Source organism: Rhodococcus sp. WS1 (genome assembly GCF_003797745.1).
In the GTDB taxonomy this organism is placed as follows: Bacteria; Actinomycetota; Actinomycetes; order Mycobacteriales; family Mycobacteriaceae; genus Rhodococcus_F; species Rhodococcus_F erythropolis.
The window spans coordinates 1-57,671 of the sequence record NZ_RKLZ01000003.1; the positions used below are offsets into that span (position 1 = coordinate 1).

Below are 57,671 nucleotides of genomic sequence, written 5' to 3' on the forward strand. Positions count from 1 at the left end.
GTCGGACACCCCCTCGGCATGTCCGGCGCCCGCATCGCCCTGCACCTCGCCCTCGAACTGCAACGCCGCGGCGGCGGCATCGGCGCAGCCGCACTCTGCGGCGGCGGCGGACAAGGCGACGCACTCATCATCCGCGTCCCCAAGGCTTGAGTGTCTAAATACACCTGAACGAGCGCTCTCGCTCTGCGAAGCCCCGTGGTTTTGCTCACACAACTACGGGGCGTCGTAGTTGTTCGGGCACAATGGCCTCATGGCGAACATCTTTGACGTATCCACTCCCGCGAAACGCTTCCGTCTGGTGGCGTGGTGGGAAGCTGTGACCTGGGCGGCCTTGCTGGTTGCCATGTTCTTCAAGTGGGTCCTCGGACACGAAGAAGCGATTCGCATCCCCGGAATGGTCCACGGCACCGCGGGCTTCCTGGTGTTCATCGTCGTTGCTCTGCTGACCGCGTGGTCGCTCAAGTGGGATATCAAGACCACGATCCTTGCGCTGATCTCGAGCGTTCCCCCGTTCGGCACCGTCATATTCGAACGCTGGGCAGTGCGAAACGGCAAGCTCGGCGAGCTGTCCACGGAGTTCGAGGCGTCCAAGGGCAACGCGGCGCTCGTCTGAGTGCTGCATCCCTCTACGTAGCTTCGCGCAACTCGTGACAAACTGGGAGTCGTGACTCGACCAGGTTCCAGGCCCCCCGCGCGTTCGTCCGCAGTTGCTGCCGCCATGAGCGGCGCAGTCGACTTGTCCGCCTTCAAAGAGCGGGCCACGGCCCCACCACCGCCGCGTAACACCAGCGGCGACGGGGCCGTTTCTGCTGTCTCCGAGGCAGTGATCGAGGTGACCGAGGAGAACTTCGAAAGCGAAGTCCTGCTCAAGTCGAGCCAGGTGCCGGTCATCGTCAACATCGGTGGCCGCGCATACGAGCCCTCGGTCGTGTTCACCGAAGTTCTCGAATCATTGGCGGCGCGCGCCGGCGGCAAGTGGATTCTTGCCAACGTCGACGTCGACGTGAGTCCTCGCATCGCGCAGGCATTCGGTGTCCAGTCGGTGCCGACGGTTGTTGCCGTCGCAGCTGGTCAGCCGTTGGCCGATTTTCAGGGCGCTCAGCCAGAGGCGCAGCTCAGTCAGTGGTTCGACGCAGTGCTCCAAGCTGTCGAGGGCAAGTTGAGTGGGCCGGTGTCCGACGGGGACGAACCGGTGGAGGAGGTCGAGGATCCTCGCTTCGTGGCCGCTGAAACCGCGCTGGACGAGGGCGATCTCGACGCCGCCATCGCTGCGTACCAGGTGATTCTCGACGCCGAACCCAACAATGCGGAGGCCAAGAGCGCTGTCCGCCAGGTGAAGTTCATGGCTCGGGTTCAGGGCGTCGATCCCGAGTCGATTGCGGCTGCGGATGCTGATCCGTCCAATCTCGAACTGCAGTTCGCTGCGGCCGACCTGGAAATGTTCGCCCAGCAACCCGAGGCGGCGTTCGCGCGCTTGATCTCGGTGGTATCGCGAACTGCCGGCGACGACAAGGCCGCAGCGCGGACGCGCCTGCTCGAACTGTTCGAACTGTTCGACCCGGCAGAACCGATCGTCATCGCGGCCCGGCGTAAGTTGGCTTCCGCTCTCTACTGAAGTGTGGACCGGCAGCCGCTACTCCGTGTAGCGGCTGTCGCACACTTCCCGGCCACCCAGTACGCCGGTCCGGAATGCATCGACGCGCGCAAAACCGCTCGGCACCGTCTCACCGTTGACGTCACTGGCGGCGAGGCCGTCGGTCAGCAGCCCCGATACGGCTTCGTCGAGGTCGCCGGGGGAGAGTGTGACTTGAGCTCCGGACGCCGCGGCGTTGGTGGGACTGAGCGCTGCGGTGATGACGCCTGACAGGCAGGCGGCGCGCAAGGCAGTCTGCGGAGTGTCGAGCGATTGGCCGTTCTCCTTCTGCATCGCGAGGGTGTACCTCGACGCGAGCAGGACGTAGGCGTTGTAGTCACCGGTGATGTTGGTCTGGATCAACTCGCGCCGCCCGACGCGACCCGGCGTGCCGCGCTCGGCCAGGTCGTCGACGCTGATTCCGATGGTGTTCGTCGACGGGCAGTACGAGACGGGTTCTGTCGCAACGGCGTCGCTGCACCCGGTGTCTGCGCCGGTGAACACGACCTTCGGCGGCTCGGGTAGATCGAAGATTGCTTGGAATGTCTTCACGAACTCGTCGAGCGTTGCCTCGGTGACAGGCAGTTCTCCGGAGTCGTTGCCTTCGGCGAACTGCTGCGGGAGGTCTGCGCGTCGTGACTCGATTTCGTCGGCGTCCATCTTCGCGCAGGCGCCGGCGCCGTCGGTGAAGCCGATCTGAGTGGCGGTGACGCGCTCGAACGCCGAACCATGGTGGCTCTCAGGATCATTAGGGTCTTCGTCGCGGATGGCGACCGCCGAGGCCAACACCTTGTTGAGGCCGTCGGAGGTGTTCATCGTGAAGTGTGCGGCCTTGTCCTCCGCGACGTGCCGCAAGAAGGCACCGCCGAAACAGTCGGCTTGCTGTTCTCGCACCAGGGCCGCATCCCGTTTACTGCCGACGATCCCGGCTTTGCGTTGAACGGCGTGGCCGTACTCGTGCGCGAAGATGAAGGCGACGGCCACTTCACCGAACTTCTCTCGTACCTCGGGCAGTAGCAGTTCGCGATCCCAACCGATGGTGTGATCGATGCTGCAGTACCCGGCGTTGATGAGTTCTTCGGTGGTCTCTTCGCAGAAGTCCGGGCCGTTCGATTCGGTGGGGTCCCACGAGATCAGCTCGTCGACCGGTTCGAAGGGCTTGTCGAACAGAGCCGGGTACTCGGTGGCCCAGTAGGTTTCGATGTCGGTGATGGCATTGGCCGCCAGGGCGTCGATGTCCCCGCCGTCGGTACCGGTGATTGCTCGGTCGGCATTGGGGGCTCCCGGGCGCAATCCGCTGGGGCCTGCTGTTGCGTCGAGTCCGGCGACGCGGAACGGATCGTGATAGATCGAGACGGCGTGCCCGTTCGTTCCGCTGGCACAACCGGCGAGCAGTGCGGCCACTGCGAACAGTGACGACGTGACAATGACTACTCGCCGGCCGACCATCAACGCTCCAGACTTATCCAAATCGCTCCAGCAGCTGGCAGCGCCACCTGTGCGGAGGCTGGCCGACCGTGCCACGAACGCGACGTTGCCGTGACCGCTCCGAGGTTCCCGACTCCGGAGCCGCCATACACCTCGGCATCGGTGTTGAGAATTTCCACCCATCGGCCGGGCTCTGGTAGCCCGACGCGGTAGCTCGAGTGCTCACTGCCCGAAAAGTTGAACAGGCAGGCGACAATCGAACCGTCAGTACCGTAACGCAGAAAACTGAGGACGTTGTTCTCGGTGTCGTTGGCGTCGATCCAGGAGTATCCGCCGGGGGAGGTGTCGAGGGTCCACATCGCCGGATGGCGTCGGTACGCGGAGTTGAGATCTCCGACCAGTCGCTGGACGCCGCGGTGGAGAGTGCCGGTGTACTGATCGTCGAGTTGCCACCAGTCGAGGCCGCGTTCTTCGGACCATTCCGCGCTCTGGCCGAACTCCTGTCCCATGAACAGCAGTTGCTTGCCCGGATGCGCCCACATGTACGCAAGCAGTGAGCGTAGGCCGGACGCCTTGGCGAAGTCGTTGCCGGGCATCCGGGTCCACAAAGTTCCCTTGCCGTGCACCACTTCGTCATGGCTGATCGGTAGCAGGTAGTTCTCACTCCACGCGTACATCAGCGAGAAAGTGATCTCGTGATGGTGGTAAGTCCGGTGCACCGGGTCGTGACCGAGGAATCCGAGGGTGTCGTGCATCCACCCCATGTTCCATTTCATGTTGAACCCGAGGCCACCGACATTGGTCGCCCGAGTGACTCCGGGCCACGCCGTCGACTCCTCGGCGACGGTGACGACTCCTCGGTGGTTCTTGTGGACGGTGGCGTTCATCTCCTGCAGGAACGCAACAGCTTCGAGATTCTCGCGGCCACCGTGAATGTTGGGAGTCCATCCACCTTCCGGACGTGAGTAGTCCAGGTACAGCATCGATGCGACGGCGTCGACGCGCAGTCCGTCGATGTGGAACTCCTCGAGCCAGAAGAGCGCGTTGGCGACGAGGAAGTTCCGGACCTCGCGGCGACCGAAGTCGAATACGTATGTGCCCCAGTCCAACTGCTCTCCGCGACGCGGATCCGCGTGCTCGTACAACGGCGTTCCGTCGAAACGGGCAAGGGCCCATTCGTCTTTGGGGAAGTGTGCAGGCACCCAGTCGACGATGACGCCTATCCCTGCGGCGTGCAGGTGGTCGACGAACCAGCGGAAGTCATCCGGGGTGCCGAAGCGGGAGGTCGGTGCGTAGTACGAGGTGACCTGGTACCCCCACGATCCACCGAACGGATGCTCGGAGACGGGCAGCAGTTCGACGTGGGTGAATCCGGTTTCGGTGACGTATACGGCGAGTTGCTCGGCCATCTGTCGGTAGTCGAGTCCCGGACGCCACGATCCGAGGTGCACCTCGTACACGCTCATCGGGGACTGCGAAGGGTCGACACCAGCGCGGGTTTCCAGCCAGGCCGCGTCGTTCCATTCGTGCGAACTGGTGGTCACTCGCGACGCCGTCGCCGGCGGTACCTCGGTACCGAATGCCATGGGATCGGCCTTGTCGCGAACCGAGCCGTCGTGGCCGTGGACCCGGAACTTGTACAGCGAACCGACTGCGATGTCGGGCAGGAAGAGTTCCCAGACCCCGGTGGAGCCGAGGACTCGCATGGGGGCGAATTGCCCACTCCACCCGTCGAAGTCGCCGACGACGGTCACGCCGCGGGCGGCCGGAGCCCAGACGGCGAACGAGGTGCCGTCGACGGGTCCGTCCGGTGTCTCGTACGAACGCGGATGTGCGCCGAGGATGTCCCACAGTCGTTCGTGCCGACCTTCGCCGAACAGGTGAAGGTCGAGTTCACCGAGAGTCGGCAGGAATCGGTAAGGGTCGGCTGCGAGAACCGTGTGGCCACCCGGGTACGTCACGGAATAGCGATAGTCGATCAGGTCGGGGTAGGGGACCAGGGCCGCGAAGATCCCGTTCGAAACATGTTCGAGAGGAAAGGTTTTGCCGCCGATGACGGCGCTGACGGACTCGGCGTTGGGACGCAACGCTCGAAGAACGGTGCCGTCGGCGTGGGGATGGGCGCCGAGGACACTGTGCGGATCGTGATGTTCACCGCGCGCCAACAGTTCCAGATCGTGATTGTCCGGCGCGATACCCGAAGGGGACTTTTCGGTTGGCATCACTTGCCTCCACCTGCGCGGTGCGCATTGCGTGCTTGGTAGGCCAGAGAGATCCGGGCCGGATACGGAACGGGTGGGAGCGCGAGGATGTGCGCCACCGAACGCCAGGGCTCGAGGCGGACGAAATTGGCCTGGCCCCAATTGAACTGCTCACCGGTAACCTCGTCGAGCACGGTCATGTGGTCGTGCCATTCCCGGCCGAGCGCCGGCATGTCCAACCAGACGGTGCCCTCTTCTGCCGCGAACGGGTTGAGGTTGATCACCGTCAGGACGGCGTCACCGGTCGAGGCGTCGAACTTCGAGTAGGCGATCAACGCGTCGTTGTCGATGTGGTGAAAGTGCAGGTTCCGCAACTGCTGCAGGGCCGGGTGTGCACGCCGGATGCGGTTGAGAGCGGTGATCCACGGCTCGAGAGATTCGCCTCGCGCTGCCGCTTCGGCGAAACGGCGCGGCCGAAGTTCGTATTTCTCGGAGTCGAGGTATTCCTCGCTGCCGGGGCGAACGGCTTGGTGTTCGTAGAGTTCGTAACCGGAGTAGACGCCCCACGTCGGCGCCAGGGTGGCGGCGAGAGCTGCTCGCAGTGCAAACATTCCGGGCCCACCGTGCTGGAGGGACTCGTGCAGGATGTCCGGTGTGTTCACGAAAAGGTTCGGTCGGGCTTCGTCGGCCTTTGCCGCCAGCTCGTTACCGAATTCGGTGAGCTCCCACTTCGCAACTCGCCAGGTGAAGTACGTGTACGACTGCGTGAACCCGCGCCGGGCAAGGCCGTACATGCGCGCCGGACGAGTGAAAGCCTCGGCGAGGAACAAGACGTCGGGGTCGGTTTTCTTGACTTCCGAGATGAGTGTCTCCCAGAAGTTGGGCGGCTTGGTGTGCGGGTTGTCGACACGAAAGATCTTGACTCCGGCGTTGATCCAGTGGCGGACCACGCGCAGGATTTCCTTGTCCAGACCGCGAGGATCGGTGTCGAAGTTGATCGGGTAGATGTCCTGATACTTCTTGGGCGGGTTCTCGGCGTAGGCGATGGTGCCGTCGGGAAGGACGTTGAACCACTCCGGATGCTTCTGAGCCCATGGATGATCCGGGGCGCACTGCAGCGCGAGATCCAGTGCCACTTCGAGATCCAGCTTGCGGGCCGCAGCGACGAAGGCCTTGAAGTCCTTGAGCGTGCCGAGTTGGGGGTGAACAGCGTCGTGCCCGCCGTCGGCAGAGCCGATCGCCCACGGCGAACCAACGTCGCCGGGTTCGGGGGTGAGGGTGTTGTTGCGACCCTTGCGGTTGATCTCGCCGATGGGATGGATCGGCGGAAGGTAGACGACGTCGAAACCCATTGCGGCGATGCGGGGCAGGTCTTCGGCAGAGGTACGGAACGTGCCGTGCTGCGGTACTCCGTTCTCGTCCCATCCACCGGTCGAACGGGGGAAGAACTCGTACCAGGAGCCGAACAGCGCACGGCTGCGATCGACGACGACAGGGTGGGACTCGCCCTTGGTGACCAGTTCGCGAAGTGGAGTAGCGCGGAGCAGTTCGGCGACGTCGGAGGCGAAGGCCGGAGCGACGCGAGCAGTCAGCGCCTGATCGCTGCGCAGCGACGCCGTGACGGCCTCGAGCCTGGACCTGTTGCCCCGCGGCACTTCGTGCGCGGCCTTTTCGAACAGGCGCGCACCGATTTCCAGGTCGTTGGCCAACTCGGCCGCCCCTTGCCCGACGGCGAGCTTTGCTTCCACGGCGTGCTTCCAGGTGGCGATGGGATCGCTCCACGCCTCGATCCGGAACGACCACATACCTTCGGCGGACGGCGTGAACACCGCGTCGACGGTGTCCGGTTCGGTCCCGGGATCCATCGGAATGCGCAGCGGCTTGGTACCGCGCGGACCACGCACGACCAGAGTGGCGGAAATGGCGTCGTGGCCTTCTCGCCACACGGTGGCGTGCACCGGGAAGACTTCACCGACCACGGCCTTTGCCGGATAGTTACCCGAGATCTCGGGTACCACGTCGTCGATACCGAGGCGTCCTGACACGGGAAGCTCCATTTCTGATGATGGATCGCGGTAAAACTTTCTTTCGCCGGGTTCAACCGTAGTGGGTGCGACGCTGGAGTGCTGATAACGACGAATTCGGGTCTGTCGGTGGTCAGGTCGGCTCGGGCGTTCGGTTCCACCGGACAGAGTGCAAGGAACTCGACTAGGGTTCGCGGGGTGAAAGCCTTGCGTCGGTTCACTGTCCGAGCCCACATTCCGGAGCGCCTCGCCGCGCTCGGCCCCCTGTCCACCAACCTTCGGTGGTCGTGGCATCCCGAGACACAGGATCTGTTCTCGCGACTCGACCCCGAACTCTGGCAAGCAGTCCAGTTCGATCCGGTCCGCATGCTCGGGGAAGTCAACCCCACCCGCCTCGACGAACTCAGCAGTGACGAGGCATTTCTCGGTGACCTTGACACTGCAGCAGACGATCTCGATGCCTATCTGAGCACGCCGCGCTGGTATCAGTCCCAGCAGGCCAAGGGCACATCGTTGGCCGGCGGAATTGCGTACTTCTCCATGGAGTTCGGAGTCAGCGAAGTTCTGCCCAACTACTCCGGCGGATTGGGCATCCTCGCGGGCGATCACCTCAAGGCCGCGTCCGACCTCGGGCTGCCGCTCATCGGCGTCGGACTGCTCTACCGATCCGGCTACTTCCGCCAGTCGCTGACCGCCGACGGTTGGCAGGCCGAGCACTACCCGCCGCACGACCCTCAAGGGTTGCCTCTTCGTTTGCTGACGGACGCAGGCCCGACTTCCGACGACGGATCACCGGTTGTCATTCACGTCGCGATGCCCGGTGGACGAGTACTGCGTGCGCGAGTGTGGATCGCTCAGGTCGGACGAGTGCCGTTGCTGCTGCTCGATTCCGACATCTCCGAGAACGACGCGGATCTGCGCGGCGTCACTGACCGTCTTTACGGTGGGGACCAGGATCACCGCATCAAGCAGGAGATCCTCGCAGGTATCGGCGGCGTCCGCGCGGTGCGTGCCTACACCGCGGCGTACGGATTGCCCGATCCCGAGGTTTTCCACATGAACGAGGGGCATGCCGGATTCCTCGGCATCGAACGGATTCGGGAACTTGTGACCACCAGCGGTCTGGACTTCGATTCGGCTCTGGCTGCGGTCCGCGCCGGAACGGTCTTCACGACGCATACTCCGGTTCCCGCCGGAATCGACCGCTTCCCGGCGGATCTGGTCCGTCACTACTTCGGCGGAGCGAACGGCGAGAACGAATCGAGTTTGCTTCCCGGACTGACCGTCGACCGCATCGTCGGGATGGGGCGCGAATCCGATCCGTCGATCTTCAACATGGCGCACATGGGTCTTCGCTTGGGCCAGCGAGCCAATGGCGTCTCGAAGTTGCACGGCATCGTCAGTCGCGACATGTTCAACGGACTCTGGCCGGGATTCGACGCCGACGAGGTGCCGATCGGATCGGTCACCAACGGTGTCCACGCTCCGACGTGGGCTGCGCCGGAGTGGATGGACGTGGCCAGGCGGATCGTGGGGCAGGAGCAGCTCGAAGAAGCGCGCGGTTGGGAGCGCCTACACGAGTTGTCGGCCACCGAACTGTGGGAAACACGTAATGCGTTGCGCGGCAAGTTGGTCGACGAAGTCCGTCGTCGCGTCCGAGCGTCGTGGCTCGAACGCGGCGCGACCGAAGCTGAACTCGGCTGGACCACTGGAGTTTTCGATCCCAACGTCTTGACTGTCGGATTCGCCAGGCGCGTGCCTACGTACAAGCGGTTGACGCTGATGCTCCGTGATCCCGAGCGTCTGCGTGCGATGTTGCTCGACGAGAAGCGTCCGGTGCAGTTGGTGGTGGCCGGTAAGTCGCACCCCGCCGACGACGGCGGTAAGGCACTCATCCAGCAGGTCGTACGGTTCGCCGACGAAGCGGATGTGCGTCACCGCATCGTTTTCCTGCCCGACTACGACATGTCGATGGCCCGGTACCTCTACTGGGGCTGCGACGTGTGGCTCAACAACCCACTTCGCCCACTCGAGGCGTGCGGCACTTCCGGCATGAAGTCCGCGCTCAACGGTGGACTCAACCTCTCCATTCGCGACGGATGGTGGGACGAGATGTACGACGGCGAGAACGGGTGGGCCATTCCGACGGCCGACGGTGTTCTCGACGACGTGCGGCGTGACGATCTGGAAGCCAGCGCCCTCTACGAACTTCTCGAGCACGCGGTACTGCCGACGTTCTACGACCGTGATGCAGCCGATCTGCCGACACGCTGGGTCGAGAGGGTTCGCCACACCCTCGAGAATCTGGGCCCGAAGGTGTTGGCATCACGCATGGTTCGTGACTACGCCGTCGACTACTACGCCCCTTCGGCGGAATCAGCTCGAGCGGTAGTGGCGGACGATTTTGCCGGCGCGCGTGAGGTGGCCGAGTTCCGTCGTCGCATCGAATCGCAGTGGCCGTCGGTCGCCGTCGAGCAGGTTGACGGTTCCGGACTGCCGGACACTCCGGAGATCGGTGCGACCATCTCGTTGAGGGCCAAGGTCCGCCTCGGCGGCTTGTCGGTCTCGGATGTCCAGGTCCAGGCAGTCCTGGGACGCGTCAGCCCGGGCGAGGAACTCACCGACGTTGTGACGTTCCCGATGACACACTTCGGCGCCGAGGACGGAACCGAGATCTTCGAAGCCGAGGTTGCGCTTCCGGTCTCCGGTTCCGTGGGATACACCGTGCGGGTGCTGCCGCATCACCGGTTGTTGGTCGATGCGTCCGAACTCGGGTCGGTGACCACTCCGAGCGTCTGACGTATTGCATTCTGCCCCGGTCCGTTCGGTCGGTACCGGGGCAGAATTGTGTCCGCGTGAGAACTGGCTCAGGGACGTGAGTCACGGATGCGGGTGAGCGCCTTGCGGACGACTTCGGGGTTGGTCGTCTCCCAGAAGGGCGGCAGCGATGCGCGAAGGTAACCCGCGTATCTCGCCGTGGCCAGACGCGGATCGAGCACGGCCACCACGCCCTTGTCGTCGGTGCTGCGAAGCAGGCGACCCACGCCCTGTGCCAGGAGCAGCGCCGCGTGATTGGCCGAGACGCTGAGAAAGCCGTTACCGCCATGGGATTCGATGGCTTGTTGGCGAGCCATCAACAGTGGGTCGTCCGGGCGCGGGAACGGAATCCGGTCCAAGATGACGAGGCTCAGCGATGGGCCAGGGACATCGACGCCCTGCCACAGGGACAACGTGCCGAACAGTGACGTGGGTTCGTCCTTGGCGAAGGCCTTGACGAGGGTGCCGGTGGCGTCGTCGCCCTGGCACAGGATCGGGGTGTCGAGGCGTTCGCGCATCGCCTCCGACGCGGCTTTGGCGGCGCGCATCGAGGAGAACAAGCCGAGGGTGCGTCCGCCGGCGGCCTCGACAAGTTCGGCGATCTCGTCGAGATAGACCGGGGAGAGGCCGTCTCGGCCGGGCGTGGGCAGGTGGCGGGCAATGTAGATGATGCCGGCCTTGGCATGGTCGAAGGGCGACCCGACGTCGAGTGAGTTCCAGCGGAAAGCCGAAGCGTCAGAAGGTGCTTCGGTGCCGATGGCGGTACCCGAGTCGGGTCGCACCGACGATTCCGCAGGAAGGCCCCAGTTGACGGCGAGACCGTCGAACGATCCGCCGACGGTCAGCGTCGCGGAGGTGAGAACGACGGTGGATTCGGCGAACAGTCGCGAGCGCAGCAATCCGCCGACGGAGAGCGGAGCCATCCGGACGGAGCGCCGCACCGATCCGCGGAACTCGTCCGAGGACAGCCAGACGACGTCCTTGCGCTTTGCCGGGTCTGGTTCGTCGAAAGCGGTGAGAATACGCACGGCACTGTCGTGGACGTCGTCGACGGACGAGAGCGCAGCGTTGCGGGCTGCAGCGGCTTCGGGGTCTGCGGCTGCCATGCCCGGTTTGGCCGGACCGATCGCGGTGCGCAGCGACCAGGCCGCGTCGCGTATCGCGGCCAGTGCGGGCGCCGCACCGTCCGGGAGGCCTTCCCATCGACCTGGACGCAATTCCTCGAGGAGTCCAGCCCAACCCTCGCCGGCAGCTTCGAGTCGGTCGGCGTCCTGCTCTTCGGCGATCTTGCCGCAACGCCTGGCCGCGGCACTGATCGACGAAGCTGTGAGATCGGCCGTGGCAACGCCGGTGACGCGGTCGACCAACTCGTGGGCTTCGTCGATCACCACGACGTCGTGGTCGGGGAGGATCTGGATGCCGGTGATGGCGTCGATAGCGAGCAGCGCGTGGTTGGTGACGACGACGTCGGCCTTCGACGCCTCGACGCGGGCGCGCTCGGCGAAGCAGTCCTCACCGACCGGGCACTGGTTCTTTCCGATGCACTCGCGGGAGGTGACGCTGACCTGCCGCCACGCCTGATCGGATACGCCCGGCACCAATTCGTCACGATCACCGGTTTCGGTGTCGGAGGACCATTCGGTGAGGCGGACGACCTCCCGGCCCAGACGCGAGACCGTGAACGGATCGAACAACTCGTCCTCGGGCGGCTGTTCGGACGCGCCGGTGTGGATCTTGTTCATGCACAGGTAGTTGTTGCGGCCCTTGAGGATTGCGAACTCGGCGCGCCGGCCGAGTGGCTTCTTCAGTGCATCGGCCAGCCGTGGCAGATCTCGATCGACGAGCTGGCGCTGAAGCGCGATGGTGGCGGTGGACACGACCACAGTGCGCCCAGACTCGACCGCATGGCGCAGGCTCGGAACGAGGTAGGCGAGTGACTTACCGGTACCGGTGCCGGCCTGGACGGCCAGATGCTCGCCCGTGTCGATCGAGTGCGCCACGGCCGACGCCATCGTCAGCTGACTGGTTCGTTCGGCACCGCCGAGCGACCGCACCGCTGTCTGGAGCAGTTCGGGAACGTTCGGGAGTTGATCGGCCACCCACGAAGGTTAATGGATCCCTACGTCAGAAACGTCCACGGATGATTCCCGGGGTAGTTCCCCGGCATTCGAGCCTTCATCCGACGACGCCTCGTCTCGCCCGATCAGCTGCACTCCCGCCTCCTGCATCTGTACCAATGCCGACTCGATCGTGGCAGTCGACACACCTGCGGTGAAGGGGAGAAGGACCGTCGTGGCGAATCCCGCGCGCGCCGCGTCGATGGCCGTGGCCTTGACGCAGTGATCTGTGGCAATGCCGATCACGTCGACGTCGGTGATCTTGTGGGCGCGGAGCCAGTCCTCGAGCGTCGTGCCGTCCTCGGCTGCTCCTTCGAAACCGGAATAGGCCGCGCTGTAGGCGCCCTTGGAGAAGATCGCCGAACCGGCGACGGAAGCGTCGAACGCCGGATGGAACTCGGCGCCGGCCGTCCCGACGACGCAGTGAATCGGCCAACTGTCGACGAAGTCTGGGGTCTCGGAGAAATGCGCCCCAGGATCGATGTGGAAATCGCGAGTCGCGACTACGGCGTCGTACTCGTGGGAGTTGACGAAATCGTTGACGGCCGCCGCAACCGCAGCACCGCCGTCGACCGCGAGAGCGCCACCTTCACAGAAATCGTTCTGAACGTCGACGACGATCAGTGCTTTAGCACTCACTGGTGCTCACCTCCGGAGAATCGAACGGGCACAGCCGAGTCTCCGCGCGAGAGCTTGAGTCCTTCCCACGGCAGGCTCACGAGCCCGGCCTTCAGAACTGCGCGGCTCTCTTCGAGCGTCGGTGCGCTCTCGACGACCTTGCCTTCGCGAACCAACGGGATCAGCAGTTCGGTCGCACCGTCCGCCTCGGAAACCGGAGCGGGCGAGCCGGCAGGGTAGATGACTTCTTCGACGATCGTTCCGGTCGGGCGAACCACGCGCAGTGCTTTCTTGGCGCCGCCGCGAGATGCCTTGTTGGTACTTCTCTTCTCGACCGCGATTCCGTCGACCTCGACCAGCTTGTAAACCATGCCTGCCGTGGGCGCGCCCGATCCGGTGACCAGTGAAGTACCCACGCCGTACGAGTCGACGGGTTCGGCGCGCAGAGCCGCGATCGCGTACTCGTCCAGGTCGCCTGAGACGACGATGCGTGTCTTGGTAGCACCGAGATCGTCGAGTTGTTGGCGTACCTGACGAGCAAGAACGCCGAGATCGCCGGAGTCGATGCGAACCCCACCCAGCTCGGGACCGGCAACGGCGACAGCCGTTTTCACACCCTCGGTGATGTCGTAGGTATCGACGAGCAACGTGGTGGATACGCCGAGTGCCGCGACCTGACCGCGGAATGCCGCTGCCTCGTCCGGACCGTCTTCGGTGGTGTGCAGGAGAGTGAAGGCGTGTGCACTGGTACCTGCGCTGGGTACGTCGTGACGCCGCGCGGCTTCGAGGTTGGAGGTGGCGTCGAAGCCGGCGAGATACGCGGCACGTGAAGCGGCGACGGCGGCCTGTTCGTGTGTGCGACGCGAGCCCATCTCGATCATCCGTCGACCGCCCGCTGCGCTCACCATGCGGGCTGCGGCCGAAGCGATCGCGCTGTCGTGGTTGAGGATCGAGAGAATCAAGGTTTCGAGGATGACGCACTCGGCGAACGTTCCGCGGACCGAGAGGATCGGTGAGCCGGGGAAGTAGAAGTCGCCCTCGCGGTAGCCGTCGATGTCACCGGAGAATCGATAGTTGCGCAGCCACTCGACGGTCGTGTCGTCGAGGAATCTCGCAACGATCGCCAGTTCCGGTTCACCGAACCGGAACTGCTCGAGTGCGTCGAGAAGGCGTTCGGTACCGGCGACGACGCCGTAGCGACGACCGTCTGGCAGCCGCCGTGCGAATACCTCGAAACTGCAGTTGCGGAAGGCAGATCCGTCGGCGAGAGCCGCCGAGAGCATGGTCAGTTCGTACTGATCGGTGAGCAGTGCGGTGCTGGCACCGGCGTCGCGGATGTCGGAAATTTGCGTAGGCACGCACACAACTCTATGCGCGAGACGACGTGGGTGGGTGTTGTCGCCTCTCGTCGCGCCGTACCCTGGATACATGGTTTTCGGCGGCGCGACCGTGTCCGGCACTTACTCGGCGAACGTAACGATGAGAGGCGCTACGGCTTCCTCTCCTCAAGCCACGCCCGAGCAGTCGGAGGCTGTTGCGACCATCGAAGCCGCAGATCGGCCCTGGGTGACCATCGTCTGGGACGACCCGGTCAATCTCATGCATTACGTGACTTACGTGTTCCAGAAGTTGTTCGGTTACAGCAAAGCCAAGGCCACCGACCTGATGATGCAGGTCCATTCGGAGGGCAAGGCCGTGGTGTCGAGCGGTTCGCGCGACAAGATGGAGGCCGATGTTCGTCGCCTCCACGCTGCCGGTCTCTGGGCCACGATGCAACGCGACGACACCTGAGAAAAGCACTTTTTCGACCGATTTGTTCGCCTAACTCGTAGACGGGAGTCCGACGCGTGCGGACGTGGAGTAGGAAGAGTTCACTCGGCGGAGTGAAGTTCAAGTCCGAGATGGACGGCCACGAGGCGGCGGTTCTGCGCTCGCTCGTGGAGTCGGTATCCGGGCTTCTCGACGAGCGCGCGTCTTCGGCGCCGCAAGACGAGCTCGCCGCGCTGACGGGTCTTCGTACCGGAAATTCGGAGACACCCGACAATCCGGTGTTGGCGCGTTTGCTTCCCGACTTCCAGCGCACCGATCCGGACAAGGTCGCTCCGGACAGTGACGATCTCGACGACGCCGGTGCCAATGTCAACGGCGCGCTGCGCAGTTTGCACGAGCCCGAGATCATCGATGCCAAGCGTGAGTCCGCTCGCATGTTGTTGGCTTCGCTTCCGGAGGCCGGCGGCAAGGTCGTTCTCACGCAGGAACAGGCCGATGCGTGGCTGTCCTCGCTCAACGACGTCCGTCTCGCGCTCGGAACCAATCTCGGCATCGACGCCGACACCCCGGAGAGCCTCGAACCCGACGACCCGCGCGCCCCGCATCTCGACGTCTATCACTGGTTGACGTGGATGCAGGACTCCCTCGTCCAGGCGCTCATGCCATGACCACGACGCGGACCGGGCCCACTGATTCACTGACAGATGTCGCCGGCCTCGCTGTCGGCCATCACCACAAGCTCGACGAGGGAGCCACTCTCGGAAGCGGCGCAGCCACCGGCTGCACGGTCGTGCTCGCGTCGGCCGGTGTGGTTGCCGGAGTCGACGTCCGCGGCGGCGGTCCGGGTACCCGCGAGACCGACCTACTCGACCCGAGCCATTCGGTCCAGCAGGTCAATGCCGTGCTGTTGACCGGCGGTAGTGCCTACGGACTTGCCGCGGCCGATGGAGTGATGCGCTGGCTCGAGGAACACGATCGCGGGATCGCGATGGGTGCTCCTGGTCAGGTGGTACCGATCGTGCCCGGCGCCGTGATCTTCGATCTGCCGGTGGGGGACTGGACCGTTCGTCCGACCGGAGACTTCGGATTCCTCGCTGCCGACACCGCTTCGCGCGAATTCGCCACGGGCACGGTCGGCGCCGGGGTAGGTGCCAGAGCCGGAGCGCTCAAGGGTGGGGTGGGAACGGCCAGCGTCGTGATCGCCGACGGCCCGGCCGAGGGTACGACGGTCTCCGCGTTGATCGTGGCGAACCCGGTGGGTTCGGTCTTCGATCCCAGAACAGGCTTGCCGTGGGGCGTCGGCTCGGACGGGGCGGAGTCGTTCGGGCTCAGGCTTCCCGACGCGTCCGAACTCGCGGCGGCCAACGCCGTTGCAGCCAAGGGAACAGTCCTCAACACCACGATCGGTGTGGTCGCCACTGACGCCGCCTTGACAAAAGCCGGGTGCCGACGCGTCGCCGTCGCAGGGCATGACGGTCTGGCTCGTGCGATTCGGCCCGCGCATTCGCCGCTCGACGGCGACACGATCTTTGCGCTCGCCACCGGCGATCACACTCCGAATTCGGAGATCGCGGTTCCGGCCGCTTTTCCGAACGATCTGCCGATACTCGATGCGGTGTGTGCCGCCTCGGCGCAGGTTGTCGAACGTGCGATCGTCACAGCGATTCTCGACGCCACGTCGGTAGCCGGAATCCCGAGCTACCGCGAACTCTTTCCGTCGGCATTTCTCTAGGCAGCACTCCGGGAATCGGCGGTAATCTCGAATTGAGCCTGGTCGCGAGTGACCGAATCAGAAAACCGGATCGACGGTGGAGGACGCACACGATGACGATGGATTTCAACAATCCGGACTTCGGCACCCGGACGCCGGCACCGAAATCCGGTCCGCCCTCGGTGTGGAAGCAGTCGGCCGTGTTGGTGGGCGGCTTCGCGATCCTGCTCTACGTGATCGAGATCGTGGATGTCATCTCCGGTCAGAACGTCCAGAACGCCGGCGTCACCCCGCGCACGCTTGACGGCCTGTGGGGAATCCTGTTCGCCCCGGTCCTGCACGACGACTGGGCTCACCTGATTGCCAACACCATTCCGGTCCTGATCCTCGGGTTCCTCGTGCTGGTGTCGGGAATTGCGCGCGGACTCGCGGCGACCGGCATCATCTGGGTGATCGGCGGTGTCGGGACCTGGTTGTTCGCCGGCTCGAACTCGAATCACGTCGGTGCGTCCGTGCTGATCTTCGGCTGGGTCACCTACCTGCTGGTTCGCGGGTTCTTCACGCGGAGCTTCACACAGATCCTGATCGGCGTTGCCGTCTTCGTCGTGTACGGCGGAGTGCTGTGGGGCGTTCTCCCGAGCGATCCACGGGTTTCCTGGCAAGGACATCTGTTCGGAGCGATCGGCGGCGTGGTGGCCGCCTGGGCGCTGACGTCGGGGGAGAGGGCCAAGCGCGCAGGGTCGGCGCCGGCCGTCCGACCACCGAGTTTCTGAACGGACGTGGGTCACACCCTCGCTGCGGTGTGACTTCGACGCGCCAAAACCACCAAGAGCTTTTTTCCAGACGGGTAGACGTGGCAGCATGACCGGTATGCGCATGACCGTCCTGGGGTGTTCCGGCAGCGTCACGGGTCCGGATTCACCGGCTTCGGGATACCTGCTCACGGCACCGGGAACTCCGCCGCTCGTGATCGACTTCGGCCCGGGAGTTCTTGGGGCGTTGCAGCGATACGCCGATCCGGGCGAGGTGACGATCCTGCTATCGCACCTTCATGCGGACCACTGTCTCGACATGCCCGGCCTGCTCGTCTGGCGTCGCTATCACCCCAACCCGCCGGTCGGGCGGGCTCTTGTTTACGGCCCCACCGACACGGCCTGCCGCATCGGAGTGTCCTCCGCCGAGTGCGCCGGCGAGATGGACGACATCTCCGACACCATCGACGTCCGGCTCTGGGCCGAGAACGAGCCGGTGACGTTCGGAGAACTGAGCGTCGTCGCCCGTCGGATGAATCATCCTCCCGAGGCTTACGGTTTCCGGATCACCGGCGCCGACGGCCGCGTGCTCGTCTACACCGGTGACACGGGTATGTGTGACAACGTCGTCGAACTCGCCCGTGGAGCGGACGTGTTGCTCTCCGAAGCTTCGTGGACCGACAGTCCGGATCGCCCCGAGGGAGTTCACCTCTCCGGTAAGGAAGCCGGCCGTGTGGCTGCCCTCGCCGGCGTCAAGGAACTTCTCCTCACGCACATCCCGCCGTGGACCTCCCGCGAAGACGTGATCGCCGAAGCGAAATCCGAATTCTCCGGACCGGTCCATGCCGTCTCCGCCGGAAGCGTCTACGACATCTGATTCCCCTCACATTCGATGCAGTGCCGACCGGGCGACCGCTAGGCTCACGAAGGTGACTACACGAGAAGACGGTAGGGCGGACGACGAGCTCCGCACGGTCAAGATCACCCGCGGGTTCACCAGTCATCCGGCCGGATCCGTTCTGGTCGAGTTCGGGAACACTCGCGTGATGTGCACGGCCAGCGTCGAAGAGGGCGTACCCCGCTGGCGCAAGGGCTCCGGCTTGGGTTGGCTGACAGCCGAATACGCGATGCTTCCCGCCGCCACGCACACGCGCAGTGGCCGCGAATCGGTCAAGGGCAAGGTCGGCGGCCGTACGCAGGAGATCAGTCGACTCATCGGCCGATCACTTCGGGCCTGCATCGATCTCGCTGCGATCGGCGAGAACACCATCGCCCTCGACTGTGATGTCCTCCAGGCCGACGGCGGTACCCGCACCGCGGCAGTGACGGGGGCGTACGTGGCCCTGGTCGACGCCGTGACGTACCTGCGCGCAGCCGACCTGCTCTCCGACCCTCAGCCCATCTCGTGTGGCATAGCGGCCGTCAGCGTCGGCGTCGTGGACGGACGAGTGCGCCTCGATCTTCCGTACGAAGAGGATTCGCGCGCCGAGGTCGACATGAATGTCGTGGCCACCGATACCGGCACGCTGGTGGAAATTCAGGGAACCGGTGAGGGTGCCACGTTCCCACGCTCGACGCTGGACAAGCTGCTCGACTCCGCTCTGGCTGGTTGTGAGCAACTTTTCGAGATCCAGCGTCAAGCGTTGGCCGAGCCGTATCCCGGGGTGCTACCCGAACCGAAGAATCCGGAACCCAAAAAGAAGTTCGGTGCCTGAGCTGTGAGCGTACGAGTACTGGTTGCCAGCCGAAATGCCAAGAAACTGAAGGAACTTCACCGGGTGCTCGACGCCGCTGGAGTGAACGGAATCGAACTGGTCGGGCTCGACGAGGTGCCGCCGTTCCCCGAGGCCCCCGAGACCGGGGCGACGTTCGAGGAGAATGCACTCGCCAAGGCGCGTGACGGCGCGGCGGCAACCGGAATGCCTTGCATCGCAGATGATTCCGGTGTCGAGATCGATGCACTCAACGGTATGCCCGGCGTGCTGTCCGCGCGATGGTCGGGCACTCACGGAAACGACGGCGACAACACGGCGCTTGTCCTGGCTCAGCTGGGAGACGTGCCAGACGAGCGGCGCGGCGCGGCATTCGTCTCCGCCTGTGCACTGGTGATCCCCGGCGGCGACGAGACTGTCGTGCGCGGCGAATGGCGCGGGGTGATCGGCCGAGAACCAGCCGGCGACGGGGGCTTCGGATACGACCCCATCTTCCGTCCGGACGGCGACACCCGCTCTGCCGCAGAACTCACCCCGGCCGAGAAGGATGCGGCGTCACATCGAGGGCGCGCGCTCGTGCAGCTCGTTCCCGCGCTGGCGGCACTGGCCGGCTGAACCGAATTTCGAAAAGTAGAGCCCTGAACGCGTCTGCGTTCAGGGCTCTACTTTTCGAAACTCTCAGAGCTGATAAGCCTGCTTCACCTGGGCAGTCCGCTTGTGCTCGAACACGAACGACAGGAACGGGATCGTGCCGGCGAGCGCGGTGGCAACCGTCGTACCGGGCTTCCACCGGGCCTTGATCGCCAAGTCGATCGTGAACACGAGATAGAGCATGTAGAACAGGCCGTGGATCTGGCCGATGTAGAACAACCACGACGGTGCATCCGCCGAATTGTCGAGAATCAGGTACTTGTAGACCATCTCACCGGTCAGGAACAGCAGCCAGAGGCCGGTGATCCAGGCGAGAACGCGGTATCGGACGAGCGCCGACGCAACCTTCTTCTGCTTTTCTGCGTTGACTGCGGGGGTAGCGATGCTCGCTTCCGAACCGGTACTCACGTCGTGCTCCTATCGGACTCGCGAGCGGCGAGCTGCGCAAGGTAGTCGTTGTATTCCAGCATTTGGCGGGCTTCAGGGTCGTCGACGTCGAGGTTCACATCGTCGAACTCGGCCTGCGGGCGTTGCGGCAAGAGGTCGGCGGGAATCTCACGCGGCTCCGCGGCGGCTTCCTCGGCTTCGGCCTCTTCGGGGTCCACGTCTTCGAGCTGAACGAACTTGCGATACGCGTACACGACAAACGCCGCGAACAGCGGCCACTGGAACGCGTACCCGAGATTCTGTCCCGAGCCTCCGACGGCTTCGAAGCGCTCCCACTGCCACCAGCCGAGCGCGAGGCAGCCGGCAGCTGACACGATGACCAGCAGAATCAGCGCAGGTCGGCGTTTAGTAGCGTTCTTGGACACACTAAGACGGTACCTGAGAGCTATAGTGCCTCGCCCTGCGATCTCCGACACGGTGTCGTAGAAGCCGTTCCACAGCACCTGTGCGCTATGCCCATCCTCACCCGCAACGCCAGGCACTGAACACATTTTCCCAGCTTTGCTGCATCGATAACCTCGGGCGTATCCGAAAGCAGGGGAGTGTTTCATGCACATCAGAGTGATTCGCCCGGTCATCGACACCACGCTGACTCCGGCGGTGACAGCCGAGGTGGAGCACTGGGCGGCGCCCGGCACGACGGTCGATGTCGTGTCACTGCTCTCTGGCACGGCGAGCATCGAGTCCGAGTACGACGAGGCACTGGCCGGCCCCGGGATCGTGCAGCGGGTCGAAGAGGCGGCAGTCGACGGCGTCGACGGTGTATTCATCACGTGTTTCGCCGATCCTGGAGTGCATGCCGTCCGAGAGATCATCGACGCTCCGGTGGTCGGCGGCTTCGAGCCGTCATTTCTGACAGCGATGAGTCTGGGCGATCGCGTCGGTGTCGTGACCATCCTGCCGAACGTCGTGCCCATGCTCCGATCGCTCACTCGGCGGTATGGGCTCGATAGTCGGCTGGGCAGTATTCGAGTCGTGGACATGCCGGTGCTGGGCCTCACCGATCGGGAGGAACTGATCGATCGACTGGCCGCTCAGGCGTCTGCGGCAGTGCAGAACGGCGAGGCCGATTCCGTCGTTCTCGGTTGCACCGGGATGCTCGGTGTGACCAGTGCGGTCCGAGACAGGCTGCATGGCAAAGGGATTCACGTTCCGGTTGTGGATCCGACGGCGTCGGCGATCACGTGGTTGGAGAGCTCGGTCCGTCTGGGGCTGACGCCGAGCCGGACGACGTACATGACCCCGCCGGTCAAGGCACGAAAGCGCTGAGCCTGATCTAGAACCGAAAAAGCCCCGCCGGATCTGATCCGGCGGGGCTTTTCGTTGTGCGCGAGGGGGGACTTGAACCCCCACGTCCTGAGACACTGGAACCTAAATCCAGCGCGTCTGCCAATTCCGCCACTCGCGCGCGGAATTCAAAGGATACGCGAGTGGAATCGCTCGTGGGCACACCACCCTTGTCGGGATGCGCCCGCCGGCTCTCAGGCCGTTGCGGCGAGTGGATCCGCTGCGGGCGGCATGGTGGATTTCTTCGATCGGCGCGGTTGCTCGGCCGTGCGTTGATACCGCCACGCAGCGTGGGTGAGTGTTGGAACATCGACATCGAGATGTTCGGCAACCGCAACGAGCAACTCGGCTGCGTCGGTGCTCGACAACAATTCCTCACTACTGCTTGCTTCGGTGGCGAACCGTGCAAGTAGATCTATCGAAGTTGCCGTCAACTTCCCGGACAGGAACACCAGCGTCTCGAAGGTCCTGGGGCCCAGGCCCGGAACGGAGACGACTGCCGAACGGAGGCCTTCGGTGTCCTCGACGTCGGCACCGCACCGGCAACCGGCGTCGGCGAGCGCTTTGGCCGCACGAGCCGCACCCTCGGCTTTGGTGAAGTAGTTGCCCGGCACGCGCTGGCGATTGCCGAGAATCGTTGCGAGCTCGTCGCCACGGTCGGTGAAGGCGGCGAGAGCGGACAAGCTGTCGAGGCGATCGCCTGCGGCTACCGAGCGGTGTGTGCGCCAACGGTCGACGACGGCGCGGACTCCGGTCTTCGGTGTTCCGTAGGCGGCGCGCGACGAGAAGATCGCGTCGAGAAGGGCGGCTTCGGACTCGCGCGGCCATCCCTGATTCCAATGCGGCCACGCCTCGCGCGGAAGCTCGGCGCCGATGAATTCGGCCGCTCTGACTACGTCTGTGTCTTTCATGATTTCTCCCCCCGAGAAGTCGTCCGGTGTGGACGCGCTGAACGTAGCGAGGGGGTCCGACAGATTGTGGCCCGGAACGCACGGGATCGACCGTCCGTCAAGGAGGTCACGAATTGGTAACAATAAATATGAGGGGTTCCTCAGGTTTCTGAAAATCCCGGTAACAGTCCCAGGCAGGGCGTTCGCGACCTACCCGCGAGTCACTTTCTCGAAGTCTCGTGAGGAAGATCACGGCCCCGAAAGTCCAGATTTCCAGGGTGCCGACAAACGTGAGGAAATCCTCATGATTCTGTGTAAACCTTGTCTTGCACGAACGCCCTGACTCCGTCGATTCTCTCGACGAATTCGCGAGCACTTCAGCCGGGCAGCACACCGCAAATCCCACCTCGCCGCAGAGGTGACCAGGAGAGGACGTACGCGTGACGATCGATGACACGACACCTACAGGAAACGGACGCGACTCGAAGGGTGGACGCCGTTTCGGCGTCGATGGGGGACAGTCCCGCACGACCAGCAAAGGTGCCCTCGTCGATTCGCTGAACAACGGCGTTTCCTACGCAATCGCTTTCGGTGGACAGGGCGCTCCCTGGCTCACCTCGCTCGAGGAGCTCAGCCGTGACAACGGCCTGGAGCCCGTTCTGACCGATCTGGTCAATGACGCAGCAGCACGCCTCGCGCCCGTCGCGCAGGATCTCCTCGTGGTTCGCCCGGTCGGATTCGATCCGATCGCGTGGATGCTCGAAGCCGAGATCGTCGACGAAGAAGAAGGTGAGAAGTCGGCCGGGCCTTCCGCTGCCGCGCTCACCGCAGCTCCGGTGTCACTCCCCGGCGTCTTCCTCACGCAGCTTGCGGCGTTGCGTGCACTCTCCGCTCAGGGTCTGGATGTAGCCGGTAACCCGCCTGCTGCCGTCATCGGCCACTCGCAGGGCCTGCTGGCCACCGCTGCCGTAGCCGCGCAGGGCAACGACGACGGTGAACTTCTCGCCGTCGCACAGCTCGTCGGTGCTGCTGCCAGCTTGGTCGGCCGTCGCCGCGGCGTCATCGCCGGCGCCTCCGCGAAGCCGATGGTTGCGGTCTCGGGCGTCGATCCCGAGCGTCTCGCCGCCATCGTCGCCGAGCTTGCCGAGGGTGTTGCCCCCGAACGCGCGGCTGTTCTCGCCATTCGCAACGGCCGTCGCCGCGTCGTTCTCGCCGGACCGCCCGCTCAGCTGGCACGCGTGCAAGAGCGTTGCGAGCAGATCGAAGCCGAAGAAGCTCGCGAGCGAGAGGGCAAGAAGCGTGGCGGTTCCGTCTTCGCTCCGTCCTTCGATCCGCTCGACACCGAAATCGGCTTCCATCACCCAGCATTGGCCGAGGCCGTCGAACTTGTCGGCAGCTGGGCAACCCGTTGCGGTCTCGATGCCGACCGTGCGCGTGAACTTGCACAGGGTGTCCTCGTCGATCCGGTCGACTGGGTCGAGGCTGTCGACGGCGCAATCTCCGCCGGCGCCAAGTGGATTCTCGATCTCGGGCCCAGCGATCAGCTGACCCGTATGACGTCCTCTTCGCTGCGTGGGCAGGGCATCGGCATCATCGCCGCCGCCACCCGCGGCGGACACCGCAATCTGCTCACCCCCGGTGCTGCGCCTGAGGTCTCACGTTCGTGGAGCGAATTCGCGCCGAAGCCTGTTTCGCTTCCCGGTGGCCGCATCGGCGTCGAGACGGCGTTCACGAAGCTGACCGGTCGTTCACCCATCCTGCTCGCAGGCATGACGCCGACGACGGTCGACGCCAAGATCGTTGCCGCGGCAGCCAATGCCGGTCACTGGGCTGAGCTCGCCGGTGGCGGACAGGTCACCGAGGAAATCTTCGAAGACCGTGTCGCAGAGCTGAAGATGCTGCTCGAGCCGGGCCGTGCGGTCCAGTTCAACTCCCTGTTCCTCGACCCGTACCTGTGGAAGCTGCAGCTCGGTGGCAAGCGCCTTGTGCAGCGTGCCCGTACTGCCGGCGCTCCCATCGACGGCGTCATCGTCACCGCCGGTATCCCGGAACTCGAAGAGGCCGTTGCCCTCATCGACGAGCTGTCCGAGATCGGCATCACCAACATCGCGTTCAAGCCCGGCACCGTGGCGCAGATCCGCTCCGTGATCCGCATCGCCAACGAGGTTCCGAACTTCCCGGTCATCGTCCACATCGAAGGCGGCCGCGCCGGCGGACACCACTCGTGGGAAGACCTCGACGACCTGCTCCTCGACACGTACGCCGAGCTGCGTACACGTCCGAACCTGGTCATCTGCGTCGGCGGCGGCATCGGAACCCCCGAGCGCGCAGCCGATTACCTCACCGGTCGCTGGTCTGCCGCAGCCGGTTTCCCGGCTATGCCCGTCGACGGCATCCTGGTCGGCACTGCAGCCATGGCGACTCTCGAGGCCACCACCTCTCCTGAGGTCAAGCAGCTCCTCGTCGACACGCCCGGTACACCGGATTGGGTCGGTGCCGGTACCGCTGAAGGCGGAATGGCCTCTGGCCGTAGCCAGCTCGGTGCCGACATTCACGAGATCGACAACGCGGCTTCGCGCACCGGACGCCTCCTCGACGAGGTTGCCGGCGATTCCGAGGCAGTGGCAGAGCGCCGCGACGAGATCATCGCCGCCCTCGACGTCACCGCCAAGCCGTACTTCGGCGACGTCGAGACCATGACGTACGCACAGTGGCTGCGCCGCTACCTCGAGCTCACCGTCGGCATCGACGCGGCGAAGGAATTCGATTGCGGCGCAGATCTTCAAGACGCCATCGTCGAGGCGACCTCGAGCCCGTGGCTCGACATCACCTGGCGTGCTCGCTTCGGCGAGATGCTCCAGCGCACCGAGGCGCGTCTGCACCCGGTCGACCGTGGCCCGATCCCCACACTGTTCGGCGACGCCGAGACTCTCGAGCGCCCCGAGGCTGCGATCTGCGCACTGCAGGCGTCGTACCCGGACTACTCGACGACGGTTCTGCATCCCGCAGACGTCTCGTTCTTCACCTCGTTGTGCAAGACGCCGGGCAAGCCGGTCAACTTCGTTCCCGTCGTCGACGGTGACGTCCGCCGTTGGTGGCGCAGCGACTCCCTGTGGCAGGCACACGATCCCCGCTACACCGCCGATCAGGTTTGTGTCATCCCCGGCACCGTCGCCGTCGCGGGCATCACCCGTGTCGACGAGCCGGTCGGTGACCTGCTCGATCGCTTCGAGAAGGCGACCTACGACGAATTGGTTGCTGCCGGAGCCGCTCCGGTTGCACTCGCGAGCCGTCGCCACCAGGATTCCGCACCCGGACTTCTCGACGCCGTCCTCTCCGCTCCCGACCTCCAGTGGGCAGGCCGCCTGACCCAGAACCCCGTCCGTCGCCTCGGCGACCTCGACGAGTGGAACGCAGAGTCTGCCGACAAGGCAGTTCACGGCACCACGGGGTCCAGCTTGACCGTCGTCGATTCCTCGCACGTGCTGCTCTCGGTTCCGTTGGTGGCAGACAAGTCGGTCGACATCACGATCACCATCCCCGAGTCCGTCGTGGACGGCGGCGCTCCGGTTGTCACCGAGGCAGACGCCGAGGGTGCGATGTCCGCGCTGCTGGCAGTTGCTGCCGGACAGGAACTTCCGACAGTCAAGAACGGAAAGGCCCGCCTCAACGTCGCGTGGGTTCCCGATCGCATCGCCGATCACGCCGGTGTCACCGGTTCCGGCCTGCCCACCACGCTCAGTGTCAGCGGCAAGGCTGTTCCGGACGTCGTCGTCGGAGCATGCTGGCCTGCAGTGTTCGCAGTCCTCGGCGCAGCCAAGCTCGACAGTCTTTCCGTTATCGAAGGCATGCTCGACCTGGTCCACCTCGACCACACCGTCGACTTCGTCGGTGAACTTCCCTCCGAGACAAGCATTCTCGTGGTCAATGCCGAGGTCGCCTCGGTTCTCGACACCGACCTCGGTCGCGTCGTCGAGGTCAAGGTCGAGGTCGGTGCCATGCTCGGCGAGGGCCTCGACGCCCCCGCAGTCGTCACCATGACCGAGCGTTTCGCGATCCGCGGACGCACCGGCGCTGGCGAACTCGCCGACCCGACTCGCGCCGGTGGATCGATCAGCGATGCGGCTGTCGACACCTCGCGTCGTCGTCGCCGTGACGCGAAGATCCTCGCGCCGGTCAGCATGGGCGCGTTCGCTCAGGTTTCCGGTGACCACAACCCGATTCACACCTCCGACAACGCCGCTCTGCTGGCCGGCCTCGGAACCCCGATCGTGCACGGCATGTGGCTTTCCGCCGCAGCGCAACAGGTAGTCACCGCAGTCGACCCGGCCGAGACCCGCGTCCCGCCGCGCCGCCTGACCGCCTGGACCGCCCGCTTCCTCGGGATGGTTCGCCCCGGCGCCGAGATCGACGTCCGCGTCGACCGTGTCGGCATCGACCAGGGCGCAGAAATCGTCGAGGTCGGCTGCCGCATCGACGGCGAACTGGTGATGGTCGCCACCGGCCGCACTGCCGCACCGAAGACCGTCTACGCCTTCCCCGGCCAGGGCATCCAGCGCCCGGGCATGGGCCTCGACGCTCGTGCACGCTCCAAGGCCGCCCGCGACGTCTGGGAGCGTGCGGACAAGCACACCCGCAAGGCGCTCGGATTCTCGATTCTCGCTGTCGTGCGCGACAACCCGGTGACCGTCAAGGCGCGCGGTGTCGAGCACAAGCATCCTGACGGTGTCCTGCACCTGACTCAGTTCACCCAGGTGGCCATGGCCGTTCTCGGTGTTGCCCAGGTTGCCGAGCTGCGCGAATCCGGAACCTTCATCGAGGATTCCCTTCTGGCCGGTCACTCGGTCGGTGAGTACAACGCACTCGCTGCTGTCGCCGAGGTTTTCCCGCTCGAAGCACTTCTCGAGGTCGTCTTCCAGCGTGGCTCCGCCATGCACCAGCTCGTTCCCCGTGACGAAGCCGGACGCTCCGACTACCGCATGGCCGCTATTCGCCCGTCGCAGATCGGTGTTTCCGACGACGACGTGCAGGGCTTCGTCGCCGGTGTCGCCGAGGCTTCCGGTGAGTTCCTCGAAATCGTCAACCTGAACCTGCGCGGCAGCCAGTACGCCATCGCCGGTTCGGTAGCCGGTCTCGACGCACTCGAGGTCGAAATCGATCGTCGCCGAGCAGAATTCGGTGGCAAGCGGGCATACATCCAGGTTCCCGGCATCGACGTGCCGTTCCACTCCACCGTCTTGCGTGGCGGCGTGGCGGACTTCCGCGTGTGCTTGCAGGACTTGCTCCCGCACGACATCGATCCGGACATCCTGATCGGCCGCTACATCCCGAACCTGGTTCCGAAGCCGTTCTCGCTGCGTCGTGACTTCGTTCAGGAAATCGCCGACCTGGTGCCGTCCGAGCCGCTGCAGGAAGTCCTCGCAGACTTCGACAGCTACGCAACGCGCACTCACGAGTTGTCCCGCATCATCCTGATCGAGCTGCTGGCTTGGCAGTTCGCCAGCCCGGTCCGTTGGATCGAGACGCAGGACCTGCTCTTCGGTGACGAGTCCGAAGGTGGACTCGGGGTCGAACGCTTCGTCGAGATCGGTCTCGGCGCCGCCCCGACCGTTGCAAACCTCGCGTCGCAGACCCTCAAGCTGCCGGGCCGCTTCGGCTACCCGGTCGAGGTTCTCAACGTCGAGCGCGAAGCTGCGATCGTCTACGGCACCGACGTCGACCCCGCCGTCGATGACGACGACGAGATCGAAGCGCCTGCTGCGCAGGCTGCACCGGTTGCCGCGGCCGCTGCTCCGGTTGCAGCTGCTGCGCCGGCTGCACCCTCGGGTGGACCGCGTCCGGACGACCTCACCTTCAAGGCGCCCGACGCCACGAAGGTCCTGATCAGCCTGTGGACCAAGCTCCGTCCCGATCAGGTCGGCCCCGCCGACACGATCGAGGCACTGTGCGACGGCGTCTCCTCGCGTCGTAACCAGCTTCTGGTCGACCTCGGCTCCGAGCTGTCCCTCGGCGCCATCGACGGTGCCGCGGATGCCGACATGGGCTCCTTGGGAGCAACCGTCGACAAGCTCGCCCGTACGTACAAGCCGTTCGGACCGGTGCTCTCCGATTCGATCAACGATCACCTGCGCAAGGTCTTCGGCCCCTCGGGCAAGCGTCCCGGCTACATCGCCGACCGCGTCAAGAAGGTCTGGGAACTGGGCGACGGCTGGGCGCACCACGTCACCGCAGCAGTGGCTCTCGGCACCCGTGACGGCGCCAGCATCCGCGGCGGCGACCTCGGTGGCCTGAGCTCCGGCGCACTGGCCGACGCCGCAGCGGTCGACGCAGTCATCGACAGCGCAGTTGCCTCGGTCGGCTCTGCACGCGGAGTCAGTGTCTCGTTGCCGGCCACCGGCGGCGGAAGCGGCGGAACCGTCGACGCAGCCGCCCTGGGTGAGTTCACCGAGAACATCACCGGACGCAACGGCGTTCTGGCCTCGGCTGCACGCCTGGTACTCGAGCAGCTCGGACTGAACGAAGAAGCGGCAGTCGCGACGGTCGAGGACACCGAACTGGTCGACCTGGTCTCGGCTGAACTCGGCTCCGACTGGCCGCGTCTGGTTGCTCCGGCATTCGACGCACAGAAGGCCGTGCTGCTCGACGACCGTTGGGCAAGTGCGCGTGAGGATCTCGCTCGTATTTGGCTCGGTGACACCGCGTTGTCGGTCGAGAACTTCATCGGTGCCGGTTCCACCGTCGCCGCACAGGCCAAGTGGTGGGCCACCCGTGCAACCGACGAGGGCCGCACGGCGCTCGCCGAGGTCTACACCCGCATCGTTGATGCGGCCGTGACGACAGAATCCGACGCACCCGAGTGGGCAGGCGAGGTCGCAGTAGTGACCGGCGCCAGCAAGGGTTCCATCGCGGCAGCGGTCACGGGCAAGCTCCTTGCCGGTGGCGCAACGGTATTCGTGACCACCTCACGACTCGACGGTCAGCGTCTGGGCTTCTACCGCGACCTGTACCGCGAGAACGCTCGCGCCGGTGCCGCCCTCTGGGTGGTTCCCGCGAACATGGCGTCGTACACCGACGTCGACGCACTGATCGACTGGATCGGCAACGAGGCCACCGAGAACGCAGGCGGCGCAAAGAAGCTCATCAAGCCGGCCATGACGCCGACGATGCTCTTCCCGTTCGCAGCTCCGCGTGTCGGCGGCGAACTCTCCGACGCCGGCGCTCGCGCCGAAATGGAAATGCGCGTGCTGCTCTGGTCGGTGGAGCGCCTCATCGGCGGTCTGTCGAAGATCGGTTACGACAGCGATGTCGACACGCACCTGCACGTAGTGCTGCCCGGTTCGCCGAACCGCGGAACATTCGGCGGCGACGGTGCATACGGTGAGGCCAAGGCTTCGCTGATCGCCGTGGTCAACCGCTGGAAGGCCGAGCGGAACTGGGCCGAGCGGGTCACGTTGGCACACGCGGTCATCGGTTGGGTTCGCGGAACCGGACTCATGGGTCACAACGATCCGATCGTCGACGCGGTCGAAGCTGCGGGCGTCCGCACCTGGTCCACCCAGGAGATGGCGACCCAACTGCTGAAGACGGCAACCCGCGAGTCGCGGCGCGCTGCAGCAGAGGCTCCGCTCGAGGTCGACCTGACCGGCGGACTGTCCGAGGCCAACCTGGATCTGGGTGCTTTGGCCAAGGAAGCTGCCGAGGTTGCCGAGATCGCCGAGGCTGTCGACGAAGCAGTGGACGAGTCCAGCATCCTGGCGCTGCCCACGCCGGCTCGCATCGACGACTCGGTCAAGGCTCCGAGCTGGCCCGAACTGGACGTCACCCCCGCGGACCTCGTGGTCATCGTGGGTGCCGGAGAGCTCGGACCCTACGGTTCCTCGCGTACCCGCTTCGAGATGGAGGTCGACGAGCAGCTCTCTGCCGCAGGCGTTCTCGAATTGGCGTGGAACACCGGACTCATCGTCTGGGAGAACGACCCCAAGCCGGGCTGGTACGACGTCGAATCCGGTGACCTGGTACCCGAGGCGGAAATCGCCGACAAGTACCACGACGCAGTCGTCGAGCGTTGCGGCATCCGTCGCTACGTCGACGAGGGCGCGATGATCGACAACACCGCTCCGCTGCTCACCTCCGTGTTCCTGGACAAGGATCTGAGCTTCGTGGTCGGCAGTGAGGCAGAGGCTCAGGCCTTCGTCGAATCCGATCCGGAGAACACGACGGCGACGGTTTCCGCGGAGTCCGGAGACTGGACAGTCACTCGCCGCGCAGGCACCGAGATCCGCGTCCCGCGCAAGATGAAGCTGACTCGTAGTGTCGGCGGCCAGATCCCGACCAACTTCGACGTCACCAAGTGGGGCATCCCCGCCGACATGGCAGATTCGGTCGACCGCGTCGGACTCTGGAACATCGTCGCAACGGTGGACGCCTTCCTCACCGGCGGCTTCACTCCGAGCGAACTGCTCCGCTGGGTACACCCGAGCCTGGTCGCCAACACGCAGGGCACCGGCATGGGCGGCATGACCTCCATGCGGAGCCTGTACATCGACACGCTGCTCGGCGAGAACCGTCCGAACGACATCCTGCAGGAAGCGCTGCCGAACGTCATTGCAGCGCACGTCGTTCAGTCGTACGTCGGCGGTTACGGCGCGATGGTTCACCCCGTCGCCGCCTGCGCCACGGCAGCGGTATCCGTCGAAGAAGGCGTCGACAAGATCCGACTCGGCAAGGCGCAGTTGGTTGTTGCCGGCGGGTTCGACGATCTGAGCACGGAAGGCATCATCGGCTTCGGTGACATGTCGGCAACTGCCAAGACCGAGGACATGCACGCCAAGGGCATCGAGGATCGCCGCTTCTCGCGGGCCAACGATCGTCGCCGCGGCGGATTCGTCGAGTCGGCAGGTGGCGGAACGATTCTCCTCGCTCGCGGAGACCTGGCACTCGAGATGGGCCTGCCCGTCCTCGGTGTGGTCGCCTGGGCCGGATCGTTCGCCGACGGTGTCCACACCTCGATCCCGGCACCGGGACTCGGAGCACTGGGCGCCGGACGTGGGGGAGCGGATTCGCAGCTCGCACTCTCGCTCAACGCTCTCGGCGTGAGCGCCGACGACATCGCCGTGATCTCCAAGCACGACACCTCCACTGCCGCCAACGATCCGAACGAGGCAGAGCTGCACGAGCGCCTCGCCGGGGCATTGGGACGCAGTGAAGGTGCGCCGATGTTCGTGGTATCGCAGAAGAGCCTGACCGGTCACGCCAAGGGTGGTGCCGCAGCCTTCCAGCTGATCGGGCTCTGCCAGGTACTGAGCCAGGGCATCGTCCCGCCGAACCGCAGCCTCGACTGCGTCGACGACAAGATGGCCGAGTTCGAGCACCTCGTGTGGGCACGTCAGCCGCTCAAGTTCGGTGATCAGCTTCCGCTGCGTGCCGGCCTGCTGACCAGCCTCGGCTTCGGTCACGTCTCCGGCCTGATCGCAGTCGTGCACCCGCAGGCATTCGTCGAGTCGGTTCCGGCCGACAAGCGCGCCGACTATGTTGCTGCGGCGCAGCAGCGGACGATCGACGGTCAGCGCCGCCTCGCCAAGGCGATGTGCGGTGGCGACAGCCTTTACGAGCGCCCGGCGGATCGTCGCCTCGGTGCCGACGGAACGCCGGCAAAGGCGTCGCGTCAGCTCGAAGCGGACATGTTGCTGAGCGAGGACGCACGACTCGGCGCAGATCTGGTGTACCGCTCGAATCTGCCCGGCTGCAAGTAATAATCACGGTATGGGAGTTCTGGGTATCGGCTTCGACCTCGTGACGGTGTCGGAGTTCGCCGAGCAATTGAACAGGCCGGGAACGGCAATGCTCGACAACTTCACACCGGGCGAGCGTCGAGACGCCGCTACCCGGAGCTCCGAACCGGCACGACATTTCGCCGCCCGGTGGGCAGCGAAGGAAGCAGTGATCAAGGCATGGTCAACTGCTCTCTTCGCCAGCCCGCCGGTGCTGGGGGAGATGATCCACAATCAGATCGAGGTCATCTCGGACGCCTGGGGTCGCCCGGGCATCCGGCTTCGCGGTGACGTGGCCAAACACCTCACCGGAGTGAAAATTCATATCTCGCTCACCCACGACGGGGACATGGCGGGCGCTTTCGCGGTCATCGAATCCGACCCGGAGTAGCACTGCCGGACACGAAAGAGCCGGTCTCCCAAGGGGAGACCGGCTCTTTGTCGTTCGACTAGTCCTTCGTGCGGGATTCCTTCTCGGCGACGAGGAGATACGCGATCATCAACCTTTTCAGTTCGGCGACGGCGTCGGCATGCGACTGACCGTCCTGAACCGAGAAATTGAGCATCGAATACACCACGTGGACAAGAACTTCCGCCATCATCAGGCGACGATCTCGCCGCGTACGAGGCGTCAACGGACCGAGCATTTTCGCTACGGTCTCGGCGAATTGCTTTTCGTGAATGACTCCGGTGGCCCGCGTGGACGGCGTCGACTGCATCGCCAGCCAGACCTCGCGGCGCGACGGATCGGACGTCCACAGTCCGGCCATGTGATCGACGAAACTGTTCAGGAACCGCAACCAGTCGAGCGAGGGTACTTCGCCGCCGAACTGCGCAAGCTCGTGCTGGACCCCGACGAGGTCCTGGCGGTTCAATTCGCACACGATGACGTACTTGTTCGCGAAGAATTGGTAGAGCGTCCCGATCGGGACGTCAGCACGTGCCGCGACCTCTTCGCAGGTGAACGATTCGAAACCGACATCGGTGAGGAGTTCCCGTGACGCTGCCAGGAGTGCGTCGAATTTACGCTGGCTGCGCTCTTGCGTCGGACGCTTGCGCGGCAGCAGTTCCTGCGGTTCTTCGAGGCTCTGAGGATTCTCCAGTGCTGGGTCGACTCGTCGCCGCGCGCGGTTACGAGTCGTGGGCTGCACGTCTTCCAGGCTATCGGTGTTTTCTGTCGAATTTGGGACTTGTGCATTATCCGGTGTCATCGGCCACCTACTTCGGCGGTCGTGATCGGTCGAAACGCACCGCGCAGGTGCGCGCACACGAGTCCCGATGCTGTTGCCACACCTCGATACTAGGTGACCACCTGTCCAGTAGCTGAAGAGGTTGCTGCGCGGTGTGGCGCAACGGCGATCCTGCCGACTCCCTACGCCCGATTCGGGCACACTGAGATTCTTCGGGCACACCGAGGTTCGATGCCGAGGAGAGGGAGACGATGACGGAAGAACTGCGAACCGCGGTACGTGAACTCATGCCGCGTGCCCATGAGGATCTGAGTGCACTTGTGGCGATGAAGTCCGTCGCAGATGCACGGCAATACCCGCCGGAAGAATGCGCGGCCGCGGCACATTGGGTCCTGGAGGCATTCCGCGATCAAGGTTTCGCCGATATCGAGGCGATCGAGACCTCCGACGGCTCGGCCGCCGTCGTCGGTCGTCGACCAGGTCCAGGCGGTGCTCCGACGGTTCTGCTGTACTGCCACTACGACGTTCAGCCGCCCGGAAACGAAGAGCTCTGGGGCTCGCCGCCTTTCACGCTCACCGAGCGGGGTGGACGGTGGTACGGACGCGGCGCTTCCGACTGCAAGGGCAACGTCGTCATGCATCTGACAGCTCTGCGAGCGCTCGCCGCTGCCGGTGTGGATCCGAGCGCCCATCTGACGATCGTCGCCGAAGGATCAGAGGAGATGGGCACTGGCGGTCTCGAGGATCTGGTGCGAGAGCGGCCCGAACTTTTTGCGGCCGACATGATCCTGATCGCCGATACCGGCAACACCGAGGTGGGGGAGCCGACGATCACGACATCACTACGCGGGATCGCCAACGTGGTGGTCCACGTGTCGACGCTCGAGGGTGAGATTCACTCCGGTGTCTTCGGTGGACCGGCACCCGATGCGATCACCGCGCTGGTGCACATTCTCTCGACGCTGCACGACGGCGCCGGAAACACCACTGTCGAAGGCTTGACCAACGACCAGGAGTGGGAGGGAGTCAGTTACGACGGCGATCAGTTCCGCTCCGACGCCGGGGTACTCGAAGGGGTACAGCTGTCTGGTTCCGGTTCGGTCGCCGAGCAGGTGTGGGCTCGTCCGGCGCTGACCATCCTGGGTATCGACTGCCCGCCGGTCGTGGGTTCTGCGGCGGCAATCACGCCCCGTGCATCCGCACGCCTGAATCTTCGTGTCCCGCCTGGCACGGATCCGGCGCAGGCACAGAAGTTGTTGACTGACCACCTCCGCGCAGCGGCGCCGTGGGGCGTCCACATCGAGGTTGTACCGGAATCGACGGGATCACCGTTCTCGTCCTCGACGGAAGGAACGGGATTCGCGCAGCTGAAGTCTGCGCTGACCGATGCCTACGGCCGCGAAGTGGGGTTTGCCGGCCAAGGGGGATCGATTCCGCTGTGCAGTGCGTTGGCCGAGCAGTTCCCCGACGCGGAGATCGCGTTGATCGGCGTCGAGGAACCGCAGTGCCGCATTCATGCACCTGACGAAAGCGTCGACCCGTCGGAGATCGAGAATCTCGCTTTCGCGGAGGCGCTGTTCTTGAGCAGGTACGGGAGTTAGACCGACAGATCGCGTCGTAGCTTGGCGACGTGGCCGGTGGCCCGGACGTTGTACTGGGCCACCTCGATCTTGCCTTCCTCGTCGACGAGGAACGTCGAGCGGATGACGCCCTGGACCGTCTTGCCGTACATCTTCTTCTCACCGAATGCGCCCCAGGCTTCGAGCGTCGCCTTCTCGGGGTCGGAGAGCAGCGGGAAGGTCAGCTCTTCGGTATCGCGGAACTTCGCGAGTTTTGCTGGCTTGTCCGGCGAGATTCCGACGACCTCCAGCCCGGCACCGTTCAATTCGGCGAGGCTGTCGCGGAAGTCGCAGGCCTGCTTGGTGCACCCCGGGGTGCTGGCCGCGGGGTAGAAGTACACGATGACCTTGCGGCCGCGGTAATCGTGAAGCGAAACCTCGTTGCCGTCGGCGTCGGGGAGCGTGAAATCCGGCGCGACGTCGCCGGCGGACAATCTACTGTTCTCGGTCACGGGAATCGAGGTTAGTCGAGAAATTGCGCGGCAGGTGGGCGCGAGGGCATTCTGCTCCTCTACGGTAGAGCGAAGTGTCGGCGCGCTGCGTCCGCACAGCAGACCCGCACACAGAGCAGCAGAACACAGACAAGTTGGAGGACACGTGCCCAGGGACACCGAGAGCATCGAACGCGAGATCGAGAAGGCGCGTAACCAGCTCGCGAGCACACTCGACGAACTGACGGTCCGCACCAACCCGAAGCGGCTGGTCGAGAACACCAAGAAGACGGTGCTCGCCAAGCTCAACGAGCCGGCAGTGAAGTACGCGCTTATCGCAGTTGGTTCAGTGGTGGGACTACTCGTGGTCCGGAAGATCATTCGCTGACCCGAGTTTTCGAAGGCAGAACATGAAGAAGGCCCCCACCTGGTGAGGTGGGGGCCTTCTTGCAAGTGCGCCCACAGGGACTCGAACCCCGGACCCAGTGATTAAGAGTCACTTGCTCTACCAACTGAGCTATAGGCGCTCGCTCTTGCGAGACAGAACATTAGCCGACAGGCTCAGGAGTTTGCAAAACGCGTGTTCATCGTGGTGACGATGGTTACATCGCTTCCGGAATTCACGAGTGTGGCGGGAGTGAATCCGGCCAGCGGACGGTGCTTTCCAACTGCTGTGCGACGGCGAGAATCGCCGATTCGCCACCGCTGCGCGCAACCAGTTGGACGCTCAGGGGGAGTCCGTGTTCGGAGAAGCCGGCGGGTACCGCGGCCGCCGGGTTGCCGCAGACATTCCAGATAGAACAGTAGGCGGCGATCGGCAACGCCTTGCGGACTGCGGACAGAAGGCCGGTTCCTTCGAGTTGTCCGATCGGGCGTGGCAGCGCGGGCGTTGTCGGCATCAGGACCAGGTCGAAGGTGTCGAAGACCTGGTTGACCGTCGCTGCAATTCGCTCACCTTTGCGGTAGGCGAATTTACCGACGCGCGCGGGTGCAGCTATCCGGCCGATCGAGGCGAGCGCTCGCGTGCGCTTCTCGAGAAGCGCTGGATGATCGACACGAAGCGCTTCGTCGCGGACACCGCCGAGCACCTGCGGGAGAAAAGCGGCAGTGGCATCCGGGTACTCGGGATCGTGTTCTTCGACGTGATGTCCCAACGCGCTCAACATCTCTGCGATCGAGAGCACCGCGGCAACGATCTCCGCTGACGGACGGACGCCCCGGACCGGACTCCGGGTGGACACCGCGATGCGAAGCGGCCCGGGTGCCGACACGGCCGCGTCGGCAAAGCTGGTTCGGAGCGTTTCGGCTGTGTAGTCGTCGATCTCGGTGGTACCGGTGATTGCGTCGTATACGAGCGCGCTGTCCTCGACCGAACGAGTGAGAGGCCCGAGTGTGCCGAGTCCGCGCCAGAGGTTTCGGTTCGGCGCGGTGCTCACCCGACCGCGTTGCGGCTTGAGTCCGAACAACCCGCAGAACGCCGAAGGCAATCGTATGGAACCGCCGCCGTCGCCGCCTATTGCCGCCGCGACCATTCCCGACGCGACGGCCGACGCAGATCCTCCGGTGGATATGCCGGTGTCCCAAGGGTTTCTCGTGTATCCGTTTGCGGCAGTCTCGGTGAAGGGCCAGATGCCGAACTCGGGCATCGTCGTCTTGCCGACGATCACCGCACCCGCTTCGCGCAACCTGCGGACAACCTCTGAATCGGCCGATGCGATGCGCGTGGCTGCCGCACCGCCGTACGTCGTCGGCGTTCCGGCGACGTCGTTCTCGTCCTTGATTGCAATCGGGACTCCGTGCAGTGGGCCCAGGGTTTTGCCGTCGGCCTGACGTTGATCGAGCCGTGTCGCCTCGTCGAGTGCTTCGTCCGCGAGAACTCGTACAAATGCGTTGAGCGTCGAATCGAGGCGCTCGATACGGCGAAGTGTGGTCTCGGTGAGTTCGCGGGCGGACAAAGCTCCGGACCGGATCAGAGCTGCCTGACCTGCCACCCCGGCAAATGCCAGTTCGCCGCCGGGCGTGAATCCGCGCTCAGTCATCAGACCTCCAGGCCGTGGTTCCGGTAACTGTGAAGTCTATTCACCACGACCTGTCCACCAAGCCACAAAGAAAAATCCCCACCTTCCGAAGAAGGTGGGGACCTTTGCAAGTGCGCCCACAGGGACTCGAACCCCGGACCCAGTGATTAAGAGTCACTTGCTCTACCAACTGAGCTATAGGCGCTCGCTCTTGCGAGACAGAACATTAGCCGAATCGCCGGTTCGGGAGCAAATCGCCAGGTGGCGGCCTCGCTGCCGTAGTCCAATCGGAGGAAATCCGCTGAAAGCGGTAACAAAACGGACGGTTCGGAGCGATTGATACTTGAACGTTACTGACGGCGTGGCCCTTCATGACCGTTGGTAACGAGCGCGCCTGGCATCATTGGTGCAGCGCAGTCATACCGCAAGTCCCACTTGCCTTCCGGTAAGTGGGATTCGCATGTGATGCGGAAGTTAGTCGGAGAGATTGTGAAGCGGAGTCGAACGATGAGTCGTCAAAGGTGGGGTCTGTCCGTGCGCGGGGGGAACGGTCGAGTGTCGAAGAGTGCGGCGATGATCGCGGTGTCTCTCGGTGCGCTCGTTCTGGTCACCGCGTGCACGTCGGGTGGCAAGGACGTCAGCACCGAGGGATCGGCGCCGATCGATTCCAATCCGCTCACCGAACTCATCAAGCCGAAGCTCACCTCGACCGCCGCCGACGGCGCTGTCGGCTTCTCGCCGGGCGACCCGGTCAAGATCAACGTCGCTGACGGCGCCCTGTCCGACGTGACGATGGTCAATCAGGACGGCAAGGCAGTTGCCGGCGCGATTGCTGCCGACGGTGCGTCGTGGACGACCACCGAACCGCTCGGCTACAACCGCAAGTACAAAATCGAGGCCCGCGCATTCGGATTGGGCGGCGCCAGTACGACGGTCACGTCCTTCACCACCAGCGCACCCGGCAACGTCACGAAGCCGTATGTCTTGCCGAACGAGGGCGACGTGGTCGGCATCGGTCAGCCCATCGCGGTGCAGTTCGACGAGAACATCCCCGATCGCAAGGCTGCCGAAGCTGCGATCACCGTCACCACGACTCCGACCGTCGAAGGTGCGTTCTACTGGGTCAACAATCGTGAGGTCCGTTGGCGTCCGGAGAACTACTGGGCACCGGGCACCAAGGTCGACGTGAGCGTCAACGTGTACGGGCGCAATCTCGGCAAGGGAGTCTTCGGGCAGGAAGACGCGAAGAGTTCCTTCACCATCGGTGATGCCGTCATCGCCACGGCGGACGACAACACCAAGCAGGTCACTTTCCAGGTCAACGGTGAGACCGTCATGACCATGCCCACCTCCATGGGCAAGGACAGCACTCCCACCGACAACGGCGTCTACATCATCGGTGACCGCTTCGCGAACATGATCATGGACTCGTCCACGTACGGCGTCCCGGTCACCTCGGCGCAGGGTTACAAGACCCCCGTCGACTGGGCGACCCGAATGTCCTACAGCGGTATCTTCTTCCACTCGGCGCCGTGGTCGGTCGGGCAGCAGGGCTACTCCAACACCAGTCACGGCTGCCTCAACCTGAGCCCGTCCAACGCCAAGTGGGTCTACGACAACACCAAGCGTGGGGACATCGTCGTCGTCAAGAACACCGTCGGCGGAACGCTCTCCGGCACCGACGGCCTCGGTGACTGGAACATTCCCTGGAGCGTCTGGAAGACCGGCAACGCGGACGTCTGAGTGCGTCCCTGAAGCACTGAACGTCAGAATGCCCCCGACCGTCCGGTTGGGGGCATTTCTGCATCTGTATTCCTTTGTGAGCGAAAGTGCCTCTCGGTCTATCTGAGGCGACGGGAGGTACGTTCGCTCGGCGTCAGCGTCGACCGAAGGCGTCCACTCCGGTCATTTCAGCGGACAGTGCCCACAATCTGCGTGCGTCGTCGCGATCGGTAGCCCAAGGTTTCACTCCGCCGACGCTCATGTCATCAGTCTGCGCGACGTCCGCGATGTTGCAGTCCTGGAGGTACGCGCCGGCGTGATCGGCGAGTATCGGTGCCGTCGCTGCCAACACCGTTGTAGCGGCGCCCTGGGAGGGAGTCTTGAATCCCGGCACGGCGTCGCCATTCGACGTCGTCCATCCGAGATCGTGTTTCTCCGATGCAGAAAAGTGACGTTGAAGGGGAGTGAGGATGCTCCCGGGATGGACGGAGAACGCAGTGATGCCGCGTGAAGCACCGGAGCTCGCCAGCTGTACAGCGAATAGAGCATTTGCAGTCTTGGCTTGACCGTACGCAAGCCAGCGGTCGTAACCGTTGCGGAAATGTATGTCATCCCAACGCACTCCCGACAGAAAATGTCCCGCCGACGAGACAGCGACTACGCGAGAACCGTTTGCGGGCATTGCTGGCACCAGCAGGTTCACCAGTACAAAGTGCCCGAGGTGATTGATCGCGAATTGTGATTCCCAGCCGGAGCCGACACGGAGTTCCGGGCAGGCCATGACCCCCGCATTGCAGATGATGATGTCCGGAGTGATCCGGGATTCGAGAATTTCTCGCGCACACGATCTGACACTGCTCGGGTCCGACAGGTCGCACGCTCGCACTTCGATACCCGGAAGGTCTGCCACCTCGCTCCGTGCCTGTTCTGGTCGGCGGGCAAGAACTACAACTCGCGCGCCGACCGAAGAAAGTGACCGCGAAATTTCGTATCCGAGTCCGGAGTACCCGCCAGTGACCAAAGCAGTTGTGCCGGTTAAATCTTGTCCGCCAAGTACGTCGTCGGCAGTGGAGATTCGGGAGAGCCCGGTGTTGATTTTGCGCTGAATGGAATTCATGGCAGCGACCGTAAAATCTGGAGTGCACTCCAGGTCAAGGAAAGGTAGACGGGCAATGCGTGAACTATCAATCGGTGACGTAGCTGTCGAGACCGGAATCAGCATCGATTCCCTTCGATACTTCGAACGTGAGGAATTGCTCGTTCACGAGGTTGCGCGCTCGGCAGGTGGGCGTCGGGTCTACGCCGAAAACGATGTCGCTTGGTTGAAGCTGTGCAATCGATTCCGAGACTCGGGTATGCCGATAGCAACGATTCGCGAATTCGCCGCACTCGTCAGGTCAGGGCCGGGAAACGAGAAGGAACGGCTTTCACTTCTACAAAAGCATGAGGTGTTGATTCGATCCAGGATCTCTGCGCTGCAGGACAACCTGACCGTCATCCACGACAAGGTTTCGGCATACGAGCGACACGTTCGCGAGGGGACCGTCGCAGGTGTCTGGGAGCCGCAACCGTCGCCCGAGTGATCGACGGCTGGGCCATTTGCGGCGATTTCCAGCTACCCCCATGTGAGCGAAAGTGGCTTTCGGTCTATCTGAGGCGACGAGAGGTACGTTCGCTCGGCCCGGGCACGGGTTGCTCGGGAGCGGGCGATTTGTCGCGGTCGCCACCCGGCTGTGGAAGGGGGGATTGGGGCCGGCGCACAAACCAAAAGAACCCCCGAAAATGTCTTTCGACATCTTCGGGGGTTCCGCTTGGGTGAGCGACGGGACTCGAACCCGCGACAGCCAGGATCACAACCTGGTGCTCTACCAACTGAACTACGCCCACCATTGCCTCGGCCACCGGTTTGACCCGGCTGCTTTGACGAAAGAGATACTAGCGCGAAAGTCGGTCAGGAAGCCAATCGGCAGGTCAGGCGGGACCCAAGCCCTCTACGACGGCTGCGATCTCCGCGCTCGACGGTCCGGGCGCCGCGACGAATGCAGTGCCGCGGTAGTACTTGAGTTCGCGGATGGATTCCTTGATGTCGGCGAGTGCCCGGTGGGCGAGACCTTTTTCGGGCTGGCCGAAGTAGATTCGCGGGTACCAGCGGCGGGAGAGTTCCTTGATGGAGCTGACATCGATCATCCGGTAGTGCAGGTATGTGTCCAGCGCCGTCATGTCACGCGAGATGAATCCGCGGTCGGTGGCGATGGAATTACCTGCCAGGGGAGCCGTACCGGCGACGGGAACGTGCTTGCGGATGTACGCGAGCACCTCTTTCTCCGCCTCGGCGAGGGTGACCGTCGACTTACGAACCTCTTCGGTCAGTCCCGACTTCGCATGCATCTTCTTCACGACGTCGGGCATTGCAGCCAACGCGTCGTCGTCGGCGTGGATGACGATGTCCACACCTTCGCCCAAGATGTTCAAGTCGCTGTCGGTCACCAGAGCCGCAATCTCGATGAGTTTGTCCGACTCGAGTCGCAGCCCGGTCATTTCACAATCGATCCATACCAATTTGTCCTGCACCAGGAACACAGTAGTGCGCGCGGGCGCGGGATAAGGTCTGCGGTGGAAACTCGACGTGTGTAAGACGGCGTTCGGGTGATGACAAGAACTTCGCCGCATTGCAACGAGGAGGGCTTTTCGATGACCGTGGATCCGAAGGACGGAGCCGCGCCGCTGACGCCGGCGGAGAAGGCGAAAGCTGCCAAGGCTGCCGCTGCCGAAGCCGCTCGGATTGCAGCTGAAGCCGCGGCAGCAGCTGAGGAAGCCGAGAAGGAAGCGGCTGCCGCTGAAGCCGAAGCATCGGCCGGAGCCACCCCCGCTGCTCAGGCGCCGTCGGGTGCTGCAGCTGAAATCGCGGCGGGCTATTCATCCGAGGGGCGGGCACTCGAGCTCGGCTCGGTGGTGATCGACGGAGTGGCAGATCCCACCGCGCGGGTGCGGATTCCATTGGCGACGATCAACCGTCACGGTCTGATTGCCGGTGCGACGGGTACCGGCAAGACCAAGACGTTGCAGGGCATCGCCGAGCAGCTGTCCGCCGCGGGTGTGCCGGTAGTGATGGCCGACGTCAAGGGCGACCTCTCGGGTCTGTCGAAGGCGGGGGATCCGAGCGAGAAGATGAAGGCTCGCGCCGTCGAGACGGGCGACGATTCGTGGACTCCCGCTGGGATGCCAGTCGAGTTCTTGTCGTTGGGTACTGACGGAATCGGTATCCCGGTGCGCGCGACCATCACCAGTTTCGGGCCGATCCTGCTCAGCAAAGTGTTGGGCCTCAACGAGACCCAGGAATCGACTCTCGGACTGATCTTCCACTGGGCCGACACTCAGGGCCTGGCCCTGCTGGACCTCAAGGATCTGCGTTCGGTCATCGCCCACCTGACTAGCGCTGAGGGCAAAGCGGATCTGAAGGGTATCGGCGGAGTTTCCTCCGCGACGGCGGGAGTGATTCTGCGCGCGTTGGTCAACCTCGAAGCCGACGGCGGTGACACCTTCTTCGGCGAACCGGAACTCGAAACCGAGGACCTGCTGCGTGTCGTCGGCGGTGCCGGTGTGATCACGCTGTTCGAACTCGGTGCCCAGGCCGCGCGTCCGGCAATGTTCTCCACCTTCCTGATGTGGGTGCTCGCGGACCTGTTCCAGACGCTGCCCGAAGAGGGAGATCTTGACAAGCCGAAGCTGGTGTTCATCTTCGACGAGGCGCACCTTCTGTTCGCGGACGCGTCGAAGGCTTTCCTGCAGCAGGTCGAACAGACGGTCAAGCTGATTCGCTCCAAGGGCGTCGGCGTGTTCTTCTGCACGCAACTTCCGACCGACATTCCCAATTCGGTGCTGTCGCAGTTGGGCGCGCGCGTCCAGCACGCCCTACGCGCATTCACGCCCGACGATCAGAAGGCGCTCAACAAGACCGTTCGTACCTACCCGAAGACCGAGCACTACGACCTGGAAAAGGCACTGACTTCACTCGGCATCGGTGAAGCCATCGTGACCGTGCTCTCGGAAAAGGGTGCGCCGACGCCGGTGGCCTGGACCAAGATTCGTCCTCCGAGGTCGCTGATGGACACCATCGGCAACGACGCGATCAAGGCGGCAGCGTCGTCGAGTCCGCTGAATCAGAAGTACGGCCAGACCATCGACCGCGAGTCGGCGTACGAAAAGTTGACGGCGAAGGTGGCCGGTGCTCCGACGGCGGATCAGTCCCTGGATCTTCCGTCGCTGCCCGATCTGCCGCCACCGCCGCCGGCCGAACCTGAGGGCCCCAACATCGCCGAGCAGATCCTGGGTAACTCGGCCGTGAAGAGTTTCCTGCGTTCGGCGGCTTCGGCTGCGGGACGCGAGATTTCGCGAAATATCTTCGGTACCGGTAGCCGTCGCAAGCGCTGAGGCTTAGGCGCCCGCGAGGTCAGATGCCGACCTCGCGGGCCAGCAGGTCGTTGATCGATTCGCGCCTGATCAACGGCCGCGCAATCCCGCCCAGCACAGCGACGACCGGTGGCCGGCCGACGCTGTTGTAGGTGGAGGCCATGCTGTGGTGGTATGCGCCCGTACACGGCACTGCCAACAGGTCACCTTCATGTAGGTCGGCGGGAAGCCTTGCTCCGACGGCGATTTCGTCGCCCGATTCGCAGTGCCGCCCGGCGACGGTGACTTCCTGGAGCGGTGCGCTCGAATGCCGGTTCACCAATTCGACGTCGTAGTGGCTGTCGTACAACGACACCCGAGGGTTGTCGCTCATCCCACCGTCGACGGAAACGAAGGTTCGACCGCCGCTGATCGACTTGATGTTCTGTACGCGATAGAGCGTGACTCCGGCGCGCGCGGCGATCGCTCGGCCAGGCTCGAGCACGATTTCGGGGCGAGGGAAGCGGTTTCGGGTGCACGCGTCGTCGAGAGTTTCGTCGATGACGTGAGCGAGGCGGGTCAGATCCAGTTGGGCGTCTCCCGGCATGTATGCGATCCCATGGCCACCGCCGAGATCGAGTTCGGTGAGGATGATTCGATGCGTGCGTCGTATGTCGTCCATCTGTGCGATCATCGTCTCGATCGCGGGGCGGAAGAGTTCGGGATCGGTGATCTGGGAGCCGAGATGGCAATGCAGGCCGATGAGTTGCAGGTGCGCCGCGTTGGCGACGACGGATACCGTACGTTCCAGTTCTTCGGAAAACGCTGGTAGGCCGAACTTTTGGTCCAAGATGCCTGTGGACACTGCCTTGTGTCCGTGTATGTCGATGCCGGGTGTGACTCTGATCAACACCTTCTGTCGGTGGGTACACACCGACGCGAGCCGTACCGCTTCGCTGGGGGAGTCGAGGACGATCCGGCCCACACCCGCGTTGACCGCCGCCCTCAGTTCGGAAACCGATTTGGCATTGCCGTGCAGGATGATTCGGTGGGGGTCCACGCCCGCGGCGAGCGCGACGGCGAGTTCACCGGCGGAACAGACATCCACCCCGAGTCCCTCGTCGGAGACCCAGGTAGCCATCGCTCGAATCATCAGTGCCTTGCCGGCGTACACGATCTCCGAGTCGGGGAAGATCTCTCGATACGTGCGGCAGCGGTGCCGCACGTCCGCCTCGTCGACGACGTACGTCGGTGTGCCGTACTGGTCCGCGATCTCTTCGAGGGAGACGTCGCCGATGCAGACACGCCCGCTGTGGTCGTGGCGAGTACTGATGGGCCACAACGCAGGATCCATACGCGGTGTCATTGCGCCGCGTAGGGAGGGGAAGATTTCGAGTAGCGTCACGTCGATCTCCTGAAGGTGACCCGCCGTGTTGCGGGCTACCTTCAGATCTACTCCCGAAGATCACCGGTGGGGCGGATCTTGACGCTTACTTGACGCGCCGCCGAACGAGGTTGACGCGGCCCTGACGTCCTCGACTTACTGTGCTCGCCGGCGCTTCCATCCGAACCAACCGAGCACCGCGAGCAATGCCACCGCGGCGCCTCCGCCGATGACCGTCGATCTGTCGGCGGACACACCAACGGACGGAGTTCCGCCGGCGCTCGGGGCGTAACCGGCGCCGTACACGGACTCGACCGCCGCTTGGATGTCGAACCCGGTTTCGGTAGCCGGCCCGCAGCTGTACCCCTCGTGCTCGGCGTCGACGTCGTACGGCGCAGAAACGAACATCAGCTGCTCGGTGCCGAGCACGTAGCTTGTGCCACAACCGTTCCCGTTCGCGAGTGTCCCCACCGACGTCACCGATGCCAGATCGCCTTTGTAGACCCGGCTGACGTCGAACAGGTAGGTGTCCTCGAACCCGTCCGAAGTTTTCTCCGTCGGAGTCCCGAGGAAAACGGTGCTGGAGACGCTCACGGCTTCTTCCGGGGTAGCCGATGATGCGCACGAACATGCATTCGCTGCCGTGGGCAGCAGTAAGGGCAACCCTCCGGTCAAAAGAAGGATTGCCCCGACTGCCAGTGTTCTTCGCATCGCCATTAACCGACTATATGGTCTGCTATGGCCTGCTCTGAGAAGTTTGCGTGAATCAGCCGCCGAGCTTCTTGTAGAACGTGCCCACGATGGGCGCAACGACGGCACGCGGGCTGTAGCCGCCCGCGACGGACATCGCCTTGCTCAAGATGCCCGGTACGACGCGCATCTTGTTCTCGGCCAGGCCGTCGAGCGAGACCTTGGCGGTGTACTCGCTCGAGATCCAGAAGAAGTCCGGGACGATCTTGTCGACGATCGACGCTTCGGCCGGGTCCGGGGTTTCGGTGCGTACTGGGCCTGGGGCGAGCAGGGTGACGTTCACTCCGGTGCCCTTGAGTTCACCTCGCAACGATTCCGCGAAGGTGTTCACGAACGCCTTCGTGGCGGCGTACGTCGCGTTGTTGGGGATCGGCATGTTTCCGGCCGCGGACCCGACCATCAGGATGGCTCCGGACTTGCGTGCGAGCATGCCGGGCAGCACGGCCAGCGTGAGATCGTGCACTGCAACGGCGTTGAGCTCGACCTGGTCGCGCTCGTATGCCGGGTCCAGCTCGGCGATCGGCCCGAAGGTGGCGATACCGGCGTTGTTGCACAGGATGCTGATGTCGCGGCCACCGAGTTCCTCGACCAGAACGGCACGCGCCGCGCTGTCGGAGAGGTCCGATGCACGGACCTCCACCTCGACGCCGTGCGCGGCGCGAAGCTTCTCGGCGAGGACCTCCATGACCTCGCCACGACGGGCAACGAGGATCAGGGAATGTCCGCGTGATGCCAGATCAGCGGCCAGTGCCTCTCCGATGCCGGAGGAGGCGCCGGTCACTACGGCGCGGGCTGTGGTTGTGGGTGTCGGCAGGCTCACGATCAGTCAGCGTAGCCGGTCAGATCTTCGCGGCCAGTCGTGTGCCCTGTTCGATGGCACGCTTGGCGTCGAGTTCTCCTGCCACGTCGGCGCCGCCGATGATGTGGGTCACCACGCCCGCGACGGTCAGTTCGTCCACGAGATCGCGAACCGACTCCTGCCCGGCGCAGATGACGATGGTGTCGACCTCGAGAAGTCGGGGCTTCTCGTGCTTCTCACCGAAGGTGATGTGCAGACCGGCGTCGTCGATGCGCTCGTAGTTGACGCCCGAGAGCTCGTGGACGCCCTTGTTCTTGAGGGCCGCCCGGTGGACCCAGCCGGTGGTCTTCGCGAGGCCGGCGCCGATGCGTCCTGGCTTGCGTTGGAGGAGGTAGACCTCCCGCTCGGAGAGCTCCGGTACGGGAGTGGTGAGAGCGCCCGGGGCCATTTCGGGTTCGGTGACGCCCCATTCCTGCTTCCACTCCTTGAGATGAAGAGTGGGGGAAGTGGGGTGCGTGAGGAATTCGCTCACGTCGACGCCGATGCCGCCGGCCCCGATGACGGCGACGGACTTGCCGACGGGCTTGCCCTCTCGGACGACCTCGGCGTAGGTCAGCACCTTCGAGTTCTCGATGCCGGGGATCTTGGGAACGCGCGGCGTCACGCCGGTGGCAACCACCACTTCGTCGAAGGATCCGATGAGATCTGCCGGTGCGACGCGGGTTTCGAGCTTGACCGTCACTCCGGCCACGTCCAGCATGCGGGTGTAGTAGCGAATGGTTTCGGCGAACTCTTCCTTACCCGGAATGAGCTGTGCGATCCCGAACTGTCCGCCGATCTTGTCCGAAGCCTCGAACAACGTGACCGAATGACCACGCTGAGCAAGATTGAGTGCTGCGGAAAGTCCGGCAGGACCGGCACCGACGACGGCGAGGTTCTTGGTCCGCCGAGTGGGGGAGAGGATCAGTGTGGTTTCGCGGCCCGCGCGCGGGTTGAGCAGGCAGGAGACCTGCTTGTGAACGAAGGCGTGGTCGAGGCAGGCCTGGTTGCAGGCAATGCACGTGTTGATCTCGTCGGACGCTCCGCGTTCTGCCTTGTTCACCCAGTCGGGATCGGCGAGCATCGGCCTGGCCATCGAAATCAATTGTGCGTCAACGCGGTTGAGGATCTCTTCGGCAGTCTCGGGCATGTTGATCCGATTCGAGGCGGCTACCGGAATGTCGACGTGCTTCTCGAGTTTGCCCGTGATGTCGACGAAGGCTGCTCGGGGAACCGAGGTGACGATGGTGGGCACCCTTGACTCGTGCCACCCGATGTCGGTGTTGATGATCGTGGCGCCGGCGGCTTCGACTTCCTTTGCCAGTGAGACGATTTCATCCCAGGTCTGACCGCCCTCGACCAGGTCTGCCATCGACAGCCGGAACACGATGATGAAGTTCGGGCCGACAGCCTTGCGTGTGCGTCGCACGATTTCGACTGCCATGCGTCGACGGTTCTCGGAACTGCCGCCCCACTGGTCGGTGCGCTTGTTCGTGCGCTCGCAGAGGAACTGGTTGATGAAGTAGCCCTCACCGCCCATGATTTCGACGCCGTCGTAACCCGCGGACTTGGCCAGGCGCGCGCAGCGAACGTAGTTGCGGATCTGCCAACGCACCCCACGGCCGGTCAGCTTGCGCGGACGGAACGGGTTGATGGGCGCCTTGATCGACGACGCGGAGACACTGAAAGGCTGGTAGCTGTAGCGGCCGGCGTGCAGGATCTGCATGGCGATCTTTCCGCCCGCGTCGTGAACTGCCTTGGTGATCCGGCGGTGACGGCGCGCTTCGATGCGGTTGGTCAGCTTGGCACCGAAGGGCAAGAGCCAACCGGTGCGGTTGGGCGCGTAGCCGCCGGTGATGATCAAGCCGACACCGCCACGAGCACGTTCGGCGAAGTACTCGGCCAAGCGGTCGGTGTCCTTCGCGCGATCTTCGAGGCCGGTGTGGATCGATCCCATGACGACGCGGTTCTTCAGCGTCGTGAATCCGAGGTCGAGCGGTTCGAGCAGGCGGGGGAACTGTGTATCCGTCATGACTGAAGATGTCCTTCCGTGGCGTACTCGCCAGTGTCTTCGATGGCGTACTCGCCAGTGGGCAATGCGTCCAGAACTTCCTGGCACCAGTCGGTGAATCCTTCCTCGACGCGGATACCGCCGCGAAGTACCAGGTACTGGTGCAGTGAAGAGCCGGAAAGTGCTGCTGGATTGGGGAAGTCACGCTTTTCGATGAGTCGGTAGACGTCGAGGCGGGCGGCGTGGCCGTCGCGGTGGCGAGCGACTTCGCGTCGTAGAGCGGGGAGATCGGCGTGCGCTGCTGCCCTGATCTTGATGGCCAACTCGTTGCGCAGGTGGTTCGGTTCGGACGGCTCGGCGATCCATCGGGTCAGTTCGGCGCGACCCGCGTCGCTGACGCGGTACATCTTCTTGTCCGGGCGGCCGTCCTGCGCGATGGCCTCCACCTCCACCCAGCCTGCCTCGTCCATTCGCTTGAGGACTCGGTAGATCTGCTGGTGCGTCGCGCTGTGGAAGAAGCCGATCGACTTGTCGAACCGGCGTGTGAGGTCGTATCCCGACGCATCCTGTTCGGACAGGGAGACGAGCAACGCATGTTCGAGTGCCATGGAAAAAGTATCTATGCACTCAGGTGCGTATGCAACTAAGTGCGTACTAACTTGGGTGCATAGAACGTCTTGTATGTCGACTCTCGGAGAGAGGCGCCGAGTCGCCCGCGCGCAGTTAGGCTTCGCCGTATGAGCGCCGAGTCCACGAGCATGCAGGCCGAGCCACCCGCAGGCATCGGTGGTGCGGCCACGAAGAATCAAGTGTTCGCGTGGGGGCTGTGGGATTGGGGATCGGCAGCATTCAACGCCGTGATCCTCACGTTCGTCTTCTCGGTCTATCTGACCGACGCGGTCGGCGACGACCTGCCCGGCACGATTTCGGCAACTACGTGGCTCAGTTGGGCTCTCGGAATCGCCGGCTTCTTCATCGCGATACTCGCCCCGATCACCGGACAGCGTTTCGATGCGTCGGGTAAACGCAAACTCTCACTCGCGATACTCACCGGCATCACCGTGCTCTCGATGGCGGGTCTCTATTTCGTCGAAGACAACTACCGCTACCTGTGGCTCGGATTGGTTCTGCTCGCAATCGGTTCGGTGATTTTCGAACTGGCCGGCGTGCCGTACAACGCCATGATGCGGCAGGTGTCGACACCGGAGAATCTGGGACGAGTCTCCGGCTTCGGCTGGGCCATGGGATATTTCGGCGGAATCGTGCTGCTGTTGCTGTGTTACTTCGGGTTCATCGTCGGCGACGGCGACACTCGGGGATTCCTGGGATTGACCACCGACGGCGGCATGAACATCCGGATGGTGGCACTGCTGGCTGCAGTGTGGTTCGCGGTCTTCGCGATTCCGGTGTTCTTCAAGGTTCCCGAGTTGCCCAGCCCCGCGGTCGATTCGGGAGCGTCCAAGGCCGGGTTCCTCGACTCCTATCGGGTGTTGTGGCGCGATCTGCGCGAACTCTGGAACGTCGACAGGCGCACGATCTGGTACCTGATCGCGAGCGCACTCTTTCGTGACGGTCTGGCGGGTGTGTTCACCTTCGGAGCCGTGTTGGCTGTCAACGTCTACGGAATCAGTGCGGCCGACGTCCTGCTGTTCGGTGTTGCCGCCAACGTGATTTCCGCAATCGGTGCATTGGTGGCCGGACGCTTCGACGATCGGATCGGACCCAAACAGGTCATCACCGTCTCGCTGGCGTCGATGATCGTGGTCGGCGCGATATTGATCGCGGTGTCCGGGCCGGTGATGTTCTGGATCTTCGGTCTCGCGCTCTGCCTGTTCGTCGGGCCCGCTCAGTCTTCGGCACGAACCTTCTTGGCACGCATCACCCCGCCTGGGCGTGAAGGTCAGATGTTCGGCCTGTATGCGACCACAGGCCGAGCAGTGTCGTTCTTGGCGCCGACACTGTTCGGCCTGTTCGCTTGGCTCTTCGGTGCAGACCGTGCCGGCATCATCGGACTGCTGGTGGTTCTCGGCGTCGGCCTTGCCGCATTGTCGATGGTGAAGGCGCCGGAAGGGGACAGTGCGATCCCCGTCAATCCTTGAAGTAGACCAACTGGTGTGTCGTAGCGAGCAATGCGCCGTCACTGCCCCAAATTTCGGCCGACTGATCGAAGTATCCGTTTCCGAACCGTTGGGTCCGCGCCGTTCCCAGCACGGAATTGTCTGCCTGTGCGGTCAGCGTCTGAGCGTCGGCGTGGAAGTAGATGGTCATCGAGACCGTTCCGGCCGGAGCCATCTTGCCTCGGCGCAAGAAGACTCGTGGGAAGAAGACATCACACAGTGCGGTCAGCGACGTGAAGTCGAGAGCGCGTGCCGGCTGATCTCGCACCCAGAGCGTCGTGGTCGAGTCGGGGTGCTCGCCCGACTCCAGATCGGGGATCGCACCTTCGACAAAGCGCATCTCGTAGTTCTGTGCCCAGGCGATGAACTCGGGGAACGGCAGCAGCGCAACGTTTTCGGCCGACGGAACTTCCGGCATCGTGATCTCGGTAGACGACCAGGTTTCACGCCTGGTACCGAACACTGCCGTCGCGGTAGTGGCGACGGTTCCGTCCTGAGACAGTTCGATGGACCAGTGCTGCGTCGAGCGGTTGGTACGCACCGGCCGGGCGGAGATCTCGAAGGCGCCCTCGGTGATCGGACCGGCAAAGTTGACGGTCAACGACAGCGGATCGCCGAGGCGTTCGGGGTGCTTCAGTACAGATTCGAGCAATGTGGCAGCGGTGACGCCGCCGAACGGCCCGACCATGTTGTTGTACGCCGGATTGGTTTCGCCGGTCGACAAGCCGGCCGTGAGTGGCGTCAATCCGACAGCGGTGTCGAACGGATGGGGTGGTGCAACGGTCTCGGTCATCGCAGAACTCCTGGTGGTGGAATCAATTCGGCTCTATGTATGACAACATACATAGAGCCGAATTCGTCGCGACGGTCAGGATCCTGCACGTGCGAGGATTGCCTCGGCCAACTCTTCGGCTCGCTCTTCCGGAATCCAGTGACTTCCGCCGTCGAGCACGACGAACTCGTAGGGAGCGTCCACGAATTCACCACAGCGTTCTGCGCCTGCGCGGCCGAGCGCTGTGTCGCCGGTGCTCCAGACATACGTGGTCGGCACGGTGGTGCGATCGATGTCGCCGAAGTCGCGAGTCATCGCGCGGTACCAGTTCAAGGCGCCGGTGAGCGCGCCCTCCCCGCTCAGGACACGAATGTGCTCGTCGGCGAATTCAGGATCGATCTGGCCGTCGAACATGGCGCGCAGCCGGCGGAAGTTGTCCTCCGACAACACTTCCTCGGCTTTGCCCTCCTGTCGGAGAAGTCCGATGTACGACGAGCGTTGCTTCTGGTCCTCGTCCTCGCGGAGTGCCCAACCGAAGGCGGTGGGGTGGGGGACCGAGATGGCTGTCAGGCTGCGGATCCGGTTCGGATGGCGACCGGCGACCTGCCAGGCGACCGCCGAACCCCAGTCGTGGCCGACCAGATGCGCGTCGGACAGGCCGAGTGCGTCGAGCAATCCGACGACGTCGGCTACCAGATGCTCGATCTTGTAGGCATCCACCCCTTCGGGGCGCGCGCCGGCGGAGTATCCGCGCTGATTCGGTGCGATCACACGGTATCCCGCCGCGGTGAGCAGTGGTGTGACCTTGCCCCAGGATGCGGCGCTCTCCGGGAAGCCGTGCAGCGCTACCAGCGGAATGCCGTCGTCCGGGCCCGAGATCAGTACGTCGAAGGTGAGGTCGCCAACGGGGATTTCGTATGTACTCGTGGAAGACATGACTCTCACCGTACGTCGAAAAGGTGAACCCGAGGTCAGTTTCGAGGTGGATTCCAGGTGGCCATTCCGAGCATGATGACTCGCAGTTGCTTCTCGGCTCGTGTGATGACGGCGGCTTCGTCGCGATACCCGGCCGTCCCGGCGTCCAGCAGTTCGACGACAGCGCTGAACATCGTCGAGACGATCAGGTCGGCAGCCATTTCCAGATCGTCCGACGACCAGCTTTCCAGTCCGGAAATTCTGGAGAGGTCGATGGTCAGTTCGCTGACGAACAACCGCATTTCAGTGGCTATCGCACGTCGTACCTCACTGACGCCGCTGTAGCGTTCGCGGCAGAGGAACCGAAACTGTCGCTCGTGTGTATGCACTTGTCGCACAAGGATGCCCAGTGACGTAGCGGCGTCCTTGGTGCTGGGATTACGCCTTGCGTCGCGCAGCATCTGGCGCAACATGCGCATGCTCTCTTCGACGAGGACGACGCCGACGTCCTCCAGTGAAGCGAAGTGGCGGTAGAACGCCGTCGGAACGATCCCGGCTTCCCTGGCTACCTCTCGCAAGCTGATTCCGGCGAAGCCGCGATCGGCCGAGAGGTCCATGGCAGTGTCCAGGAGCGCTTGGCGTGTGCGTTCCTTCTTTGCGGCACGACTTTCCGGTTCCCTGTTGTCGGGTTCCCTGCGCTCTGGGTTCACCGGTCCGGCCTTCGTCACGACGTCGAGTGTAGGTACAGGCATTCCGGCTCCTTTCGGCAACTCGTGTAACTCGGATCACATTCTTGTTGACATGTACTTGTGTGCACCTGTCACACTATCTTCGGTGAACATTTGTACACTGAATTCACGCAGTCGGGGGAAGCTAGCCCAGCAATCGGTACACCCGGCAATCGAAGTACGAGGAGGGTCATGACAATCGCATCTGCTCCTGAGAACACGACACCGAAGTCCACACCTCGGCGCGGACTGTCCTTGGTGGGACTGATCGAAGCCATGGCTGCTCCACATCAGATCGATCGGTACCTCGAGTTGGTCAACCCGATGGCGACCGTTCGTGACATCCGCGCGCAGGTTGTCGCCGTCGACCATCCGACCGCTGACTCCGTCACTCTGACGCTGCGCCCGACTCGCCAGTGGCGCGGTTTTCAGGCGGGCCAGTTCGTGCATTTGGGCGTGGTGATCGACGGTGTTCGCCACACTCGCTGCTACTCGCCGGCCGGCGGCGCGTCTACGCGCAACGGGCTGATCGAGCTCACCGTGAAAGCGCATCCCGGTGGCCTGGTGTCGCAGTATCTGTACGCCAACGCGGCGCCCGGACTCGTTGTCAGCCTCTCGCAGGCAGACGGTGTGTTCTCCCTTCCCGTCGACCGCCCGCGTCGGGTGTTGTTGATCAGTGGCGGCAGTGGAATCACCCCGGTCATGTCGATGCTTCGGACGCTGGTGGAGGAGGAGCACTCGGGCGAGATCGTGTTCGTGCACTACGCGAACACCGATGCCGACGTGGCATACACGCGCGCGCTGAAGACCATCGCCGAGCAGAACCCGAACGTGAAACTGGTACTCGTGTACACCGAAAGCGGTGGAGGTGACCTCGAAGGTTTCTTCGATCGCGGGCACCTCGACGCCGTGGCTCCGTGGATCGCCGATCCGGACACGATCGACGCCCAGGCTTATCTCTGCGGGCCTCCCGGTCTGATGCGGGGAGTGCGTGAGGTGTTCCGTGAGGTCGACGTCGAGCACTTGCTCAATACCGAGGAGTTCGCGCCGGCGGTGGCCGAGCCGGGTGAGGCCGGCGGCGAGGTGTCATTCACCAAAAGTGGGGTGGCGGCCGAGAACTCCGGCGAAACACTTCTCGAACAAGCAGAAGCTGCGGGCCTCAATCCCGAATACGGATGCCGGATGGGAATCTGTTTCTCCTGCACCTCCGTCAAGAAGGCGGGTCGTACCCGAAACGTGCGCACCGGTGAGACAGACGACGAGCCGGACAAGAAGATCCAGCTGTGCGTCAGCGCTCCCGTCGGCGACGTCACCGTCGTCATCTGAAGTCCCATTTTCCACACGACTGTCTGGAGACCGACATGTTTGGACTTTCACTTCCCACCCTCCCGTTCCTCGGCAACGGTTCCGATGCGAAGGACGACGCTCCCGTCGTCCTGACGTACGAGCAGGTCGAGGAGATCGGCCGTGAGTTGGACGCATTGCGTGATCGCACCGTCGCTTCGCTTGGGGCCGAAGACCGGGAGTACATCTACAAGATCATCAAGGCTCAGCGCGGGTTCGAGGTCGCAGGTCGCGGCTTGATGTACCTCGGATTCCTACCGCCGGTGTGGCTCGCGGCAGTCGGTGCGCTGAGTGTGTCGAAGATTCTCGACAACATGGAGATCGGCCACAACGTCATGCACGGTCAATATGACTGGATGCGGGAACCCGGGCTCAATTCCGAAGTCTTCGAATGGGATACGGTGTGCCCGGCCGACCAGTGGCGCCACTCGCACAACTACATGCACCACACGTACACCAATATTCTCGGCAAAGACCGTGACATCGGATACGGCATCCTGCGTATCGACGACGCGCAGAAGTGGAACCCCTATTACCTCGGTAATCCGGTCTGGGCCTTTGCCTTGATGATGCTCTTCGAGTGGGGTGTGATGATGCACGATCTCGAGATCGAGAACGTCATCCAGGGCAAACGCAAGTGGCACGACGTCAAGCCGCTTCTGAAGGGCTGGTGGAACAAGGCGGGCAAGCAGGTCCTCAAGGACTACGTCATCTTCCCGGTTCTGACGGGGCCGCTGTTCGTGACCACTCTCGCGGGGAACGTCACCGCCAACCTGGTCCGAAACGTGTGGACGTACTCGATCATCTTCTGTGGCCATTTCCCCACCGGCGTACAGAGCTTCACCGAGGACGAGACGGCCGACGAGACTCGTGGTCAGTGGTACGTGCGTCAGATGCTCGGCAGCGCCAACATCGAGGGAAGCCCGCTCTTCCACATCATGTCCGGCAACCTCTCGCACCAGATCGAGCACCACCTGTTCCCGGACCTGCCTGCGCATCGTTATCCGGAACTCGCTCCCCAGGTGAAAGAATTGTGTGGGAAGTACGGTTTGCCGTACAACACCGGTGGGTTCTTCAAGCAGATCGGTTCGGTATGGGGCAAGATCTTCAAGCTCGCTCTTCCGCCCGGTTTGGTCAAGTCGAAGACCCCTCCCGGTGTTATCGTCGAGCGCCAGCGAACTGCAGCCTGAGAGGCACACACTGATGGTCGGGAAATTCGAACGCCGCAAGGACACGGTCCAGGAACTGACCGAAAGTGCAGCCAACCACGTGGGCTCCATCGCGATGATCATCGCCGGGGCTGTTCGAGACGTGACGCGCGAGATCGGTGACTGGGTGTCCGACGGAATCGAGATGCGTGAAGCAGCGAAAAAGGCTGCGGCTGACGATCGTTCGGAGTCCGTGACCATCGAGCACGACGAGACCGATCCACCGGAAGATTGGCGTTGATTCCAACTCTTCGATCGCCGAGACAGTAAGGCCGACGGCCGGATCGCCCAACCGCGAGCCGTTTCGCCTGAACGACCACGTTGCCCTCCGTCACAGATGACGGAGGGCAACGTGGGTTTCGTGGACTGTTTCGGCGGCCGAAGACGCGGATCGAACACCGATCACAAGTGAGGTCCTAAGCAGCGCTTCCGAGGCTCGCCGAGTCGAAGCTGCCGAGCCCGGTGCTGCCGAGACCGCTGCTACCGACCCCGCCCAATGCGAGCGCATTGCTGCTACCCGCGCTCAGTAGCTGGACGATGATGTTGATGACGATGGGGTCGCCGGTGAGCGGAATTGTAGGCACAGGGGGACCTGCTTTCTGTTTCGAGATGTGGTGAGCAAGGTGAGCGGCGACGGGATCGTCGACGTGGTCAGGCGGGCTGTTTCAGCCACTTCCGGTGCTGCCGAGCGACACGATAGAGCCGTTGCCGAAGCCGAGTGCTCGGGAGAGTGAGCCGAAGTCGATGACCAGGCTGCCCAGGGTGTGCTGGTTTATCACGGTGGTTCCTGTCTGTGCCGCGACTTTGTGATGCGAGCGGGTAAGTCGATCAGGGAGCAGGCGTCGTGGGAGTTTCGCCGCCGCCGCCGCCAATCGGAGAGTTGTTGGTGTAGAGGAAACTGCTGCCGGCGTTGAACATCTGTAGGACGGTGTTCAAGACGACGGCCAAAGCGCCTGTGGTTGGTGCGGCGATCATGTGCTTGCTCCTGGTTTCAGCGGTGGCGACGTGGTGGTCACCGTGGTCACCGCCATCACAGTGTCAGGCGGCTTGGAGCGGGCCCTGCGCGAGAGATTCTCTCGCACAGGGCCCGAGATTCGTCCTAGGAGACGCCGCCGCCATCCGTCGAACCCGTGCCGGTGCTGCCCGCGTTGAAGAGCTGCAGGATGGTGTCGAAGAAGGCACCGAGGAGAGCGTTATCCTGGCCGTTGATCATGTGTTTCCCCTTAATTGTTACTGGTTTGCGCGGTGATTCGCACCACACTTTTATAGCCCGGTTCGGAGCGGAAAAGTGGGGTCCAGGCGCCACACGTGGACAGCTAATAGCGAGGATGTGAGTGTTCACATTTTCGCTGGACGATTGTCCACATCAGTGCTTGCGAAAGTCAGAGAGATCATGGCAGCGCGCAGTTTGAGCAGTTCAGAGGGCAGGGCCGGATCCAATCCGGTCAGGGTTGCGATGCGCTTGATTCGATTGTCGACGGTGTTGGTGTGCAGGCCGAGCGCCGACGCGGTGCGCTGACGATGCTGGCCGTTGGCGAGATGTATGGACAATGTCTGCAGCAGTTCCGGATTGCCGTCGAGTGGCCTTAGAAGATTGATCAAGCTGTCGCGGCCTGCGCCACCCCGAGTGAGTTGATACTCGAGCGCGAGGTCTTCCATTCGGTACGACCGCGCCGGCAGTCTCAGGCGCCGCACGAGTTGCGCCAATTCGTGAGTGGTTGCTTGGGCGGCGGCGATATCTCGTACCGCGGCGTTCTCGGCGATTGCTGTGATCTCCACCCCGACCGTTGCGCGTGCACGTTGGATGACCTCGCACACTGTTCCCCAGTCGGGTGTGCCCTCGATCAGGACCAGACCACGTTGCGGTGCAGGAGCTTCGAGCAGCGCCGACCCGAAGTGGGCCGCGATTTTCGATTGAGCGACGGAGAGGTCACGGTAGGCCTGTATGCGCTGGTGGTTGCCGTTGCGTGCTCCCGGGCGGATGGGCGGCAGGTTCACCAGGAGCCGCAGGACGAGATAGCGGGGTGCGAGTTCAACGCCCATCTGCAACGCAAGCTGGGTGGGATCGTCGCCGTCCAGCATGGCTTTCACGAGAGCGCCGGCGGAGTATTCCCCGAGTTGGGAGCCAGCTGGGAGAGCCGAGAGATAGCTGATCGAGATGAACGAGTGAAGCCGCTGCGCGAGTGCGAACAAGAACTCGTTGAGATCCCCGAGATTGGCGGAGTCCTCGGCGTCGGCCCGGCTGAGGATGAGGGTGCGAAAAGTGCTGATGCCCTCGTTGGTCAAGTTGAGGATCGCGCTGAGTGGCACGCCTTTCAATGCTTGTTGGACGGTCATCGTGTGAATGCCGTCCAACTCTTGGTCGGTGGGAAGTTTGCGGTGATCCAGCAGCTGGATCCCCACTTGG

47 protein-coding genes, 4 tRNA genes and 1 pseudogene (1 of these 52 running past the window's edge) are annotated in these 57,671 nt (G+C 63.8%); 23 read left to right on the forward strand and 29 right to left on the reverse strand.

Features of this window, described 5'->3' with window-relative positions; translation table 11 throughout:
- From EEB12_RS25165 to EEB12_RS25175, 3 genes and pseudogenes are all read left to right on the forward strand, one after another.
- A pseudogene (locus tag EEB12_RS25165) lies at window positions 1–150 on the forward strand (acetyl-CoA C-acyltransferase); the annotation flags it as partial.
- Window positions 151–250: 100 nt separating this feature from the next.
- On the forward strand, window positions 251–613 hold the full coding sequence (locus EEB12_RS25170) for a DUF3817 domain-containing protein (RefSeq protein WP_020908283.1): 363 nt from the start codon (window positions 251–253) through the stop codon (window positions 611–613).
- Between the two features lie 105 nt (window positions 614–718).
- A complete protein-coding gene (locus tag EEB12_RS25175) occupies window positions 719–1,615 on the forward strand; it encodes a tetratricopeptide repeat protein (RefSeq protein ID WP_070386569.1) in 897 nt (298 codons plus the stop codon).
- Window positions 1,616–1,633: 18 nt separating this feature from the next.
- On the opposite strand, the gene EEB12_RS25180 is transcribed toward EEB12_RS25175, so the two are convergent.
- Genes EEB12_RS25180 through EEB12_RS25190 form a run of 3 tightly spaced genes read right to left on the reverse strand, consistent with a single transcriptional unit; the run spans window position 1,634 to window position 7,307 of the window.
- A complete protein-coding gene (locus EEB12_RS25180) occupies window positions 1,634–3,082 on the reverse strand; it encodes a neutral zinc metallopeptidase (RefSeq protein ID WP_021333464.1) in 1,449 nt (482 codons plus the stop codon).
- Window positions 3,082–5,283 (reverse strand): 1,4-alpha-glucan branching protein GlgB, encoded by a 2,202-nt coding sequence (glgB, locus tag EEB12_RS25185; protein ID WP_031331511.1) that lies wholly within the window; start codon window positions 5,281–5,283, stop codon window positions 3,082–3,084. The genes EEB12_RS25180 and glgB overlap by 1 nt, the downstream gene beginning before the upstream one ends.
- A complete protein-coding gene (locus EEB12_RS25190; protein ID WP_020970040.1) occupies window positions 5,283–7,307 on the reverse strand; it encodes an alpha-1,4-glucan--maltose-1-phosphate maltosyltransferase in 2,025 nt (674 codons plus the stop codon). Before EEB12_RS25190 ends, glgB begins: the two co-directional genes overlap by 1 nt.
- A 177-nt stretch (window positions 7,308–7,484) precedes the next feature.
- On the opposite strand from EEB12_RS25190, the gene glgP reads away from it, so the two are divergent.
- Window positions 7,485–10,085: an alpha-glucan family phosphorylase gene (glgP, locus tag EEB12_RS25195; protein ID WP_141488733.1), complete on the forward strand. Its 2,601-nt coding sequence runs from the start codon at window positions 7,485–7,487 to the stop codon at window positions 10,083–10,085.
- Between the two features lie 68 nt (window positions 10,086–10,153).
- On the opposite strand, the gene EEB12_RS25200 is transcribed toward glgP, so the two are convergent.
- The 3 genes from EEB12_RS25200 to EEB12_RS25210 are packed head-to-tail and all read right to left on the reverse strand — an operon-like array spanning window position 10,154 to window position 14,196.
- The gene (locus tag EEB12_RS25200; RefSeq protein WP_019749155.1) at window positions 10,154–12,202 is read right to left on the reverse strand and encodes an ATP-dependent DNA helicase; all 2,049 of its coding nucleotides are present in this window, start codon (window positions 12,200–12,202) and stop codon (window positions 10,154–10,156) included.
- 9 nt (window positions 12,203–12,211) lie between these two features.
- A complete protein-coding gene (locus EEB12_RS25205) occupies window positions 12,212–12,859 on the reverse strand; it encodes an isochorismatase family protein (RefSeq protein ID WP_042952295.1) in 648 nt (215 codons plus the stop codon).
- Window positions 12,856–14,196 (reverse strand): nicotinate phosphoribosyltransferase, encoded by a 1,341-nt coding sequence (locus tag EEB12_RS25210; protein ID WP_021344775.1) that lies wholly within the window; start codon window positions 14,194–14,196, stop codon window positions 12,856–12,858. Before EEB12_RS25210 ends, EEB12_RS25205 begins: the two co-directional genes overlap by 4 nt.
- Window positions 14,197–14,317: 121 nt before the next feature.
- On the opposite strand from EEB12_RS25210, the gene clpS reads away from it, so the two are divergent.
- The 7 genes from clpS to rdgB all read left to right on the forward strand — a co-directional run bounded on the left by clpS (window position 14,318) and on the right by rdgB (window position 19,398).
- Window positions 14,318–14,629 (forward strand): ATP-dependent Clp protease adapter ClpS, encoded by a 312-nt coding sequence (gene clpS / locus EEB12_RS25215; RefSeq protein ID WP_029255695.1) that lies wholly within the window; start codon window positions 14,318–14,320, stop codon window positions 14,627–14,629.
- Window positions 14,630–14,685: 56 nt separating this feature from the next.
- Window positions 14,686–15,276, forward strand: a complete 591-nt coding sequence (locus EEB12_RS25220) for a DUF2017 domain-containing protein (protein WP_069147356.1) — start codon at window positions 14,686–14,688, stop codon at window positions 15,274–15,276.
- Window positions 15,273–16,340: a P1 family peptidase gene (locus EEB12_RS25225; protein WP_020970034.1), complete on the forward strand. Its 1,068-nt coding sequence runs from the start codon at window positions 15,273–15,275 to the stop codon at window positions 16,338–16,340. Before EEB12_RS25220 ends, EEB12_RS25225 begins: the two co-directional genes overlap by 4 nt.
- A 92-nt stretch (window positions 16,341–16,432) precedes the next feature.
- Entirely contained in the window at window positions 16,433–17,092 is a 660-nt protein-coding gene (locus tag EEB12_RS25230) for a rhomboid family intramembrane serine protease (protein WP_020970033.1), read from the forward strand.
- Window positions 17,093–17,189: 97 nt separating this feature from the next.
- Window positions 17,190–17,948, forward strand: coding sequence for a cyclic nucleotide-degrading phosphodiesterase (locus EEB12_RS25235; RefSeq protein WP_007733274.1), 759 nt, complete (start codon window positions 17,190–17,192; stop codon window positions 17,946–17,948).
- A 52-nt stretch (window positions 17,949–18,000) separates the two neighbouring features.
- The gene (gene rph / locus EEB12_RS25240) at window positions 18,001–18,786 is read left to right on the forward strand and encodes a ribonuclease PH (protein ID WP_003945332.1); all 786 of its coding nucleotides are present in this window, start codon (window positions 18,001–18,003) and stop codon (window positions 18,784–18,786) included.
- A 3-nt stretch (window positions 18,787–18,789) separates the two neighbouring features.
- The gene (gene rdgB / locus EEB12_RS25245; RefSeq protein WP_084324795.1) at window positions 18,790–19,398 is read left to right on the forward strand and encodes an RdgB/HAM1 family non-canonical purine NTP pyrophosphatase; all 609 of its coding nucleotides are present in this window, start codon (window positions 18,790–18,792) and stop codon (window positions 19,396–19,398) included.
- A 63-nt stretch (window positions 19,399–19,461) separates the two neighbouring features.
- Here rdgB and EEB12_RS25250 read toward each other — a convergent pair whose 3' ends face one another.
- Together EEB12_RS25250 and EEB12_RS25255 are read right to left on the reverse strand one after the other, a co-directional pair.
- Window positions 19,462–19,842: a DUF3817 domain-containing protein gene (locus tag EEB12_RS25250; protein WP_003945334.1), complete on the reverse strand. Its 381-nt coding sequence runs from the start codon at window positions 19,840–19,842 to the stop codon at window positions 19,462–19,464.
- Entirely contained in the window at window positions 19,839–20,246 is a 408-nt protein-coding gene (locus EEB12_RS25255; protein ID WP_021333455.1) for a hypothetical protein, read from the reverse strand. Before EEB12_RS25255 ends, EEB12_RS25250 begins: the two co-directional genes overlap by 4 nt.
- Window positions 20,247–20,430: 184 nt before the next feature.
- Here EEB12_RS25255 and EEB12_RS25260 point away from each other — a divergent pair, with 184 nt between their 5' ends.
- A complete protein-coding gene (locus tag EEB12_RS25260; RefSeq protein WP_141488734.1) occupies window positions 20,431–21,150 on the forward strand; it encodes an aspartate/glutamate racemase family protein in 720 nt (239 codons plus the stop codon).
- A gap of 57 nt (window positions 21,151–21,207) precedes the next feature.
- Here EEB12_RS25260 and EEB12_RS25265 read toward each other — a convergent pair.
- A tRNA-Leu gene (locus tag EEB12_RS25265) sits at window positions 21,208–21,289 on the reverse strand.
- Between the two features lie 73 nt (window positions 21,290–21,362).
- On the reverse strand, window positions 21,363–22,079 hold the full coding sequence (locus EEB12_RS25270; protein ID WP_141488735.1) for a hypothetical protein: 717 nt from the start codon (window positions 22,077–22,079) through the stop codon (window positions 21,363–21,365).
- A gap of 419 nt (window positions 22,080–22,498) precedes the next feature.
- Here EEB12_RS25270 and EEB12_RS25275 point away from each other — a divergent pair, with 419 nt between their 5' ends.
- Window positions 22,499–31,810, forward strand: coding sequence for a type I polyketide synthase (locus EEB12_RS25275; protein ID WP_141488736.1), 9,312 nt, complete (start codon window positions 22,499–22,501; stop codon window positions 31,808–31,810).
- A gap of 10 nt (window positions 31,811–31,820) precedes the next feature.
- Window positions 31,821–32,219, forward strand: a complete 399-nt coding sequence (locus tag EEB12_RS25280) for a holo-ACP synthase (RefSeq protein WP_020970027.1) — start codon at window positions 31,821–31,823, stop codon at window positions 32,217–32,219.
- Between the two features lie 58 nt (window positions 32,220–32,277).
- Here EEB12_RS25280 and EEB12_RS25285 read toward each other — a convergent pair whose 3' ends face one another.
- Entirely contained in the window at window positions 32,278–32,979 is a 702-nt protein-coding gene (locus EEB12_RS25285; RefSeq protein ID WP_019749142.1) for a TetR family transcriptional regulator, read from the reverse strand.
- Between the two features lie 290 nt (window positions 32,980–33,269).
- On the opposite strand from EEB12_RS25285, the gene EEB12_RS25290 reads away from it, so the two are divergent.
- A complete protein-coding gene (locus EEB12_RS25290; protein ID WP_141488737.1) occupies window positions 33,270–34,619 on the forward strand; it encodes a dipeptidase in 1,350 nt (449 codons plus the stop codon).
- On the opposite strand, the gene bcp is transcribed toward EEB12_RS25290, so the two are convergent.
- On the reverse strand, window positions 34,616–35,089 hold the full coding sequence (gene bcp, locus EEB12_RS25295) for a thioredoxin-dependent thiol peroxidase (protein WP_019749140.1): 474 nt from the start codon (window positions 35,087–35,089) through the stop codon (window positions 34,616–34,618). The two genes, EEB12_RS25290 and bcp, sit on opposite strands and share 4 nt — an antisense overlap.
- Window positions 35,090–35,234: 145 nt before the next feature.
- Between bcp and EEB12_RS25300 the strand changes: the two genes are divergently transcribed.
- A complete protein-coding gene (locus EEB12_RS25300) occupies window positions 35,235–35,456 on the forward strand; it encodes a DUF3618 domain-containing protein (protein ID WP_003945299.1) in 222 nt (73 codons plus the stop codon).
- A 66-nt stretch (window positions 35,457–35,522) separates the two neighbouring features.
- Here the strand turns inward: EEB12_RS25300 and EEB12_RS25305 are convergent.
- The 3 genes from EEB12_RS25305 to EEB12_RS25315 all read right to left on the reverse strand — a co-directional run bounded on the left by EEB12_RS25305 (window position 35,523) and on the right by EEB12_RS25315 (window position 37,291).
- Window positions 35,523–35,595 (reverse strand) — tRNA-Lys (locus tag EEB12_RS25305).
- Window positions 35,596–35,688: 93 nt separating this feature from the next.
- Window positions 35,689–37,107, reverse strand: coding sequence for an amidase (locus tag EEB12_RS25310; RefSeq protein ID WP_141488738.1), 1,419 nt, complete (start codon window positions 37,105–37,107; stop codon window positions 35,689–35,691).
- A gap of 111 nt (window positions 37,108–37,218) precedes the next feature.
- Window positions 37,219–37,291, reverse strand: a tRNA-Lys gene (locus tag EEB12_RS25315).
- A 329-nt stretch (window positions 37,292–37,620) separates the two neighbouring features.
- On the opposite strand from EEB12_RS25315, the gene EEB12_RS25320 reads away from it, so the two are divergent.
- Entirely contained in the window at window positions 37,621–38,829 is a 1,209-nt protein-coding gene (locus EEB12_RS25320; protein WP_019749139.1) for an Ig-like domain-containing protein, read from the forward strand.
- Window positions 38,830–38,962: 133 nt separating this feature from the next.
- Here EEB12_RS25320 and EEB12_RS25325 read toward each other — a convergent pair whose 3' ends face one another.
- Window positions 38,963–39,925, reverse strand: coding sequence for an oxidoreductase (locus tag EEB12_RS25325; protein ID WP_141488739.1), 963 nt, complete (start codon window positions 39,923–39,925; stop codon window positions 38,963–38,965).
- A 55-nt stretch (window positions 39,926–39,980) separates the two neighbouring features.
- On the opposite strand from EEB12_RS25325, the gene EEB12_RS25330 reads away from it, so the two are divergent.
- Entirely contained in the window at window positions 39,981–40,391 is a 411-nt protein-coding gene (locus EEB12_RS25330) for a MerR family transcriptional regulator (protein WP_019749137.1), read from the forward strand.
- Window positions 40,392–40,622: 231 nt separating this feature from the next.
- Here EEB12_RS25330 and EEB12_RS25335 read toward each other — a convergent pair.
- Together EEB12_RS25335 and orn are read right to left on the reverse strand one after the other, a co-directional pair.
- Window positions 40,623–40,695 (reverse strand) — tRNA-His (locus tag EEB12_RS25335).
- 84 nt (window positions 40,696–40,779) lie between these two features.
- Complete coding sequence (orn, locus tag EEB12_RS25340; RefSeq protein WP_024487359.1) at window positions 40,780–41,379, reverse strand: oligoribonuclease; 600 nt, start codon at window positions 41,377–41,379, stop codon at window positions 40,780–40,782.
- 120 nt (window positions 41,380–41,499) lie between these two features.
- Between orn and EEB12_RS25345 the strand changes: the two genes are divergently transcribed.
- Window positions 41,500–43,239, forward strand: a complete 1,740-nt coding sequence (locus EEB12_RS25345) for a helicase HerA-like domain-containing protein (RefSeq protein WP_020970020.1) — start codon at window positions 41,500–41,502, stop codon at window positions 43,237–43,239.
- Between the two features lie 19 nt (window positions 43,240–43,258).
- Here the strand turns inward: EEB12_RS25345 and lysA are convergent, their stop codons facing one another.
- The 5 genes from lysA to EEB12_RS25370 form a co-directional block, all read right to left on the reverse strand.
- Window positions 43,259–44,602 carry a diaminopimelate decarboxylase gene (lysA, locus tag EEB12_RS25350; protein WP_020908262.1) on the reverse strand — a complete coding sequence of 448 codons (1,344 nt, stop codon included), beginning with the start codon at window positions 44,600–44,602 and terminating at the stop codon, window positions 43,259–43,261.
- Window positions 44,603–44,737: 135 nt separating this feature from the next.
- Window positions 44,738–45,175 (reverse strand): hypothetical protein, encoded by a 438-nt coding sequence (locus EEB12_RS25355; RefSeq protein WP_141488740.1) that lies wholly within the window; start codon window positions 45,173–45,175, stop codon window positions 44,738–44,740.
- A gap of 172 nt (window positions 45,176–45,347) precedes the next feature.
- On the reverse strand, window positions 45,348–46,151 hold the full coding sequence (gene cmrA / locus EEB12_RS25360; RefSeq protein ID WP_141488741.1) for a mycolate reductase: 804 nt from the start codon (window positions 46,149–46,151) through the stop codon (window positions 45,348–45,350).
- 19 nt (window positions 46,152–46,170) lie between these two features.
- Window positions 46,171–48,201, reverse strand: a complete 2,031-nt coding sequence (locus EEB12_RS25365) for an NADPH-dependent 2,4-dienoyl-CoA reductase (RefSeq protein ID WP_141488742.1) — start codon at window positions 48,199–48,201, stop codon at window positions 46,171–46,173.
- Window positions 48,198–48,788 carry a PadR family transcriptional regulator gene (locus EEB12_RS25370; protein WP_020970016.1) on the reverse strand — a complete coding sequence of 197 codons (591 nt, stop codon included), beginning with the start codon at window positions 48,786–48,788 and terminating at the stop codon, window positions 48,198–48,200. The genes EEB12_RS25365 and EEB12_RS25370 overlap by 4 nt, the downstream gene beginning before the upstream one ends.
- Window positions 48,789–48,917: 129 nt before the next feature.
- Here EEB12_RS25370 and EEB12_RS25375 point away from each other — a divergent pair, with 129 nt between their 5' ends.
- A complete protein-coding gene (locus tag EEB12_RS25375; RefSeq protein WP_141488743.1) occupies window positions 48,918–50,279 on the forward strand; it encodes an MFS transporter in 1,362 nt (453 codons plus the stop codon).
- On the opposite strand, the gene EEB12_RS25380 is transcribed toward EEB12_RS25375, so the two are convergent.
- The 3 genes from EEB12_RS25380 to EEB12_RS25390 form a co-directional block, all read right to left on the reverse strand.
- Window positions 50,269–51,090, reverse strand: coding sequence for an acyl-CoA thioesterase (locus tag EEB12_RS25380; protein WP_020908258.1), 822 nt, complete (start codon window positions 51,088–51,090; stop codon window positions 50,269–50,271). The genes EEB12_RS25375 and EEB12_RS25380 overlap by 11 nt on opposite strands.
- Window positions 51,091–51,165: 75 nt before the next feature.
- Complete coding sequence (locus tag EEB12_RS25385; RefSeq protein WP_003945355.1) at window positions 51,166–52,005, reverse strand: alpha/beta fold hydrolase; 840 nt, start codon at window positions 52,003–52,005, stop codon at window positions 51,166–51,168.
- A gap of 35 nt (window positions 52,006–52,040) precedes the next feature.
- Complete coding sequence (locus tag EEB12_RS25390; protein ID WP_081329108.1) at window positions 52,041–52,736, reverse strand: TetR family transcriptional regulator; 696 nt, start codon at window positions 52,734–52,736, stop codon at window positions 52,041–52,043.
- 168 nt (window positions 52,737–52,904) lie between these two features.
- Here EEB12_RS25390 and EEB12_RS25395 point away from each other — a divergent pair, with 168 nt between their 5' ends.
- Genes EEB12_RS25395 through EEB12_RS25405 form a run of 3 tightly spaced genes read left to right on the forward strand, consistent with a single transcriptional unit; the run spans window position 52,905 to window position 55,505 of the window.
- Window positions 52,905–54,038: a ferredoxin reductase gene (locus EEB12_RS25395; protein WP_141488744.1), complete on the forward strand. Its 1,134-nt coding sequence runs from the start codon at window positions 52,905–52,907 to the stop codon at window positions 54,036–54,038.
- A gap of 35 nt (window positions 54,039–54,073) precedes the next feature.
- Window positions 54,074–55,246, forward strand: a complete 1,173-nt coding sequence (locus EEB12_RS25400) for a fatty acid desaturase family protein (protein WP_020908255.1) — start codon at window positions 54,074–54,076, stop codon at window positions 55,244–55,246.
- 13 nt (window positions 55,247–55,259) lie between these two features.
- The gene (locus EEB12_RS25405; protein WP_019749125.1) at window positions 55,260–55,505 is read left to right on the forward strand and encodes a hypothetical protein; all 246 of its coding nucleotides are present in this window, start codon (window positions 55,260–55,262) and stop codon (window positions 55,503–55,505) included.
- A 175-nt stretch (window positions 55,506–55,680) separates the two neighbouring features.
- On the opposite strand, the gene EEB12_RS30570 is transcribed toward EEB12_RS25405, so the two are convergent.
- The 3 genes from EEB12_RS30570 to EEB12_RS25410 all read right to left on the reverse strand — a co-directional run.
- Window positions 55,681–55,848, reverse strand: coding sequence for a hypothetical protein (locus tag EEB12_RS30570; protein ID WP_003945367.1), 168 nt, complete (start codon window positions 55,846–55,848; stop codon window positions 55,681–55,683).
- A 244-nt stretch (window positions 55,849–56,092) separates the two neighbouring features.
- Entirely contained in the window at window positions 56,093–56,239 is a 147-nt protein-coding gene (locus EEB12_RS30575) for a hypothetical protein (RefSeq protein WP_019749123.1), read from the reverse strand.
- A gap of 363 nt (window positions 56,240–56,602) precedes the next feature.
- Window positions 56,603–57,671, reverse strand: the 3' portion of a protein-coding gene (locus EEB12_RS25410; protein WP_046378785.1) for a PucR family transcriptional regulator. It continues 191 nt past the right edge of the window; the window shows 1,069 of its 1,260 coding nt (coding positions 192–1,260); its start codon lies beyond the right edge, outside the window; its stop codon occupies window positions 56,603–56,605.

Bases quoted from the DNA above. Each gene is read 5' to 3' on its own strand.
- EEB12_RS25225 (WP_020970034.1), top strand. From the start codon at position 15,273: ATGACCACGACGCGGACCGGGCCCACTGATTCACTGACAGATGTCGCC.
- EEB12_RS25380 (WP_020908258.1), bottom strand. From the start codon at position 51,090: ATGACCGAGACCGTTGCACCACCCCATCCGTTCGACACCGCTGTCGGA.
- EEB12_RS25310 (WP_141488738.1), bottom strand. From the start codon at position 37,107: ATGACTGAGCGCGGATTCACGCCCGGCGGCGAACTGGCATTTGCCGGG.
- EEB12_RS25170 (WP_020908283.1), top strand. From the start codon at position 251: ATGGCGAACATCTTTGACGTATCCACTCCCGCGAAACGCTTCCGTCTG.
- EEB12_RS25270 (WP_141488735.1), bottom strand. From the start codon at position 22,079: ATGAAAGACACAGACGTAGTCAGAGCGGCCGAATTCATCGGCGCCGAG.
- EEB12_RS25175 (WP_070386569.1), top strand. From the start codon at position 719: ATGAGCGGCGCAGTCGACTTGTCCGCCTTCAAAGAGCGGGCCACGGCC.
- EEB12_RS25235 (WP_007733274.1), top strand. From the start codon at position 17,190: ATGCGCATGACCGTCCTGGGGTGTTCCGGCAGCGTCACGGGTCCGGAT.
- EEB12_RS25290 (WP_141488737.1), top strand. From the start codon at position 33,270: ATGACGGAAGAACTGCGAACCGCGGTACGTGAACTCATGCCGCGTGCC.
- EEB12_RS25390 (WP_081329108.1), bottom strand. From the start codon at position 52,736: ATGCCTGTACCTACACTCGACGTCGTGACGAAGGCCGGACCGGTGAAC.
- EEB12_RS25400 (WP_020908255.1), top strand. From the start codon at position 54,074: ATGTTTGGACTTTCACTTCCCACCCTCCCGTTCCTCGGCAACGGTTCC.
- EEB12_RS25345 (WP_020970020.1), top strand. From the start codon at position 41,500: ATGACCGTGGATCCGAAGGACGGAGCCGCGCCGCTGACGCCGGCGGAG.
- EEB12_RS25180 (WP_021333464.1), bottom strand. From the start codon at position 3,082: ATGGTCGGCCGGCGAGTAGTCATTGTCACGTCGTCACTGTTCGCAGTG.
- EEB12_RS25375 (WP_141488743.1), top strand. From the start codon at position 48,918: ATGAGCGCCGAGTCCACGAGCATGCAGGCCGAGCCACCCGCAGGCATC.
- EEB12_RS25325 (WP_141488739.1), bottom strand. From the start codon at position 39,925: ATGAATTCCATTCAGCGCAAAATCAACACCGGGCTCTCCCGAATCTCC.
- EEB12_RS25260 (WP_141488734.1), top strand. From the start codon at position 20,431: ATGCACATCAGAGTGATTCGCCCGGTCATCGACACCACGCTGACTCCG.
- EEB12_RS25395 (WP_141488744.1), top strand. From the start codon at position 52,905: ATGACAATCGCATCTGCTCCTGAGAACACGACACCGAAGTCCACACCT.
- clpS (WP_029255695.1), top strand. From the start codon at position 14,318: ATGAGAGGCGCTACGGCTTCCTCTCCTCAAGCCACGCCCGAGCAGTCG.
- EEB12_RS30575 (WP_019749123.1), bottom strand. From the start codon at position 56,239: ATGATCGCCGCACCAACCACAGGCGCTTTGGCCGTCGTCTTGAACACC.
- EEB12_RS25365 (WP_141488742.1), bottom strand. From the start codon at position 48,201: ATGACGGATACACAGTTCCCCCGCCTGCTCGAACCGCTCGACCTCGGA.
- EEB12_RS25280 (WP_020970027.1), top strand. From the start codon at position 31,821: ATGGGAGTTCTGGGTATCGGCTTCGACCTCGTGACGGTGTCGGAGTTC.
- glgB (WP_031331511.1), bottom strand. From the start codon at position 5,283: ATGCCAACCGAAAAGTCCCCTTCGGGTATCGCGCCGGACAATCACGAT.
- EEB12_RS25405 (WP_019749125.1), top strand. From the start codon at position 55,260: ATGGTCGGGAAATTCGAACGCCGCAAGGACACGGTCCAGGAACTGACC.
- EEB12_RS25370 (WP_020970016.1), bottom strand. From the start codon at position 48,788: ATGGCACTCGAACATGCGTTGCTCGTCTCCCTGTCCGAACAGGATGCG.
- EEB12_RS25330 (WP_019749137.1), top strand. From the start codon at position 39,981: ATGCGTGAACTATCAATCGGTGACGTAGCTGTCGAGACCGGAATCAGC.
- EEB12_RS25230 (WP_020970033.1), top strand. From the start codon at position 16,433: ATGACGATGGATTTCAACAATCCGGACTTCGGCACCCGGACGCCGGCA.
- EEB12_RS25385 (WP_003945355.1), bottom strand. From the start codon at position 52,005: ATGTCTTCCACGAGTACATACGAAATCCCCGTTGGCGACCTCACCTTC.